This window comes from Glutamicibacter nicotianae, assembly GCF_016907615.1.
Lineage (GTDB): Bacteria > Actinomycetota > Actinomycetes > Actinomycetales > Micrococcaceae > Glutamicibacter > Glutamicibacter nicotianae.
Window position 1 is genome coordinate 112,694 of record NZ_JAFBCH010000001.1, and the last position, 55,199, is coordinate 167,892.

At 61.2% G+C, this 55,199-nt stretch carries 58 protein-coding genes and 2 pseudogenes; 38 read left to right on the forward strand and 22 right to left on the reverse strand.

Translation table 11 applies throughout. The features are described 5' to 3' along the window. The first annotated feature begins 551 nt into the window (after positions 1 to 551). Positions 552 to 1,130 (forward strand): recombinase family protein, encoded by a 579-nt coding sequence (locus tag JOE62_RS00585; protein ID WP_204719531.1) that lies wholly within the window; start codon positions 552 to 554, stop codon positions 1,128 to 1,130. 135 nt (positions 1,131 to 1,265) lie between these two features. Here the strand turns inward: JOE62_RS00585 and JOE62_RS00590 are convergent, their stop codons facing one another. After that, positions 1,266 to 2,045 carry a uracil-DNA glycosylase family protein gene (locus JOE62_RS00590; protein WP_239543085.1) on the reverse strand — a complete coding sequence of 260 codons (780 nt, stop codon included), beginning with the start codon at positions 2,043 to 2,045 and terminating at the stop codon, positions 1,266 to 1,268. 518 nt (positions 2,046 to 2,563) lie between these two features. On the opposite strand from JOE62_RS00590, the gene JOE62_RS00595 reads away from it, so the two are divergent. The 11 genes and pseudogenes from JOE62_RS00595 to JOE62_RS00645 all read left to right on the forward strand — a co-directional run bounded on the left by JOE62_RS00595 (position 2,564) and on the right by JOE62_RS00645 (position 11,140). Then, complete coding sequence (locus JOE62_RS00595; protein WP_096253784.1) at positions 2,564 to 3,385, forward strand: alpha/beta fold hydrolase; 822 nt, start codon at positions 2,564 to 2,566, stop codon at positions 3,383 to 3,385. 67 nt (positions 3,386 to 3,452) lie between these two features. Then, complete coding sequence (locus JOE62_RS00600) at positions 3,453 to 3,941, forward strand: TetR-like C-terminal domain-containing protein (protein ID WP_204719533.1); 489 nt, start codon at positions 3,453 to 3,455, stop codon at positions 3,939 to 3,941. Between the two features lie 337 nt (positions 3,942 to 4,278). Then, positions 4,279 to 4,602: a PadR family transcriptional regulator gene (locus JOE62_RS00605; protein WP_096256521.1), complete on the forward strand. Its 324-nt coding sequence runs from the start codon at positions 4,279 to 4,281 to the stop codon at positions 4,600 to 4,602. Next, positions 4,599 to 5,120: a DUF2812 domain-containing protein gene (locus tag JOE62_RS00610; RefSeq protein WP_204719535.1), complete on the forward strand. Its 522-nt coding sequence runs from the start codon at positions 4,599 to 4,601 to the stop codon at positions 5,118 to 5,120. Before JOE62_RS00605 ends, JOE62_RS00610 begins: the two co-directional genes overlap by 4 nt. A gap of 235 nt (positions 5,121 to 5,355) precedes the next feature. Beyond that, positions 5,356 to 6,051, forward strand: coding sequence for an SDR family NAD(P)-dependent oxidoreductase (locus JOE62_RS00615; protein ID WP_204719537.1), 696 nt, complete (start codon positions 5,356 to 5,358; stop codon positions 6,049 to 6,051). A 206-nt stretch (positions 6,052 to 6,257) separates the two neighbouring features. After that, the gene (locus tag JOE62_RS00620; protein WP_204719538.1) at positions 6,258 to 6,854 is read left to right on the forward strand and encodes a GNAT family N-acetyltransferase; all 597 of its coding nucleotides are present in this window, start codon (positions 6,258 to 6,260) and stop codon (positions 6,852 to 6,854) included. Between the two features lie 167 nt (positions 6,855 to 7,021). Further along, a complete protein-coding gene (locus JOE62_RS00625; protein ID WP_204719540.1) occupies positions 7,022 to 7,345 on the forward strand; it encodes a hypothetical protein in 324 nt (107 codons plus the stop codon). Between the two features lie 965 nt (positions 7,346 to 8,310). Then, positions 8,311 to 8,565 (forward strand): hypothetical protein, encoded by a 255-nt coding sequence (locus JOE62_RS00630; RefSeq protein ID WP_204719542.1) that lies wholly within the window; start codon positions 8,311 to 8,313, stop codon positions 8,563 to 8,565. 211 nt (positions 8,566 to 8,776) lie between these two features. Next, a pseudogene (locus tag JOE62_RS00635) lies at positions 8,777 to 9,118 on the forward strand (transposase); the annotation flags it as partial. A gap of 28 nt (positions 9,119 to 9,146) precedes the next feature. Continuing rightward, positions 9,147 to 9,683 (forward strand): hypothetical protein, encoded by a 537-nt coding sequence (locus JOE62_RS00640; protein WP_204719546.1) that lies wholly within the window; start codon positions 9,147 to 9,149, stop codon positions 9,681 to 9,683. A gap of 155 nt (positions 9,684 to 9,838) precedes the next feature. Next, entirely contained in the window at positions 9,839 to 11,140 is a 1,302-nt protein-coding gene (locus JOE62_RS00645; RefSeq protein ID WP_204719548.1) for an MFS transporter, read from the forward strand. Positions 11,141 to 11,233: 93 nt separating this feature from the next. On the opposite strand, the gene JOE62_RS00650 is transcribed toward JOE62_RS00645, so the two are convergent. From JOE62_RS00650 to JOE62_RS00675, 6 genes are all read right to left on the reverse strand, one after another. Beyond that, positions 11,234 to 11,671 carry a DUF6069 family protein gene (locus JOE62_RS00650; RefSeq protein WP_204719550.1) on the reverse strand — a complete coding sequence of 146 codons (438 nt, stop codon included), beginning with the start codon at positions 11,669 to 11,671 and terminating at the stop codon, positions 11,234 to 11,236. A 905-nt stretch (positions 11,672 to 12,576) separates the two neighbouring features. Further along, positions 12,577 to 13,032, reverse strand: a complete 456-nt coding sequence (locus JOE62_RS00655; protein ID WP_204719552.1) for a DUF6069 family protein — start codon at positions 13,030 to 13,032, stop codon at positions 12,577 to 12,579. Positions 13,033 to 13,165: 133 nt separating this feature from the next. Next, positions 13,166 to 13,498 carry a DUF202 domain-containing protein gene (locus tag JOE62_RS00660; protein WP_204719554.1) on the reverse strand — a complete coding sequence of 111 codons (333 nt, stop codon included), beginning with the start codon at positions 13,496 to 13,498 and terminating at the stop codon, positions 13,166 to 13,168. Beyond that, entirely contained in the window at positions 13,495 to 13,878 is a 384-nt protein-coding gene (locus JOE62_RS00665) for a YidH family protein (RefSeq protein ID WP_204719556.1), read from the reverse strand. The genes JOE62_RS00660 and JOE62_RS00665 overlap by 4 nt, the downstream gene beginning before the upstream one ends. A 169-nt stretch (positions 13,879 to 14,047) precedes the next feature. Further along, on the reverse strand, positions 14,048 to 15,304 hold the full coding sequence (locus JOE62_RS00670) for a transposase (RefSeq protein WP_204719558.1): 1,257 nt from the start codon (positions 15,302 to 15,304) through the stop codon (positions 14,048 to 14,050). A gap of 516 nt (positions 15,305 to 15,820) precedes the next feature. Next, entirely contained in the window at positions 15,821 to 16,132 is a 312-nt protein-coding gene (locus JOE62_RS00675; RefSeq protein ID WP_204719560.1) for a putative quinol monooxygenase, read from the reverse strand. A gap of 108 nt (positions 16,133 to 16,240) precedes the next feature. Here JOE62_RS00675 and JOE62_RS00680 point away from each other — a divergent pair, with 108 nt between their 5' ends. The 3 genes from JOE62_RS00680 to JOE62_RS00690 all read left to right on the forward strand — a co-directional run bounded on the left by JOE62_RS00680 (position 16,241) and on the right by JOE62_RS00690 (position 19,083). After that, entirely contained in the window at positions 16,241 to 17,182 is a 942-nt protein-coding gene (locus tag JOE62_RS00680; RefSeq protein ID WP_204719562.1) for a GlxA family transcriptional regulator, read from the forward strand. Positions 17,183 to 17,639: 457 nt separating this feature from the next. After that, a complete protein-coding gene (locus JOE62_RS00685; RefSeq protein ID WP_338085815.1) occupies positions 17,640 to 18,650 on the forward strand; it encodes an MBL fold metallo-hydrolase in 1,011 nt (336 codons plus the stop codon). 76 nt (positions 18,651 to 18,726) lie between these two features. Beyond that, the gene (locus JOE62_RS00690; RefSeq protein ID WP_204719563.1) at positions 18,727 to 19,083 is read left to right on the forward strand and encodes an SdpI family protein; all 357 of its coding nucleotides are present in this window, start codon (positions 18,727 to 18,729) and stop codon (positions 19,081 to 19,083) included. Between the two features lie 108 nt (positions 19,084 to 19,191). Here JOE62_RS00690 and JOE62_RS00695 read toward each other — a convergent pair whose 3' ends face one another. The 3 genes from JOE62_RS00695 to JOE62_RS00705 all read right to left on the reverse strand — a co-directional run bounded on the left by JOE62_RS00695 (position 19,192) and on the right by JOE62_RS00705 (position 22,859). Beyond that, positions 19,192 to 20,553: a GntT/GntP/DsdX family permease gene (locus JOE62_RS00695; protein WP_204719565.1), complete on the reverse strand. Its 1,362-nt coding sequence runs from the start codon at positions 20,551 to 20,553 to the stop codon at positions 19,192 to 19,194. 290 nt (positions 20,554 to 20,843) lie between these two features. Beyond that, complete coding sequence (locus JOE62_RS00700; RefSeq protein WP_204719567.1) at positions 20,844 to 21,905, reverse strand: CdaR family transcriptional regulator; 1,062 nt, start codon at positions 21,903 to 21,905, stop codon at positions 20,844 to 20,846. Between the two features lie 405 nt (positions 21,906 to 22,310). Beyond that, the gene (locus tag JOE62_RS00705; RefSeq protein ID WP_204719569.1) at positions 22,311 to 22,859 is read right to left on the reverse strand and encodes a hypothetical protein; all 549 of its coding nucleotides are present in this window, start codon (positions 22,857 to 22,859) and stop codon (positions 22,311 to 22,313) included. 184 nt (positions 22,860 to 23,043) lie between these two features. On the opposite strand from JOE62_RS00705, the gene JOE62_RS00710 reads away from it, so the two are divergent. Beyond that, entirely contained in the window at positions 23,044 to 23,892 is an 849-nt protein-coding gene (locus JOE62_RS00710; protein ID WP_204719570.1) for an SDR family oxidoreductase, read from the forward strand. Positions 23,893 to 23,907: 15 nt separating this feature from the next. Here JOE62_RS00710 and JOE62_RS00715 read toward each other — a convergent pair whose 3' ends face one another. Both JOE62_RS00715 and JOE62_RS00720 read right to left on the reverse strand, forming a co-directional pair. Beyond that, on the reverse strand, positions 23,908 to 25,086 hold the full coding sequence (locus JOE62_RS00715) for a glycerate kinase (protein WP_204719572.1): 1,179 nt from the start codon (positions 25,084 to 25,086) through the stop codon (positions 23,908 to 23,910). 254 nt (positions 25,087 to 25,340) lie between these two features. Further along, complete coding sequence (locus JOE62_RS00720) at positions 25,341 to 25,799, reverse strand: MarR family winged helix-turn-helix transcriptional regulator (protein ID WP_239543089.1); 459 nt, start codon at positions 25,797 to 25,799, stop codon at positions 25,341 to 25,343. An 872-nt stretch (positions 25,800 to 26,671) separates the two neighbouring features. Here JOE62_RS00720 and JOE62_RS00725 point away from each other — a divergent pair. After that, a complete protein-coding gene (locus JOE62_RS00725) occupies positions 26,672 to 26,998 on the forward strand; it encodes a hypothetical protein (protein ID WP_204719574.1) in 327 nt (108 codons plus the stop codon). Between the two features lie 168 nt (positions 26,999 to 27,166). Further along, a complete protein-coding gene (locus JOE62_RS00730) occupies positions 27,167 to 28,657 on the forward strand; it encodes a SulP family inorganic anion transporter (protein WP_204719575.1) in 1,491 nt (496 codons plus the stop codon). 9 nt (positions 28,658 to 28,666) lie between these two features. Here JOE62_RS00730 and JOE62_RS00735 read toward each other — a convergent pair whose 3' ends face one another. Then, positions 28,667 to 29,707 (reverse strand): GGDEF domain-containing protein, encoded by a 1,041-nt coding sequence (locus tag JOE62_RS00735; protein ID WP_204719577.1) that lies wholly within the window; start codon positions 29,705 to 29,707, stop codon positions 28,667 to 28,669. A 130-nt stretch (positions 29,708 to 29,837) separates the two neighbouring features. Between JOE62_RS00735 and JOE62_RS00740 the strand changes: the two genes are divergently transcribed. Next, on the forward strand, positions 29,838 to 30,533 hold the full coding sequence (locus JOE62_RS00740) for an EAL domain-containing protein (RefSeq protein ID WP_204719579.1): 696 nt from the start codon (positions 29,838 to 29,840) through the stop codon (positions 30,531 to 30,533). Here the strand turns inward: JOE62_RS00740 and JOE62_RS00745 are convergent. From JOE62_RS00745 to JOE62_RS00760, 4 genes are all read right to left on the reverse strand, one after another. Continuing rightward, positions 30,495 to 30,716, reverse strand: coding sequence for a hypothetical protein (locus JOE62_RS00745; protein WP_223308829.1), 222 nt, complete (start codon positions 30,714 to 30,716; stop codon positions 30,495 to 30,497). The genes JOE62_RS00740 and JOE62_RS00745 overlap by 39 nt on opposite strands. Next, positions 30,713 to 32,152, reverse strand: a complete 1,440-nt coding sequence (locus JOE62_RS00750; RefSeq protein ID WP_338085726.1) for a glycosyltransferase family 2 protein — start codon at positions 32,150 to 32,152, stop codon at positions 30,713 to 30,715. Before JOE62_RS00750 ends, JOE62_RS00745 begins: the two co-directional genes overlap by 4 nt. A 168-nt stretch (positions 32,153 to 32,320) precedes the next feature. Next, positions 32,321 to 33,934, reverse strand: coding sequence for an AMP-binding protein (locus tag JOE62_RS00755; protein ID WP_204719581.1), 1,614 nt, complete (start codon positions 33,932 to 33,934; stop codon positions 32,321 to 32,323). Positions 33,935 to 34,057: 123 nt separating this feature from the next. Further along, positions 34,058 to 34,483: a hypothetical protein gene (locus JOE62_RS00760; RefSeq protein ID WP_204719583.1), complete on the reverse strand. Its 426-nt coding sequence runs from the start codon at positions 34,481 to 34,483 to the stop codon at positions 34,058 to 34,060. Positions 34,484 to 34,599: 116 nt separating this feature from the next. On the opposite strand from JOE62_RS00760, the gene JOE62_RS00765 reads away from it, so the two are divergent. The 4 genes from JOE62_RS00765 (at position 34,600) to catA (ending at position 37,953) form a co-directional block, all read left to right on the forward strand. After that, positions 34,600 to 35,511: a LysR substrate-binding domain-containing protein gene (locus JOE62_RS00765; RefSeq protein WP_204719585.1), complete on the forward strand. Its 912-nt coding sequence runs from the start codon at positions 34,600 to 34,602 to the stop codon at positions 35,509 to 35,511. Beyond that, positions 35,492 to 36,613 carry an enolase C-terminal domain-like protein gene (locus JOE62_RS00770; RefSeq protein WP_204719587.1) on the forward strand — a complete coding sequence of 374 codons (1,122 nt, stop codon included), beginning with the start codon at positions 35,492 to 35,494 and terminating at the stop codon, positions 36,611 to 36,613. Before JOE62_RS00765 ends, JOE62_RS00770 begins: the two co-directional genes overlap by 20 nt. An 11-nt stretch (positions 36,614 to 36,624) precedes the next feature. After that, positions 36,625 to 36,903, forward strand: a complete 279-nt coding sequence (gene catC, locus JOE62_RS00775) for a muconolactone Delta-isomerase (protein WP_204719589.1) — start codon at positions 36,625 to 36,627, stop codon at positions 36,901 to 36,903. A gap of 192 nt (positions 36,904 to 37,095) precedes the next feature. After that, on the forward strand, positions 37,096 to 37,953 hold the full coding sequence (gene catA / locus JOE62_RS00780) for a catechol 1,2-dioxygenase (RefSeq protein ID WP_204719591.1): 858 nt from the start codon (positions 37,096 to 37,098) through the stop codon (positions 37,951 to 37,953). A gap of 111 nt (positions 37,954 to 38,064) precedes the next feature. Here catA and JOE62_RS00785 read toward each other — a convergent pair whose 3' ends face one another. Beyond that, positions 38,065 to 38,406, reverse strand: a complete 342-nt coding sequence (locus tag JOE62_RS00785; RefSeq protein ID WP_239543091.1) for a DUF1801 domain-containing protein — start codon at positions 38,404 to 38,406, stop codon at positions 38,065 to 38,067. Positions 38,407 to 38,612: 206 nt separating this feature from the next. Here JOE62_RS00785 and JOE62_RS00790 point away from each other — a divergent pair, with 206 nt between their 5' ends. Continuing rightward, the gene (locus JOE62_RS00790; protein WP_204719593.1) at positions 38,613 to 39,113 is read left to right on the forward strand and encodes a hypothetical protein; all 501 of its coding nucleotides are present in this window, start codon (positions 38,613 to 38,615) and stop codon (positions 39,111 to 39,113) included. A gap of 60 nt (positions 39,114 to 39,173) precedes the next feature. Here the strand turns inward: JOE62_RS00790 and JOE62_RS00795 are convergent, their stop codons facing one another. Next, complete coding sequence (locus tag JOE62_RS00795) at positions 39,174 to 39,461, reverse strand: Rieske (2Fe-2S) protein (RefSeq protein WP_204719595.1); 288 nt, start codon at positions 39,459 to 39,461, stop codon at positions 39,174 to 39,176. Positions 39,462 to 39,700: 239 nt separating this feature from the next. On the opposite strand from JOE62_RS00795, the gene JOE62_RS00800 reads away from it, so the two are divergent. Then, positions 39,701 to 41,119: an MFS transporter gene (locus JOE62_RS00800; protein WP_420842164.1), complete on the forward strand. Its 1,419-nt coding sequence runs from the start codon at positions 39,701 to 39,703 to the stop codon at positions 41,117 to 41,119. Further along, the gene (locus JOE62_RS00805; RefSeq protein WP_204719597.1) at positions 41,088 to 41,513 is read left to right on the forward strand and encodes a DUF1801 domain-containing protein; all 426 of its coding nucleotides are present in this window, start codon (positions 41,088 to 41,090) and stop codon (positions 41,511 to 41,513) included. Before JOE62_RS00800 ends, JOE62_RS00805 begins: the two co-directional genes overlap by 32 nt. Positions 41,514 to 41,528: 15 nt before the next feature. Here JOE62_RS00805 and JOE62_RS00810 read toward each other — a convergent pair whose 3' ends face one another. Continuing rightward, positions 41,529 to 41,933, reverse strand: a complete 405-nt coding sequence (locus tag JOE62_RS00810) for a hypothetical protein (RefSeq protein WP_204719599.1) — start codon at positions 41,931 to 41,933, stop codon at positions 41,529 to 41,531. Between the two features lie 126 nt (positions 41,934 to 42,059). After that, a complete protein-coding gene (locus JOE62_RS00815; RefSeq protein WP_204719601.1) occupies positions 42,060 to 43,169 on the reverse strand; it encodes a hypothetical protein in 1,110 nt (369 codons plus the stop codon). Between the two features lie 402 nt (positions 43,170 to 43,571). Here JOE62_RS00815 and JOE62_RS00820 point away from each other — a divergent pair, with 402 nt between their 5' ends. The 7 genes from JOE62_RS00820 to JOE62_RS00850 all read left to right on the forward strand — a co-directional run bounded on the left by JOE62_RS00820 (position 43,572) and on the right by JOE62_RS00850 (position 49,361). Beyond that, positions 43,572 to 44,348 carry an electron transfer flavoprotein subunit beta/FixA family protein gene (locus JOE62_RS00820; protein ID WP_204719603.1) on the forward strand — a complete coding sequence of 259 codons (777 nt, stop codon included), beginning with the start codon at positions 43,572 to 43,574 and terminating at the stop codon, positions 44,346 to 44,348. A gap of 14 nt (positions 44,349 to 44,362) precedes the next feature. After that, entirely contained in the window at positions 44,363 to 45,343 is a 981-nt protein-coding gene (locus JOE62_RS00825) for an electron transfer flavoprotein subunit alpha/FixB family protein (RefSeq protein WP_204719605.1), read from the forward strand. Positions 45,344 to 45,348: 5 nt separating this feature from the next. Next, the gene (locus tag JOE62_RS00830; RefSeq protein WP_239543093.1) at positions 45,349 to 47,247 is read left to right on the forward strand and encodes a cytochrome b/b6 domain-containing protein; all 1,899 of its coding nucleotides are present in this window, start codon (positions 45,349 to 45,351) and stop codon (positions 47,245 to 47,247) included. A gap of 102 nt (positions 47,248 to 47,349) precedes the next feature. Then, positions 47,350 to 48,006 carry a class I SAM-dependent methyltransferase gene (locus tag JOE62_RS00835; RefSeq protein WP_204719607.1) on the forward strand — a complete coding sequence of 219 codons (657 nt, stop codon included), beginning with the start codon at positions 47,350 to 47,352 and terminating at the stop codon, positions 48,004 to 48,006. Between the two features lie 138 nt (positions 48,007 to 48,144). Continuing rightward, positions 48,145 to 48,306 carry a hypothetical protein gene (locus JOE62_RS00840; RefSeq protein ID WP_204719610.1) on the forward strand — a complete coding sequence of 54 codons (162 nt, stop codon included), beginning with the start codon at positions 48,145 to 48,147 and terminating at the stop codon, positions 48,304 to 48,306. Positions 48,307 to 48,648: 342 nt separating this feature from the next. Further along, on the forward strand, positions 48,649 to 49,110 hold the full coding sequence (locus tag JOE62_RS00845) for a DUF3817 domain-containing protein (protein WP_204719612.1): 462 nt from the start codon (positions 48,649 to 48,651) through the stop codon (positions 49,108 to 49,110). Between the two features lie 50 nt (positions 49,111 to 49,160). Next, the gene (locus JOE62_RS00850) at positions 49,161 to 49,361 is read left to right on the forward strand and encodes a hypothetical protein (protein ID WP_204719613.1); all 201 of its coding nucleotides are present in this window, start codon (positions 49,161 to 49,163) and stop codon (positions 49,359 to 49,361) included. Between the two features lie 94 nt (positions 49,362 to 49,455). On the opposite strand, the gene JOE62_RS00855 is transcribed toward JOE62_RS00850, so the two are convergent. Next, complete coding sequence (locus JOE62_RS00855; protein WP_204719615.1) at positions 49,456 to 51,243, reverse strand: plasmid pRiA4b ORF-3 family protein; 1,788 nt, start codon at positions 51,241 to 51,243, stop codon at positions 49,456 to 49,458. Positions 51,244 to 51,447: 204 nt separating this feature from the next. Between JOE62_RS00855 and JOE62_RS00860 the strand changes: the two genes are divergently transcribed. The 5 genes and pseudogenes from JOE62_RS00860 (at position 51,448) to JOE62_RS00880 (ending at position 54,443) form a co-directional block, all read left to right on the forward strand. Beyond that, the gene (locus tag JOE62_RS00860; RefSeq protein WP_204719617.1) at positions 51,448 to 52,146 is read left to right on the forward strand and encodes a maleylpyruvate isomerase family mycothiol-dependent enzyme; all 699 of its coding nucleotides are present in this window, start codon (positions 51,448 to 51,450) and stop codon (positions 52,144 to 52,146) included. A 93-nt stretch (positions 52,147 to 52,239) separates the two neighbouring features. Beyond that, positions 52,240 to 53,295, forward strand: a complete 1,056-nt coding sequence (locus JOE62_RS00865; RefSeq protein WP_204719619.1) for a CobW family GTP-binding protein — start codon at positions 52,240 to 52,242, stop codon at positions 53,293 to 53,295. Between the two features lie 356 nt (positions 53,296 to 53,651). Further along, a complete protein-coding gene (locus tag JOE62_RS00870; RefSeq protein WP_204719622.1) occupies positions 53,652 to 53,903 on the forward strand; it encodes a type II toxin-antitoxin system Phd/YefM family antitoxin in 252 nt (83 codons plus the stop codon). Next, positions 53,904 to 54,158: a Txe/YoeB family addiction module toxin gene (locus JOE62_RS00875; protein WP_204719624.1), complete on the forward strand. Its 255-nt coding sequence runs from the start codon at positions 53,904 to 53,906 to the stop codon at positions 54,156 to 54,158. It abuts the gene before it with no gap. A gap of 67 nt (positions 54,159 to 54,225) precedes the next feature. Further along, positions 54,226 to 54,443 (forward strand): annotated as a pseudogene (locus JOE62_RS00880) (Wadjet anti-phage system protein JetD domain-containing protein). The last annotated feature ends 756 nt before the right edge of the window (positions 54,444 to 55,199 follow it).

Genomic DNA, 55,199 nt, shown 5'->3' on the forward strand with positions numbered 1-55,199 from the left:
GTAACTTCTTGCCTAGAATTTTACCACGATGCACCTTAACAGCAGGCTGAAAGTTCATAGTCTTCGGTAAGGGCTGATTCGAGGCATCGGTCAGGTGCGGCATTGCGACCTATCGAAGAAATTAGAACGGTGACAGGCGAGATCACTATTGGTCCAAGCCAGGTCATTGAATTTGAGCGCCAAGGCCGCGGGGTGTGTGGTCCTTAGGAACTTTGGACTTTCTGATGCCCTTGACGGCCCTGATGGCAGGCTTCCTGAGCTGACGTCACCTCGACGCGAATGCTCTCCATCTCACGGTCGATGCCTTTAGCTTCGAGATTTTGGACCGTGCCCTCGCGTTTCTCGGCGCTCACATATACAGTCCCGCTTATGGCCGGCTAAAACCGCCACTTGGAGCTGCGATTTAGCCGTCAAATAACGTCAACAGTCACACTCCCCCAGTGAAAAATCCGCGGAAACTCCACGATTCAAAATTCTCACAACTATGTGTCGCAACCAATGAAGTAAGATCATGTCAACACCATTAGTTACGAGACACTTTCGAAGGACCGATGACCAAACTGATCGGCTACGCCCGCGTATCAACCAAAGCCCAAGACGCCGACAGGCAAATCCAAGACCTCTTGGCCACCGGCGTCCGCCGCGACGACCTCTACATCGACCACGGTCAGTCCGGGGCATTAGCCAAACGCCCCGGACTGGATAAAGCGCTCGATGCGCTGCATCCGGATGACACCCTCGTGATCACTACCCTGGACCGACTCGGACGCTCCACCCAGAAAATGCTCGAACTCGCCGAAGAACTACGCGAGCGCAATATCGGACTCCGTGTGCTGAACCTCGGGGCCGGCGATGTGGACACCAAAACGCCGATGGGCGCCATGGTCTTCACCGTCATGGCCGCTCTGGCCCAAATGGAGCTGGAAATCAAACGCGAACGCATCACCGACTCCGTCGCCAAAAGGCGTACCACCGGAGGTGACCTCGGCGGCCGGCGGCCCACCTTCACCGAATCCCAGATCCGCACCGCAACCAAACTGATCCAGACTGGCGAACCTGCAACCCAAGTTGCCAAAGATATGGGGATGTCCCGTGCGACACTCTACCGTCGAATTAAAGAGCTTCGATAGACAGGCTTTGCCGAGCGCCCGCTATGAACCATCCAGTCCAATACTCCCGCAATCTATGGCCTCTTCTTCAAGAGAAGACAGCGAAAACAAAGATTGAGAAGCCGAAATAATTCCGGGACAAGACATAGTGGAAACCTACTTGTTCAAGCGCCACGGCGGAGTCGGCAAAGCACCCAACTTCGCCTTCACTTCATCGTCATACATGCTCAACGTGATTTCATCCAAGCTCATTGAACTGAATCTAGCCACCTTGTACACAGTCTCATAAAAATCGACCCAGTCCGTCGGCAACCTCCGTTGGAAGACCGGCTCAGTCTGGATCCCATAGACTTCATGACCCAGCTGCTCATACACAGGGCGGGTCTGCTCTACAGAGCCGTAAGGGTTCGGCGTGATGAACACCCGCGCCCCCCAACTGGTCAGCTCATCCTGTAATCCAGGGCGCTCCAGCTTCTTCAGTCCTAAGAGGCGCAAACCCGCATGACGATAAATGCTGATCACCAAACGCACATCCCGCTCTGCAAGCTTCTGCTCTAACTCCGGCAAGGACTCCACAAGTTGCCGCTCGCTAACATCTTTCTCCCCCACAGTCGGGGCTTTCACTAAATCAGTGAATCCGATACCCATGGCCACCAACGCATCATCCAAATGCTTGCCCTGAAGGCACTTCGGATTGAACATGGCCGAGGCAACTCGGCTCAGCATCTGCTTGCCGTTGCGTCCCTGGTAATAGTGGCCAGCAGCCACACTGGGCGGAGCCGGATTGAGGCCGGCAATCACAATCTTGGTTTCCTCTTCAGGCCACAAATCAGCCAACGTCAGTTGCCCATCTGGCAAGCGTTCTTGATGTCCAATTAGAGACATAATTTTCCCCATTTCACTGATGCAATAGTTTTCCTCATACCAGGATTGCATTCTCCACCGACGTTTAGCAGCTGAACCATGTAGCATCGCCTTCCTGCTATGAAGCTAGCTACCGGGTGCCGTCAGACGTCCGAACCTGTCGTGAACAACCTCCGCCACTCTTTGGAACCTTTAAGAAGGAACCGCGAGGGGGTTACACGGCCATTCCTGATTTGAAAGTCGTTTCTGAAATGAAAAATCCCAGCGTGTCGCCGGGGTTAGCTGCGCGTTTCAAAAACGACCGTTTTTGGTGCCCATATAAGGCACCCTCATCGGGCATTTTTGCGGGCTGGGTATACGGGACACCCAAAGTGCGTGCTTTCAAAGGTCTTAGTGTCAGAGTCCGAAGTCGTCATCACTTCTGTCCATAGTCCACAGCACTGCCGCCCGTAAGAGGAACGTTCAGTGGGACACTCGGGCTCCACATATTTCACGACAAAGCGTAGAAGCACCAGGCTTCGCCGAGCAAGGGGCATCGCAACAACTTCAAGGCTATTGCACTTATCTTTTCAGCTAAGTAGATTAGCCTTATGACATCGCGACTCGTAACGAAATACTTGCAGCTCCCAACGCAGGGGAAAATTGCCTACGACATCCAAGGCGCAGGGCCGCTCATCCTGCTTGTTCCGGGAATGGGCGAACTGCGGTCTACATACCGCTTCCTAACCCCAGCGCTTGTTGCCGCCGGATACACCGTTGCCACAACGGACCTGCGAGGACACGGGGACAGCGATGCCTCGTTCCCTAGCTACGGCGACGTCGACACGGCCGAGGATATCGAGGGGTTGCTACGGAAACTGGGTGGTCCCGCCATCGTTGTCGGCAACTCGATGGCTGCAGGTGCGGCAGTAATCGTTGCGGCTGAGCACCCCGAGCTCATCAGTGGACTCGTTCTGATCGGCCCCTTCGTTCGCCAACCATCCACGAACGCCTTCGAGAACCTCCTCTTCCGGATCATGATGGCTCGTCCCTGGGCACCAGCGGCCTGGAAAGCTTATCTGCCTACCCTCTACGCCGGCACCAAGCCCGCGGACTTCGCCGAATACCGCCAGGCAGCAATCAAGAGCATGAAACGACCCGGCTACAGAAGGGCCTTCTGCCTCACCACGCGCACCGACCACCTACGGGCAGGCGAATGCCTAGCCGCGGTGGATTCGCCGACACTTGTCCTCATGGGAGAGAAAGACCCGGACTTCAAGGACCCCACGGCCGAAGCAGACTGGATCGCGCACACACTTCACGGATCTGCCGTCATCATTCCCGAGGCCGGCCACTATCCCCAATCGCAGCAACCAGGGATTACCTCGACCGCTATTATCAAGTTCCTCAGCGCGCTAACCAATCATGTCTAGGCCCGGACTGAACAGAACGATAGTCGTCGAGCGGGCGGCGCTGATTCTCGACCGTAGCCTAGACGGATTGAGCCTTTCCGTCCTGGCAGAGAGCCTAGGTGTGCGGACCCCATCCCTCTACAAGCACATCGACGGAATGCCAGGCCTGCAACGCGACATCATGCTCCGTGCCAAAACGAGTCTGGCCCACGTCCTCGGACAATCTGCCATCGGACGCTCCCGAGACGATGCCATCAGGGCGCTGGCGCTTGCTTATCGTCGTTGGGCACTGCAACATCCCGGACAGTACCCGATGACGGTACATGCGCCCGCTTCCGGCGACGACGATGACGCTAGTGCCTCATCGTCAATCTCTGACGTCGTTTTCAACGTCCTCGAGGGCTACGGGCTCCTCGGGGACGACGCTGTGGATGCCACACGATTCCTTCGGTCCTCGCTCCATGGCTTCGTTGATCTTGAAACGCGCGGGGCATTCGAGCTTCCTGTGGACCTGGAGCGCAGCTTCGCCAGACTGACGGAGAGCGTCGTCGTCGCCCTGGACACTTGGTCTCGGTGATGCTTGTACATAAGGGGTTAAGGGGTAGCGATGGAATCGCGACTGCCTATCCATGGGGGAACCCTGAGCGGGACATCCACTTTCTGGATCAATTGAATCGAGGATTTGCTCCCGCTTCGGAAACTACCGACTCCCATCAATCCCCGGATCTTTGGCTGATGAGAGTCAGTAGTTGTGTAGCGAAATGTCGCGTCTATCCGTTTGACTGCACCACCGGCTTACGGGCACCACGGTAATGCGACGAGGCGGTCGTCGGTTTGACCTCATATGGACTCCCGTGTTTATATATCTATCATGGATATATCGTTTAATGATACGTTCTCTGCGAGGTGTCGTAATGGGACGTAATTCTGGTTATCAGAGTGGAGACCTTGTCGACACTGCACTGCACGTACTGCTCGCACTGGTCCACCCGCGCCATGGTTATGCCGTGATGCATTTCCTCGAACAGGAGAGCGAGGGGGCCATTACACTCGGGCCTGCCTCGCTCTACACGACGCTCAAGAAGCTTGCCGTCGCCGGCCTAATCAAGGAACTCGAGGGTGACGAGTCGCGTCGGACTTACCACCTAACCGCGAAGGGTCACGAGGTCCTCGTCCGCAATATCGAACGTCGCCGCCAGTTGCTGGTCATGGCGGATCACATCATGGAGGAAGCATGAGCACCACTAACAAGATGAGCAACGGTCTGGCGGTCAGCCCCGAGAAGGACCTGGCTATGTTCGCGGACATGGCAGGTCAGGGAAAACACCTGAACGGTATCGCGAAGCTGGGTCACGGATGGAGCTTCGTCGATGGGGTCCCCGAAGAGGCGGTCTTCGACCTCGCTTACGAAAGCAACGCATCGTCGGAGTACTTCGACATCTTCCAGGCGGCTGGCTGGGAGCTCGTGATCTCGATGGGAGACGTGCACATCTTTAAAGCAGTACCGGGAACGGCTCCGATCCACACCGCCGAGTCACGACGAGACGAACTTACCCGAAATCGAGATCGCTACCTTCGCTACAGCGTCATCGCGCTGATTGCCTTCCTGCTTGTCGGTTTGGGAGTTCGTGTGGCCTCATGGAATGAATGGCTAGAACTGTCTTTGCTGATGGTGTTCTTATTTCCCGTCGTCTACACCGTCGTTCCGCTGGTCGGATACTGGAGTCATTTGAATAAGCTAAATCGCTCAAGCTGATCACCTAGGTTAGATTGATCATCGCGGTCAGAAAATGGACCTCATAGCAACACGGGAGAAACAGCGGTCGATACTCTAACCACATTTTTGGTGTGACTGTCCCGTAGAGCCTTGGGCTTGCGGACGCCCAAGCGAAGTGCCGAGGGCTTCGGGCGGCATTTGCAGTCGCCCTTGGAACACGACACCAGCGCTTGATGTCCCCGATTCCTGTCGAGCGTCATGTCAAGATCAGTATATGGTTATTGATCATACCGACCGCGTAGCTCTCGTCACTGGTGCTACCGGTGGCCTCGGAATTCCTCTGGTTTCCCAGTTGGTGGAGCAGAAATACCGAGTGATTGCCGTCGGTCGGTCCCATGAGAAGTTGACTGAATTGCCGGAGGAAGTCATGTCCGTTATATGGGACATGTCCACTCATTCCGAGGCACCCGAGATCCTTCTCAATTTGAAACGGGTGGATGTGGTTGTGCAAAACGCCGGCATGGCTGATGTGGCTTCGGTGGCTTCCACGTCTTCGGATCTATGGGACACAATGTTCAGGGTCAATGTTTCGGCACCGGCCAAGTTAACCACTGCTATACTGCCGGGGCTTCGGGCTGCACAAGGACACGCGATATTTATCAATGCGGCACCGAAAATGTCAGGTGTTCCGAATTGGTCAGGCTACGTTGCCAGCAAGGCTGCGCTACGGGAGTTTGCTGATTCTTTGCGTGAGGAGGAATCACGCAACGGCATCCGCGTCACGTCTATTTACCCCAAGGGGACGGCTACTCGGATGCTGGAAAAAGTTCGTGAATCGTTTGGGGCTTCTTACGATCCCAACCGTGAAATCAATCCCGTGTCAATGGCAGCGATGATTCTGTCGGTGCTGGATCATCCTGCTGACGCATATGCTCGCGAACTCTCTGTCGGAAAGCCTGGCACTTCCTAGCGCTTGCAAAGCCTCACAATCAGGCAATGAAACACACCGAAATACGCATGACTAGGAACCACTACGGTTTACCACCTCAACCGCATGCGATGGAGTCCCAGTGAGGGTTCCTCTTACGGGCGTTCCTCTCGGGGACCGTCATACGGGACATATCCAGCCTTCACTCCGAAAAACGTCTTGATGTTGAGCGACGCTAGACTCAAGAGGTGGACTTTACAGACGTAGCCGTGCTTGAAAGCCCGTTCGTTCGACTCGAACCGCTTTCCGAGACGCACCATGACGACCTCGTTACAGCAGTTGAAACCGATGAGCTTTGGCGGACGTGGTACACGCATATCCCGTCTCCTGCGACCATGGAAAAGGAAATCAAACGTCGGGTTTCCTTGCACACCGAGGGTCGGATTGTTCCCTGGGCCATCATCGATCCACGGACTTCTCGCGCGGTGGGAATGACCACGTATTTGAACCTCGAACCCGCCAACCGTCGTCTTGAAATCGGGTCAACCTGGATCGGGTCGAAAGCTCAAGGAACGGGAATCAACGCCGCAGCCAAGATGCCGTTGCTCCAGCGAGCGTTTGAGGAACTGGGATGCATCGCTGTGGAGTTCCGGGCGCATTGGCACAATCACCAATCCCGGCACGCAATCGAGCGACTCGGTGCCAAGCAAGACGGCGTTCTTCGCAACCACACGATCTTCGAGAATGGCACCGTCAGGGACACCGTGGTGTTCTCCATAGTCGAAGCCGAATGGCCAACCGTGAAATTCGGGCTTGCCGAAAGACTCAACGCCTACGAAAGTTAGTCATCCTACGCGCCAGATTGGCAGGGTCAGCTTCCCAGTTAGCGTTCCTCCTACGGGACACCAAAAACGACTGATTTTGACAGCGAACACTGATGTGCGCGACACGCACTAACGGCCTGGGCTAAGGTAACTGGCGGAATGGTTTCAAGCCCAGATATTGTCTGAGTATGCAAGTAACTCCGACCGTGCATGCAGAGCCAGAAGACTATGAAAAATACCCGACTTACCGAGTCAATTTTTGGCAGAGCGGTCCGGGGCAGGTGAGCTTTAACCTAGAGGCCTTTGTTGTGTCAGGCGCGTTGGATGTCAATCAGGTGAAGGAATGGATACGCGACCATGCTGCAGGGCGCTCCTATGAGCTGTTTGTCGAGGTAGACGGAACCGTGCCCGATGATTATCGGAAGCCGCGGGTGGCGGCTCTCATTCGCATTGAGGGGAGAGACCCAAATATGGGTGAGATGACGGAAATCGGGAGATTCATCCCCGGGTAGTACAACAGGGTGGGGCCAGCAGTTCTGCCGGCCCCACCCCAAGAGCAATGAAGACTTAGTTCTTTTGACCTTCTCGCACGAACGTGACAGTCATCAAAGACGCCAAGTCGGATTCTGATTGTGTAGAAAGTGAAGCAGCGCCGCAGGCGATGGGTAAGATGGAACCGTATTTTTGGTAGGTCGATGCAGTGTCGAGTAAATATCCGGGAGGGGGCTTAATTTCACCCTTCCCCATCCTCGAAAATCTCCAGGACCTTCCTTGCAACTGACCCCTCGGTTGGTGGAGATATAGTTCCTGCCGGAATTTGATTCTGTGGGGCCGCCCCACTGCGTGGGGTTGGGGGCTGTACGAATTAGCGAATAGTGAATTGTTAGGCTAACGGCATTACCACCGCTGCACGAGATGCTGGCGGTGCCGTTAATCGTCCCGGTTACGTGATGTGAGCCGTGTGGGTGGTGGACCCCGAGGTCGCATCGAATGCTGGGAGCAAGCAACGCATATTCAGCTTGCGTGAATGTAGATTCTTCTGCTGGCAAGATTGTCAGTTCTGTTGCCTCAGTCGAAAACACCTGATTTCCAGCCTCATCGAACTGAGTCGTTATTTCGGCCTGGTCCGGTGCGAGCTGCTGCGCGGGTTCCATCGCAAGGCTCGGAGTGCCGATGGTTGCCGAAAGCGCAATTACGGCAGCCAAAGCAAGAATCTTTGACGTAAACATTAATGCCTTCCTACACAGTGTGAATATGTTATTTCCACCACATAGCTTTTCTTAATTCTTGTCAAGGTGCTGGCAAATATCTGTTGCCATTGAGTTTCTTTCTCCTGGATGCGCGGGCGGTCCAAAACGGAAAAGAGTTGAGCTTCCAAAATTGACCGTTCTTGATGCCCAGCAAGGGTTGCCCATAAGGGGCGTTTTAGGGGGAACCATGCGGTCTTAGGCACAATAAGATATGGGAGACTCTGGATATGAACAACGACGAGCGCGCTTCCGGCCAGGACACCCTGCGAATGGTGAATGTCCTCAAAATGGCTTTGGAACGTAGAGCAGAGGTCTTCGAGATCATTGATCGGGCACCCGACGAATCAACGGCGAGAACGCACCTCGCCAGATTGCTTGATGTCGAGGAGTCTGACTGCTATCCAATACTTAATTTGCAGGTCAAGAGTTGGCTTGGAACTTGGCGCGAGCGTCTCGATGAAAAAGCCGAAGGCCTCCCCTGATTCTTGAACGCGACGCGTCTCAGCCATAGCGACGCACGTGGTTTGGGTAGCCCTTAGCGTGGATTCTCCAGGTCAGTCCAAGTGAATTTTGCAGATCTTACCGGTTGGCTCACCATTAACGGTGTTTTTTGAGCTGCTCAGCTGCCTACAGGAGTCTGTCGCTCTGGCAGCGTAAACCTTGGTGTCAACCAAACCTTCAGCAGACCCGTTCGTGGAAGCGACGTGGAAGGTTTATCAACGGCTGGTAGCCGCATACCGGGCACCTTCCCCACGGGAGGGGAAGGAACGGTTGAGGGATTCGATCCATGACCTGACCACGACCTTGCCTAAGGAAATGATCGAGGTGAGGTCCTTGGCGACAACGTTGACGAAAAGCGCGTCGGATATCTTGACGTATTTCGATCATATGGGGTCGTCGAACGGGCCAACCGAAGCGATCAATGGGCGCTTGGAGCATCTTCGAGGTTCGGCGTTGGGGTTAAGGAACCTCGCGAATTACATCGCGAGGTCCCCGTTGGAGTCTGGTGGGTTCAGACCGGTGTTACACCCTTGATTGCGAAGAGCCACTATAGTGTGAACCAATGACCGCCGACAGCTGGCCAACGGAGGTTCACATGGTTGTGGTGAAGAAACCCGGTGCAGATGCCCTGGTGTACTTCTGGTTTGCCGTCGGCTTGTCGGTGCTCGGCGTGGTGATCGGGCAGATCGGCGCGGTCATGATGCTCAACAGTGCATTGGAGCTGAACGTCCTGAACGTGACCACGCTGCACCTGGTCGCCTGGGGCTGCTATGCCGGAGCGGCGATCTTCACCATCGTGGTCATGCACAAGGCCCTGGCTATGCTGATTTATCTGGTGCATCATCATCGCCCGCTGCCGCCGCGCAGGATGCCGGTGATCCGCGATGCCCCGGTCACCGCCCAGACAACCGAGACGACCCCAGCAAGCCACGCATCAGCTGGCCCGACGGATCTAGTAGATCCGCTGGGCAAGCACGAACTGCCCTCCGGGTCCAAGCCGAAAACCTTCCCGCGGCAGGCGCTGGGTGCACTGCCCGCGCAGGACCGGCGTCCTCGCAACCGGCGCCAGAACTCCGGCAAAGGCGACGACCCCGCATAGCGAACCCTGCGTCCACTGCGCTTCGGCAGTTGCAGCAAGTCCCGGTAATGCAAGGCGCTCCACAACCGGGGGAGTCAATATTTGTTCCGCGGGTTTCATGAACTTCGACGCCTGTTGGCCCCGGTGCAATGCTTTAAGCATCACCTATAAGGAGCGTGCGATTGAGTTCCCCAAAGCCATTGCGGATCCATAGGGCGTGGCTGGTTGCCATAGTGACCACACTGGCGCTCGTCGCCACGGCGGCGTTCCGCTCCACCACCGGAGCGTTCTTCGAACCGCTCGAATCCGAATTCGGCTGGCTCCGCTCCCAGCTGTCGACCGCGGTGACCATCAACCTGGTGGTCTATGGCCTGGCGGCACCCTTCGCCGCGACCTTGCTGGAACGCTATTCCATGCGCAAGGTGGCCGCCATTGCCCTGGCGCTGGTGGCTTCGGGCGCCGGATTATCGGTGTTCATCAGCCAAATCTGGCAGTTGTGGGTGCTGTGGGGCGTGCTGGTTGGACTGGGCACCGGAGCGATGGCGCTGGTTTTCGGTTCCGTGGTGGCCAACCGCTGGTTCTCCGAACGCCGCGGCCTGGTGATGGGCATCTTCTCCGGCGCGAATGCCGCCGGCCAGTTGGTGTTTCTTCCGAGCATCGTGGTGATCATCGAGCAGTATTCATGGCGGATCGCTGCCCTGGTGGTTGCCGTTTTCGCGGTGCTGATCATCCCGCTGCTGCGCTGGCCTTTTGCCAACTCCCCTGCCGAAGCCGGGGTGCTTCCCTACGGCGGAACCGAAGCCGTTGCCGCTCCGGCAGGCGAACCCCAGCAAGGGTCGATGGCCGCCGCGACGCTCAAGGCCCTGTTCTCGGCTTCGCGCTACCCGGCATTCTGGGTCCTGGCGATGACCTTCTGGATTTGCGGCTGGTCAACCAACGGACTGGTGCAAACGCACTTCATCCCTGCGGCGCATGACCACGGCATGCCGGCCACCACCGCGTCCGGACTGCTGGCACTGGTAGGCATTTTCGACATCCTCGGCACCATCTTCTCCGGGTGGCTGACCGACCGCGTACGCCCGTGGCTGCTGCTTGCGGTGTACTACGCGCTGCGTGGCCTCTCGCTGCTGTTCCTGCACTCGCTGATGGGGCCCACCGTCGAACCGCTGCTGTGGATCTTCATCATCTTCTATGGCCTGGACTGGGTGGCCACGGTGCCGCCTACGGTGGTGCTCTGCCGCCAATACTTCGGTCCGGTCAAGGCAACCGTGGTCTTCGGCTGGGTCTTCGCCTTCCACATGATCGGCGCCGGCGCAGGTTCGCTGACCGCGGGGCTGTCGCGGGAAACCACCGGCAGCTACCTGGCCGCATGGATTACCGCCGCGGCGCTGTGCTTCGCGGCGGCCGTGAGCCTGCTGTTCCTGCCGCGCATGCGCAAGGCCTACGAGGATCCGCAGCTCGAAGAAGTCGGGGTATAGCCCGCACGGCCAACCACGGCACCCGCTGCTTAACGAGAAAACCTCGCAGAGCAGATCATTACTGATTGTTCTGCGAGGTTTTGCGCATCAGGCTCAGGCCACCGCTACGTCCTTCGACGGAACGTGCAGCTTCTTGTTGCCGTAGTGCACCGAGAAGAACCAGCCGATGCCGGTCACGATATGGATCAGGCTCAGGCCCACGGCGGTAGCGGCATCCGCTGCGTGCATGATCGGGAAGGCGATCGATACGACAGCAATAATCAGGCCGGCCCACTGCGCGATCTTGCAAATGCCCTTGCTTGCCCGTCCAATCAGGAAGACCACAAGGCCGAAGAACAGGATCGGGATCAAGGTGAACTGCAGCACGCGGTCGAAGGCGACAACATCAGTTGGGTTCGGACCGATCCGGCGGGATGCCCCAGCGGCGCCAGCCAGGAAGAAAATGATGACGTTCAGGTAGCTGGTACCCAGCGCGCCGATAATCACCTGGATGAAATTGAATGGGCTATTGGGTTGTCCCTGAGCCGTCATGGCACTCCTAGAATTGTTGAAAGTTCGCAACCATTCTATTCCCGAGCGCCTGTGCCACGGCTCTCAATAGCCCGTGAGAACCGCGACACTTAGCGTGACTATACGTTTTCCAGCTCCGCGATCTCGTTGAACTTCCTGTTCAAGCAGTTCACCGCACGAGCCTGGTTCCGGGCCGATGGCACGCTTGGAATGCAACCAAGGCCGCAAGGCGCGGGCAAGAAGATCAGCGCAGCAAGTCGAATGCTGATGGCATCTACCAGCAGATCCCCTGCGGCAGTAACGGTTCACCGATCCATGGGATCGAGCTCTTCAGTGCCCTGACCCTCGGATGGCTTCTTCGAATTTTTGTATGCCTTGACTGCAAATACTGCCAAGGCGACCACGACAAGAGCGGGGAGAATATAGAAGAAGAACATCTCGTAGAAGTTAGGATCTAAAGGACTCATAGTTTCCAAGCGTACTCACATGGACACTTTATGTACATCATAACTATTTGAGGCAGGCCGAAAGCCTGCATCCTGAGCCACCCCTCCCCAAGCAGCATCCCTGACCCTTGGCCATCAAGTTCGGAGCATCCGGAGGAATTTCGATTGGCTCCGGATGGTTCTGGCAACCCTCCGCTTCTGCGCGTGTTTCTTACGCTGTCAGCATTGGATGCATTGATTGACCTGCGCAGGCAAAGATTTCTCATTCGATCTGGGCACTCTGCCCCACCGCCGATGGGTCCAGCTAGATCATCTAAAAATGCAGCCAATTCAGGGCCCATCTCACAAGCGAGGAAACTCCTCAACGCCGACACTCATCCGTGCCCGTTGGCATGTCCGCCAACTTCTCGGAAGGCTCGGAACGATGAGCCGGCTTCCCCGATCGGTCTCACAACCGGCTTGTTCCAGGCAATCGCCGCCTCAGGCGCTCCTTTGCGAGTTTCGCAGCCCGTCCAGTTCCGCGATCTCGTTGAACTTCCTATTCGAGTAGTTCACCGCGATATACCAGGACGCCGCAACCACCAGGTGCATGATCGTCACCGTCAGGGCGGTCCCCCAGTCCTCGGCGAAGAACCACTGCACCACCGCCGAGGCCAGCACGACTGCAACGCCGATGATCTGGGCGATGCGGCAGAACCCCGGCTTGGCCCGGCCAATCAAGAAGATCAGAAACCCGAGAACGAGAATCGGCGGAGCGGTGAAGCGCACGATATGGATGAAGTCCAGGTTTTGGAACAAGCCGCCGGAGTACTCCATGGATGCGCCGATGACCCTGGCAATGAAGTAGGCCAAGACACTCAGCGACATGGCCCCGAAAGCCGCAATCACCACCTGGGCGAAATTGAACGGCATCTTGAATCTAACGTCAGCCTGCATCGCAAATCATCCCCTTTTACGGCGAATTCGAGCTGAACCGGTAGTTCCACTGTACGCCCGCTGGCGGCAAATGGATCCGGCGATTTTCCGATGCCTTCAGCAGCGGCATCAACGGCATGCGGTCGCACCGTGACTAGTTGGGGCCCAGCACCAGGAACAACGCGTATCCGCCCAGCGCACAGAGCGCCAGCGTGGTCATCAGCACCACGACCACGTCCGCCTGGACCTTCTCGTGCTTCACCCCGAGGGCCATGCGCCGATAGCGCGCACGCTGCGAGAGCAGGATTCCCAGAGCCATCGACGAGGACACCGCGATCAGCAGGATCATGCCGATGCCGTAGTGCGGAAGCCAGCGCAGGAAAACGGCGGAGACCACGAGAAAGGAGACCATCGTGCGATTCCACGCGAAGATGGTCCGCTCGGGCTGCAGGCCCGCATCGGCGATCTCGACGGGTTCGTTCTTCACGAGCCGAGCGACCAGAAGATCATGGCGATGGCCGCCAGCGAGGCGACCACCGCGCCGAAGGCCAGCAGCGGGACAATGGCGGGAATCGGAAGCGGGCGCCCGGTGCGCATGCTGCGTTCCACACGAACCCAGCGCACCGCGGCACCGGCGGCGATCAGGATGCCGACGCCGATCACCAGCACCGCCAGCCAGGTGCGCAGCGGCGAGGGGAACGCCTCGGCGGCGAAGGCCTCCAGCGCTGTGCCGCCGGCAAGGAAGGCCAGGGACGTGCGGACCCAGGCCAGGAAGGTGCGCTCATTGGCAAGGGTGAAGCGCGGGTCGGGCTCGCTGCCCTCGGGCAGCAGCCAGCGTGAGATCCGGCTGCGTTCTGGCTCGGACATGACCCTCCTTGGCGTGCGTCGATGCTATGAGCATACCCAACCAATCATCGGCGAAACCTATTTAGCTGGTTGATAAAAACAGTTTTACGGATGTGATCCAGCGCATAAGAATTGATTGCAGCACTTGAACGAAAGAAAGCGCGCATTCCATGGCCTCCACCAATCTGGCTCATCCCAATCGGGGGTGTAGGAGTTGGGGTCTGAAGCCGCCGGTCTCGAGCAGGCTTCGGGCGATGTAGTTGGTCAGGTTGCGGAACCCGAGTGCGGAGCCGCGCAGGTGTTCGAGCCGTCCGTTGAGCGCCTCGGTCGGCCCGTTGCTGGTGCCGGGTCGTTCGAAGTAGGCGATCACGTCAGCGGCTCGCTTCTTCAGGGTCCGGCCCAGGGTGGTGAGCTCGGTGAGCACCTTGGGGACACCGGCGCTGAGGTCGGTGATCAGCTTCTCCATGAGCTCGCGGCCACGTTGCCGGTCCTCGTGGCGATAGGCGGCGATCATGCGCTGGTAGACACCCCAGGTCGCCTCGACCTCGACGTGAGCGTCATCAACGAACAGCGCGCGTAGCCTGTCGCTCTGCTTGTCGGTGAGCAGGTCCGCGCCGGTGTGCAGCGTGCGCCGCGACTTGTAGAGCGGGTCGTCCCTGAACCCACGGTGCCCGTGGATCGCGAGTTGGACCCGGCGCCGGCACCTGTCGAGGGCGTCACCGGCCAGGCGCACGACGTGGAAGGGATCCATCACCGTGACCGCGTCACGGAAGGCGTCGTCGCGGTCGGCGAGCCAGGTCTTGAACACCGCCTTCGACCGGCCCTCGACCATGTCCAGCAGCCTTGCTGGGCCGGCGCCATCGCGGACCGGGGTGAGGTCGATGATCACGGTGACGTACTTGTCGCCACGCCTGGTGTGGCGCCAGACGTGCTCATCGACGCCAATGACCTTCACGCCCTCAAACCGCGTGGGGTCGTTGATCAGCAGCCGCTTGCCTTCAGCCAGGACCGCGTTGTTGGCGGTGTCCCACGCGACCCCGAGTCCCTCGGCGACACGGGCGACGGTGAGGTGTGCGACCACGATCCCTTCCAGCGCCCACCGCAGCCCGGTGCGCGAGAGCTTCGCGCGTGACTCCGCCGCGGCGCTGGTGTCTTGGCGCCACACGTGTCCGCAGTCGGCACAGCGGTAGCGGCACACTACAACTTCCAGCACGGTCGGTCGCCAGCCCAGCGGCTCGTGGGCCAACCGCCGGATCACGGTGTCACGAGCAGCGCCTTCGCTGCCGCACCGTCGGCACCACTGATCTGGTTCCACCACGCGGCACGCGAGGATCGCACGATCCGGTTCAAGTCCTTGTCCGGTCACGCTCAGACCGAGGCCGTCGAGTCGAGCGAAGGCGGTCAGGTCAGGGCGGCCGAAGCCGGCCGTCGGGGTAGCGTCGGACACGTCGAGGTCTTTCGGATGGATGGCGTAGGAACCTCCGTCGTCGGGAGACCTCGACGTCTATCTGCGGACCGACGCGCCCGGCCGACCTACACCGTCATCTGAGAAGACCCCTGAAACGTCTTCGACGACGGGACCGGCGAGGAGGAGGGCGCGGTGAGCTAAAGGAATGGAGCTTGCTCGGCTTCGACGCCGCCGCAAGCTCCGGTGAAACGGTCGGTACTGGTCGGTCGTCGTCGGTTCGATTCCGACAGGCGGCTCCGACGAACAGCCCCTGACCTGCGGAAACGCAGGGCAGGGGCTGTTCGGTTCTGCTGGTCGCGCGATGCGCTGGCCTCACGGCTCTGCCCGACACCGACGTCGCTCTCCTCTGCGACGGACCCCTCGCAGGCTGAGCGCTCGCGGCCGGCATCCCGTCCGTGTGCCGATAGGCCTCGCACCGCTCGGCAACGCAGCGTGGCGTTGCGTCGCGACCTGGCGACGGCTCGGCGGGGCGCGATGGTCTCGTGCGTTGGCGGACTACGGGAGCTTGGACGCGAGGACGTCGGCCGCCAGGATCTCGGGTGCTGCGCCGAGGAGGTGCTGGTTGGCCATCAGGGCTGCGACGATGGCGCCGTTGGCGTGGGCGTCGCGAGCGGCCTCGTCGGGGAATGCATCGAAGATCCAGAAGGTGTCGGCGTGGGTCCTGACCGCGAACCAGACAATCGTTCCTACTTCTTCGTTGGCGAGCGCGACAGCGCCGGCGAGCAGATCGGCGAGCGCGTCGTGCTGTCCATCGGCCGCGACGATCTTGGCGACGAAGGCATACGGAAGTGATGTGGATGTTGACATGAGGGGTTCTCCTAGGTGTCGTGGTTTCTTGGTGAAGCTAGTTCAGTCTATGACGAGCAAGGGCATGTGAGAAGTGGCGTATACGGCAGTAATGCTATTGTTTACGTCATGCGTATAGGACTGATCGCGATCGACGGCTGCTTCGGTTCGGCTATCGCGTCGATCATCGACATCGTGCAGGTGGCCGACGGAGCCCGCGGCGATGTCGACCCGCGGATCGACCCGATCGAACTCGCCATCCTCGGACCGAAACGGCGAGTGACCACGACGGCATCGATGACCCTGTCGGTGGACCACCCGCTGTCGGAGTCCGGAGAGTTCGACGTGGTCGTCGTCCCTGCGCTTGGATCCCTTACGGCCGCCGCTACCAACGACGCCCTCCAGAGCCGAGATGCTCGTTCGGTCATCGCCTCGCTCGGGCGCCTCGACGAGGCGACCACCCGGATCGCCGCGGCGTGCACCGGCGTGTTCGCTGTCGCCGAGACCGGACGGATGCATCATCGACGGGCGACGACCAGCTGGTTCCTGGGGCCGGAGTTCCTGAAGCGCTATCCGACCGTCGACCTCGATCTCGACACCATGGTCGTGGTCGACGGGAACCTCGTCACCGCCGGCGCCGCCTTCGCCCACATCGACCTCGCGCTCTCACTCGTGCGATCGATCAGCCCCGACCTGGCCCAACATGTCGCCAAGCTCCTCCTCATCGACGAGCGCCCGTCGCAGGCGGCCTTCGTCGCCTACGAACATCTCCGGCACGAGGACCCGATCGTCGTCGAGTTCGAACGCTTCGTGCGCGCCCGCCTGGACGAACCGTTCAACGTCGCCTTCGTCGCGCAGTCGCTCGGCACCAGCCGGCGCACCCTCGAACGACGAGTCCGTGCGGCGCTCAACCTCACTCCGCTCGGCTTCGTCCAACGGCTTCGCATCGAACGAGCTCGGCACCTCTCAGCAACCACGGACCTCACCTCCGCCGAGATCGCGCTACGGGTCGGCTACGCGAACGCCGAGACTCTGCGCTCCCTCCTGCGCAGGGAGCGACGCCGTTCCTGACCTATCGCCATGACTTAGAACCACCTTTCAGCACGTCGCGTCGACGCTCCTGCGTCGCCCCTGAACGCCCCACTCGTCACGCCCGCAGCACAGGCCATGCGACGTGCCCCGGCTTCCCGGACGGTCGGGGTTGGGTGGCTATGATGTCGCTGCGTTCTCGTCGAGAGGATCTGCAGACCCGATCAGGGTCGATTGGGATGAGACGCGAAGGCCGTCAGGTCAGGGCGGCCGAAGCCGGCCGGCGGGGTAGCGTCGGACACGTCGAGGTCTTTCGGATGGATGGCGTAGGAACCTCCATCGTCGGGAGACCTCGACGTCTATCTGCGGACCGACGCGCCCGGCCGACCTAGACCCTCACTTGGGAAGAGCCACCAATCTCAATCCCCACGTCGTGACACTGGGTACCGCCGGCGGTCGGCGCTGGTAGACCGGCGAGAACGCCGGAAAGCGCGCAGGCATTTCCACCGCCGTCGTCGTGGGCGACAGCGTCTATCTGGTGGACGCCGGAACCGGCGTGGGCAACCAGCTGATGAAGGCGGGCTTCACCCCGGCTAACCTTCGCGGCATCTTCCTCACCCACCTGCATTCGGATCACACCATCGACCTGGCGTCGCTGGCCATCATCGGCCCGGGCGACCGCGGCGCCCTGCCGCCAGCGTCGCCACGCGCCACCACCGCACCGCAGCCGGCCTTCGCGCAGAACCCGACCCCGGGCACCGCCTCGATGTTCGAGCACCTGATGCAGGCCTACGCCACTGACCTGAATGACCGCGTGATCGACGCGCTGCGCCCCTCCCCGCTGGACCACTTCATCGCCTCGGACATCGAAATCCCTGCTGGCACCGGGTACCACCCCAATGCCAACCCGACCCCGGCGGACTTCGCGCCATTCGAGATCTACCGCGACGAGCTGGTCACGGTGAGCGCAACGCTGGTCAAGCATCCGCCGATCGCCCCGGCCTTCGCCTTCCGCTTCGACACCGCCGAAGGCTCGGTGACCATTTCCGGGGACACCGCGCCCTGCCGGAACCTGGTGGACCTGGCGAAGGACACCGACCTGCTGCTTCATGAAGCGATCGACTTCGACTGGGTGGAACGCGCCTACGGTTCGCTGGGCACCTTGGAAGCCCAGGCCTCGATGGACCACCATCGCGCCTCGCACACCTCGCCGGAACAGGCGATCGCGATTGCGCATGAGGCCGGGGCACGCACCCTGGCCCTGCACCACCTGGTCCCCGGAACCACTCCCCTGGAAGTCTGGGAGGCCCACGCCGAGAAATTCTCCGGCACCTACCTCGTGCCCAACGACCTGGACACGATATCCTTTTCCCGCGTCACTAGTGAAATGGCGGCAGCAGTCTCGGAAGGGCACTGTCATACGAGGGAACGGCAGGACAGAATACGTCACCTTCGAGCCTCCTGCTTGCCTGATCGCTGGCTGCGCGGCCTTCGTATGACACTTGCATGACGAAATTCGAACCCGGGAACTGCGCAGCTTCCGAATAGGATGGCTGTTCACGGCAAATAGGCAGAACAGGTGGAACGTGGATCCAGCAGGCGTCATCCCCTTCATGTTCGGGTTGCTGGCCATCACTTTGGTGGCAGCGTTCCTCGCACCCATGGCCCGGGATGGAAAGCTCGCGCGCAATGCGGCAATCGGCATCAAGACACGCCATACCTTGGCCAGCGACGAGGCTTGGTTGGCAGGGCATCGGCGGGCTGCGCCGCTGGTGGCCGCGGCTACCTGGTCCGGCTGGGCCATACTGGCCGGTGCAGCGATCCTCTGCGTGCTGGGCCAGTTCAGTTTCGCCTTCGCCACGACCGGCGCAGGTTATCTGGCCATTATCGTGTTGCTGATGGTCTCGGCTGCCAAAGCGAACAAGGCCGCGCGAGGCATCTAGCGGGCAGGCCTTAGCTCTTCGGCTACCACTTTCAGACACATGCTTAAAGCTAACGGATCGCACCATCGGCAGATGGTGCGATCCTTTGCTTGCTTAGCCAGCGTCCTGCTACAGCAGCACGGATCCAAGGAGCAGTACCGTCAGGAAAGCAGCGGTGCCCTGGATGGCGGTTGCCACGCTCAAGGTCTTGTATGCGGTAATTACCGGAATGCGGCTGAGCTGCGAAACGACCCAGAAGTACGAGTCGTTGGCGTGCGAGACAACCATCGCACCGGCACCGACGGCCAGTACCGTGAGCACCATGCCCAGTTCCGACCCCAGGCCCAAGGAGCCGAGCATCGGCGCGACCAGTGCGGAGGTGGTCACCATGGAGACGGTGGACGAGCCCTGTGCGGATTTCAGCGCAGCGGCGATCAGGAATGGCACCGCCAGGCCCAAGCCCAGGCCGCTGAGTGAATCCGACAGAATCATCGTCAGATCCGAGGCCGCCAGCACCGCGCCGAAACCTGCACCGGCGCCGGTGATCAGCAAGATCGGGGCAGCGGTACGCACGGCTTCATGCATCTGCTCGTTGAAGACCGCCAGCTTTCTGTCACCGCTGAGCAGGAAGGTCGATGAGATCAAACCGAAGATCAGCGCGACCACCGGGGTGCCGATGAAGGAAAGGATTTCCAGCGCAATGCCCTCGCCGAATGGGTGCGAAGGCAGCTTCGCAATGGAAGCGGCGCAGATCAGTACCAGCGGAACCAGGATCGGCATGAATGCCAATGCCGGGCTGGGCAATTTGCCGAAGCTCGCGCGCAGCTGCTCGTAGTCGAGTTCTGAGATGTCATCCTCGCCCTCACTCGGCAGCGGGGTCCACTTGGACTTGTTGAAACGGCTGGCGTAGGCCAAACCTGCCAACGCCGAGATGGCGGCAACTGGCAATCCGACAGCGATGATCAGACCCAGGTTATAGGCAATCCCGATGCTTTCCGCTGCGGCCAGCGGGCCCGGAGTCGGCGGCACCATGGTGTGGGTTGCGTACAGGCCCGTCATTAATGCGATGGATGTCGCCAGCGCAGAAACGCCGGTGCGCAGGGTGATGGCTTTGCGCAGCGAGTTGAGCACCACGTACCCGGAGTCGCAGAAGACCGGGATGGAAACGATGTAACCGATGATCGACAGCGTCAGGTTGGGGAACCGCGTGCCCAGCACCTTGATCAGCGCATCTGCCATGGAGATCGCGGCACCGGATTTCTCCAGGATCACTCCGATCATTGCTCCGAACAGGATCACCAGACCGATGTTGCCCATGGTGCTGCCAAAGGCCGTGGTGACCGTCGAGGCCACGTCGGCCAGCGGAATCCGGTAGGCGAAGGCAGCCAGGATGGCGGCGCCAATGAGGGCGAGGAATGGGCTGATTTTCAAGCGTGCCGTGACCAATACGATGGCCACGACAAGGATCAGCAGAACAAGAAGTTCATACACGGCGGGTTGGCTCCTTTGCCAAAAACAGTAGTTCTCTGCTCCCGGCCCACGATGGCACAACCGGTGGATCCGCCCCGTCGGCAAAGCTGCTCAAAGCCTTGGCTGTTGGACTAGATACCTCCGTGCCGCCACGGAATTCGGACGCAAAGATCGATCATCCTGCCAATACTAGAAAAACCCGCACCGATTACCTATGGGCACACGACCATATTTGCCCTCTTTCGATTTGGGTCAATGTGTGCAAATATCCGGCTACTGCCACAACTGTCACCGCAACCCAGTTCCCGGTCCTAGAAAATATGCAGCTGTCCCAAGGCCACTCGTGCGTAAATCGCATGCTGGAGTTTCAGTGAATCGCTGGACTGCCGGATGTCCACACCGCTGATCTGGCTGATCCGCTCAAGCCGTTGCACCAAGGTGTTGCGGTGAATATGCAGATCCGAGGCGGCTTGGCTCATCGATGCAGCCGTCGAAACCACCAAGAGGGTTTTGGCTTGTTCCTCGTTGAGCTGTTGCGCCGGAGCAGCAGCATGTTCCAGACTGCGCGCTGGGGTGCGGGCGATAGCCACCGCTATTTCCCGGCTCCACATTCCGCGCTGGGCATGGCGGGGCACGAGCGACGGGTACCCCAGCAGCACGCGCAGCGCTTCGGTTTCGGCCATGAGCTCCTCCGCAGTTTCCACCAGCATGGACACAAGGAAACGTTCCTCGTTCAAGAGTTCTTCAGCGAAAGCAGGCTCGTGGGCTGCGCGCAGCCTCCAGAACGCACCGGACAGGCTGATCCAAGACGTGCGGTGGTGCTTCTTGGCAGGTTCTTCGAGCAACGGATCCTCGACGCTTCGCGGGAGCCATGCTTCGATGCGCTTGGGCCCGCGCAAGCCATGGGCAGCCAGCGAGCGGTCGATGACTTCGGGGGCCACGCGGCCTGCGATCAGCGCAGAAATGATGTCGCGGGCCTCGGTCTCGCGGCGCGCACTGCGCGAGTGCTCGTAGTCCTGGGCGAAGAGCAATTGCACCGTCAAGGCAATCAGGCCGGCCAGCGGCTCCACCTCATGCGGAGCACCGGTCACGCCGACAACTCCGCACAGCTGGCCGTTCAGCGTCAGAGGGACATTGACCCCTGGCAGGGTTCCCGCGGAACCGTCAGCCTGGCTGACCCGGATGATGGCGTTGCGACTGATTGCCTCGGCGCTGCCGTCGTGGTGGGTGCCGATTCGCGCGGCATCGGTCGAAGCGATGATGACCCCGTGAGCATTCATGATGTTCACGTTGCGGTTGATGGTCGGAGCGATAGTATCAACGACCTTTTGCGCCAATGCGCTGGTCAGCCGAGGTTGCTCCTTTTGATTCATGTCTTCATCCTAGCCGCCACCTTCCATACGGACATGGAAGTCCAAAACAGCTGCTCAAGGTCCTAGGCTCCCGCGCATGGAGATGCTAGGCTCGCTGAAGCAAGTTCTCCCCACGAAAGGTTCATCATGAGTTCAGCTGTCAGCTACCTGACGGGGGGATTTTTGGTCGCTCTGCTCGTGACGTTCAATATGACCTGGAGCCAGCAGCTTCCGGGCCTACTCGGTTTCTCTGCGATTGTGCTCAGCTTCCTCGGACTGGCCGGTTGCATTGTGTACGCAACTCGGTTAGCTCCGAACACCAACAGCTAGAGACCGACTTCCTTCGAACCATGAATTCGCAAGCCACCGGCCAGGTCACAGCAGAATGGCTTGGCGGCCTGCGAATCATGGCCGACCAGTTGAAAGCTACTTGTTGTTCTCGGCCGCCGCGCGCTCTTTCTCAATGGCCTGCACCTGGACAACCAAGTCGGGGGCAAAGGCATAAAGTTTTCCATCGGCCTGGTGGACCCAGAACCGTCCGCAGAGATCCGTGGTACGCGTCTGGGCGTCGTCTGGCCACCAGTCTGCATCCAACGTTCTAGTTTTGGATATTTCGACTGCTGCCAGATTCTTGGTACGCGGATCGGAAGCGTAGGCCTTAGCCAATTCTGCGTCGGTTGGATCTCCGACTTTACTCAGAGCGGTGCACTGGCCATCGTTGAGTTTTCCTTCGTAGTCCATCACGAAAATACGTTCGCTGCCTGTGTTGCGCTGCACCAGCTCGATATTTGTTCCGCCTTCAGGAACCCAGTTCGGCAAGAGGCCATCTGCCACAGCTTTGCTGGAGGATTCCGCTGTTCTAGTTGTCGACTCATCCAGCTTGTCCGACAACAGATCGCTGACGCTGCATCCAGATAGCAGGAGTGCAGAAATGATGCTCAGGGAGCCAACGGCGAGGTACCTTTTCTTGTTCATGGTTCAATCGTAGAAATCCACCCGCGCAAGGACATCGGCAAGCTGAGGTAATTCTGGGCAGCCGATCTCAACCCCTCGGTTGACACCTCACGCCGCCGAAGTCGTCCCAACGCTGGGGTATCGAATAGGGCGCGCCTCGCCTAGGCTGGCACTGGGCATTGCACCAGAGGGGAAGCGAGCAGCCATGGGGTCCACGCCAAGTACTGCAGTCACCGGCTCCACCGGCGCGCTCGGATCACTGGTGGCCCATCTGCTCGCCCACCGCGGGATCGCCCAGCGCCTGCTGGCGCGCACGCCGTCGAAGGCCCCGGAATTGCCCGAGGCCGAGGTACGGCAATTCGACTATGCCGACCAGTCCGCCAGCACCGAGGCCCTTGACGGCGTTGAAGTGCTCTTCATGGTCTCCGCTCCGGAAGGACCGCAGCGGATGGATCTGCACCGTGCCTTCATCGACGCGGCCAGCAAGGCCGGGGTCACGCAGGTCGTCTATACATCCTTTTCCGCCGCGGCACCCGATGCGCTGTTCACCCTTGCCCGCGAGCACCACGCCACCGAGCAATACCTGAAGGAGTCCGGGATGCGCTGGACTTTCCTGCGCGACAGCTTCTACCAGGACCTCATGCCGCACCTTGCCGGACAGGACGGGGTCATCCGCGGACCGGCAGGCGAGGGCCGCTTCGTTCCGGTCGCCCGGGCCGACGTGGCGCGGTCCGCGGCCGCCGTGCTCGCAGATCCGGCAGAGCATGTCGGCGCCACCTACGAGCTGACCGGGCCGCAGTCCCTGGACATGGCCGATGTGGCACGCATCCTCAGCGGGGCCGGCGGCAAGCAGATCGTGTTCCACAACGAAACCATCGAGGAGGCCTACGCCTCGCGCGCGGTCTTCGGTGCCCCGGACTGGCAGCTGGATGCCTGGGTCAGCACCTATACGGCCATCGCCAGCGATGCGATGTCACAGGTGAGCAACCACGTCGAAATCATCACCGGCACCCCGCCGATGTCCCTCGAGGAGTACCTGCGCACGGCCGGCTGACCCCGAACGTGCAGGCTAGCGCAGGTAGGTGCGCGCCACGCTGAACGCGGTGCGCTCCACCAGGGACAGGGTCTGCGCGGAGAGTTCTGCCAGCGTTGCCGACCCCGGGGCAATGGAATAAGCGGCCAGGATCCCGGATTCCTCCAACTGCTCATCGGTCAGGTCCACCGACCCGGCAACCACGATCACCTCGGCGTTCTCGCCGGCTGCCTGCAGCACCCCGGAGACCACCTTTCCGTCCAGCGACTGCGAATCCAGGCGCCCTTCCCCGGTCAGTACTAGATCCGCGCCCTCGAGGATGTCGTGGGCGCCAAGCACTTGCGCCACCAAATCCCAGCCGGGGACCAGATCCACCTGGAAGTAGGATCCGAGGCTGATGGCCAAGCCGCCAGCCGCGCCCATGCCCGGCTGCTCGCGCAGCTTGCGCCCGGTATCGGCTTCCAGCACATCGGCCAGCCGGGCAAGGCCGGAATCCAGGAGCTGCACCTGCTCCTGGCTGGCGCCCTTCTGCGGACCGAACACCGCGGCCGCGCCCTTGGCGCCGAGCAGCGGGTTGGTGACATCGCAAGCGATCTGCCATTGGACGTTCGCCGCCCGCGGGTCAAGCGCCGAAACGTCGATGGAGGCCAGATTCTGCAGCGCTCCGCCCCCAGCGGGCAGCTTCGAGCCGTCGGCATCCAGGAAGCTGGCACCGAGGGCAGCAAGCAGCCCGGTGCCGCCGTCGGTGGTGGCCGAGCCGCCCAAGCACAAGATAATCTGCGAAACGCCCAGTTCCAGGGCACGGGAGACCAGCGCACCCAGGCCGTAGGTCGTTGCCTCCAGCGGCCGCCGTTCGACGTCGCTGACCTGCGGCAGGCCGGCAGCTTCGGCCGCTTCAACCACGGCGATCTTCCCGTCGGCCGACAGTCCCAGCCGGGACGCGACAGGGCGGCCCAGGGCGTCGGTGGTCTGCACGCTGATCGCTTCGGTTCCCCAGGCATCGATCAGAGCTTCGAGGGTTCCTTCTCCGCCATCGGCGAAGGGCACCGCGGTGATCTCGACGTCGCGCTTGCGGCTGGCCGCTGCCTTGGCGAAGCCGTCGGCCAGGGCCGCGGCCACTTCGCTGGCCCGCGCACTGCCCTTGAAGGAATCAGGCACGATGGCCACGTTCAACTGACGAGTAGCTGCGGGCGCTGGCTTCTGCTTTGGAGTCATGCTTCCCAGCTTAGGGAGAACCGGCTCTCGGGCGTATGGAAATTTGACCAAGTTTCGGCGCGGGCCGCCGGTGGATCTATGTGCATTTCGCCCAAGCGCACTCTGTGCGGCCCGCCTGTGCCGAAGCATCTAATATGCGTAGCTGAGCCAAAGGGCCGGCACAGAAACCGCCAGTAATGTTGTAAACACCTCTTGAAGGTGCGAGTGATGATCGTAGGAGTTCCCGTTGGATATTGCCCAACGGGAACTTCTCTTTAAGCCCTCTTGGCTTCGCTGTACTCTTCGATCGAGCTGTTGAAGCGATTCAGGTATTTGGCGAACTGCTCGATATCAGCGCAGCTCCAATCCCCCAGGATCTGCTCCAGCGAGGCGGTCGACAGTGCGCGGGAATCCGACAGCCGCTGGGCGCCCATCGCGGTCAGGCAGATCTTGCGGGCGACATTTCCCTGTGGATCTGCAATGCGTTCCAGATACCCGTCCTTGATGGCCGCAGTCACCTGGCGCTGCAAGGTCGAGTTATCCAGGCGCAGGGCATGGCTCAGTTCGGTAATGCTCATCGGGCCCTGCCCATCGATGCGGCTCATCAACAGGTACAAGCTGCGGTCGAGCCCTCCCGAATACAGCTGATGGGCGATGGTGCAGCGGCTGAACATGATCTGTTCATATTCGATTTCTGCGATACGGCCCTTGATCCCGGCCTTTTCTTCTGGCATTTCTCCACCGCTGGCATTGCCTCATAGCCGCCTGCATTCCGGCTCTGGCCAAACCGAAGTCCGAAAGCGAGGCCATGCCGGAACAGCTGGCCGGCATCGACTAGAGCGCCTCCCGGCACTCCTGCAATCCGAACCCACATCCCCGCCGGGCCATAGGAAGCGCCCTTAGAGTAGAAAGCACCTCATGAAGGTGCGAGTGATGATCAGGCAACTCCCGCTGGGCAACCAGCGGGAGTTGCTGGCTAACCAGAAGCATCTCGCTCGATGCATGGCCTACGCGCAGTGCATGCTTATTGCATCCACAGAATGCCGATTTAGAGTTTTAAGTACCTCATGAAGGTGCGAGTGATGACGCGGAAACTGGCACTGTCGGTCTTGCGACAGTGCCAGTTTCTGTATTCAGAATCATTTGCCTGCCTCCAGCAATTCTCGAAACCCCGAACTGCGCGCGGACTGTATTTGCCATTCCGGGTCCTGCAATCCGCGACTCCCGCAGAATGCAATCTCTGTGCAGGCAGCCGGTGGCACAGTTTTCCCAAATCTGCAGTCGGCGCTCAGCACCGGCATAGCTTCGCCTCCTATATTGGTAAGTACCTCATAAAGGTGCGAGTGATGATCGAGAAATCCCGGCGAAGCAATTCGCCGGGATTTCGAACTTAAAACGGCGGGACTTACTATGCTGATGCTTATGTTCCTGTACAGAATGTGAGATCCATGCCGTCTCTGAGCAGTATCCTGTCAAGCATCAAGAATCAAGAATCAAGAATCACCTTAGACCGAAATATTCAGCGGACCTGACGGTCTACGTTGTCTATGGCAAACAACCCAGCCCATTTCCAGATCTGGAACATATAGAGCCAATAATTGCGGTCGTGGCCAGTGAGCGTGAATGCTTTGAGATTCAAGAAAAGTGCCCGGAAACTGAAGTCAGCTGGGAAGCACGAACGGTGAAGAACGCTGAACGCCTGGACGTCGCAACAGGCAGCATTCTGTATCTCACGCATACTACTTTGTTGCCGTACGACGAGGATGGCGATGGGAATCCAGTCTTCGGGATCATGGAATCTCCGCAGCCTACGGCCCTGTACTGCAGTCGGGACAGTGCGGAACAAGAAGCACCAGATCAATATCTGCACAGAGTCACCGTCGGTGAAATCAACCTTCGCGGCATCGGAGAGCTTTTGAACACTGACTGTTGAGCAATCTGCTCTTCTCCCAACCGGCGAGCGCGTACGGCCCACTTGCCGTTCAGCGCGCGCATCAAATCTGCAGCACTGGGCCCGATCGGGCTCAGGCAACCTCCGGTGCGATAACGTAGACGGGATCCCACTTCCCTTTCCTGGGACACCTGACGAAACGGAGCCCCGGTGAGTACCGCGACCGCTGAATTGACGCCCCTGCAACGGCAATCGGTGCTGCGCACCCTCAAGTCCCCGCGGCTGCTGAAAACCGAACTGCTCGCCGGACTGGTCGTTTCGCTGGCACTGATCCCCGAGGTCATCGCGTTCACCGTGATCGCCGGAGTGGACCCGCGCGTGGGCATCTTCGCCTCCTTCACCATGTCGGTGGTCATCGCGATCACCGGCGGGCGCCCGGCAATGATTTCCGCGGCCGCCGGCGCGGTGGCCCTGGTCGTCGCCCCGCTGGTGCGCACCCACGGGGTTGAGTACCTCTTCGCCGCGGTGGTGTTGGCCGGCATCATCCAGGTCACGCTGGCCTTGCTGGGAGTGGCCAAGCTGCTGCGCTTCATCCCGCGCCAGGTGATGATCGGTTTCGTCAATGGCCTGGCCATCTCGATTTTCTGGGCGCAGATGCCCGAGCTGCGCAATGTCCCGTGGATGGTCTACCCGCTGGTGATCCTCGGCGTCGCCATCGTCTGCTTCTTCCCGAAGATCACCAAAGCGGTCCCGGCGCCGCTGATCGCGATCGTGGTGCTCACCGCGATCACCATCTTCGCGAAGGTCTCCGTGCCCACCGTCGGCGACAAAGGCGAACTACCCGACTCGCTGCCGATCTTCCACCTGCCTGGAGTGCCGCTGAACCTGGAGACCCTGCAGATCATCGCGCCCTATGCGATCGCGGTGGCCTTCGTTGGCCTGCTTGAATCACTGCTGACCGCCAAGCTGGTCGATGACATCACCGACACCCCGTCGAGCAAGACCCGCGAGTCCTGGGCGCAGGGCACCGCGAATATCGTCACCGGCTTCTTCGGCGGCATCTGCGGCTGCGCGATGATCGGCCAGACCATGGTGGGAGTGAAGGTCTCCGGTGGGCGCACCCGCCTCTCCACCGCCTTCGCCGGAATCTTCATGCTGATGCTGGCGGTGCTGCTCGGCGACATCGTCGCGCAGATTCCGATGGCCGCGCTGGTCGCGGTGATGATCGTCGTTTCGGTGACCACCTTCGACTGGCATTCCATCCGACCGAGCACGCTGAAGATGATGCCCAAGAGCGAAACCTTCGTCATGGCCATCACCGTGGCGCTCACCGTGGCCACGCATAACCTGGCCATTGGCGTGGGCGTGGGCATCCTGGCGGCGATGGTGCTCTTCGCCAATCGCGTGGCGCATATGGTCACCGTGGACCGCAGCGCCACCGAAGATGCCGTCGTCTACAAGGTCAACGGAGAGCTGTTCTTCGCTTCCTCCAACGACCTGTACATGCAGTTCGACTACGCGCAGGACCCCGAGAAGGTCATCATCGACATGTCCGACTCGCACCTCTGGGATGCCTCGACCGTCGCCGCCCTGGACTCGATCCGCACCAAGTACGGCAACTACGGGAAAAGTGTGGAAATCCAGGGCCTGAACGAGGCCAGCCAGAAGATGCAGGACCGGATGGGCGGCAAGCTCGGATAGGGGCGGAACTCAGCATTCCCCGGCGGGCTTGCCGCGTTCGGCAGCACGATGGCGCTTGGAGGCGTACATGTCCCGGTCGGCGCGCAGGATCATGGTGCTCAAGTTGTCGTCGGCTCGGGCCTGCGCAGTTCCGAAGCTCCAGGCCAGCTTGGATGAGCCCGCAATGCGCTCCATCAATAGCTGCGCCTGGCCCTGGGTCGTATTGGGGAACACCAGCACGAATTCGTCTCCGCCCAATCGGCAGACCAGGTCTCCGGCACGGATCGAGCTGCGCAGATGCCGCACCAGCTCCTTCAGCGCACGGTCCCCCGCGTCATGACCGTCCTGGTCGTTGATCTCCTTGAATCCGTCCATGTCCAGCAGCACCACAGCCAGCGGCCTGCGGTGCTTCCGCGACGCGAGCAAGGCGGCCTCGCCACGCGCTGACAGCCCGACGCGGTTCAAGGCGCCGGTCAGCGCATCAACCTGGGTTTGCTGGCGGAACCGGCGCTTGACGTAGTGGCCGACGAACAAACCAACTACGGTGAAGAAGACCAGGCTCAGCACGTTCAACGGTCCGCTTTGGTGCTCGGTGCCTACTGCAGGGCCGAAGAACACCGAATAGGGAATCGTGAAAGCCATGATCGGATAGATGGTCCACCGGGTGACCGGCGGCGGAAAGAGCCAGGACATATAGAGCGCGATAAGCGGAAATTCCTGGAGCCTGAAGACGATCTGCTCATGGTTGTCCGAGAATCCCACGAAGACGACAAAGGCCGACAACTCGGCCAGGGCCCCGAGATAGGCAATCCACAGTGGAAAACGATCAAGCAGCATCCACACGGTGATCACCATGGCCAAGGTCCCTGCAACCCTTGCCACCGCCAGCTTCTGGATGAGCGGAGAACTGAAATCATTGCCCAGGTTGACCAGATAGAACACCAGCAGGAATGCCGCCACCATCCCGGTGACAGCAACTTCCAGTCGCTTGATCCTGCGGAGCCTGGCTGGCAGCAGCCGGCTCCACCAGATTCCGTCATCGTTGGCCCGCCGGTTCCTTGTCCTGGGCATGCTGCTCCCGCTTCCTTGTGAATTCATCAGTACCGCGTATCCCTGGCCAGCTTCAGGGTAATATCACCTTCGTACACAACAGCCTAACCAGCATCATGTTGCCAATCCGCATCGCCAGCCTAGGTGGACCATGAAGTTTGCATTCCAGCCCCTGATCAACCTGCGCGCCGACGCGCTGCTGGGCTTCGAGGCGCTGGCACGATTCAGCGACGGACGCCGGCCGGACGAGCATTTCGCCCAGGCTCGGGCCGAAGGCAATCTGCTGGCGCTGGAGCTGCGCGCCCTGGAGGGCATCGTCCACGCCGCCGAAGGGCTGCCCGACGGGCTGCTGCTCACTATGAATGCCTCAGGCCCTGCAATCAAGGCCTTCGCGCGCACTGCCCCGGAACTTGATCGCCGGCTGGACTGGGGGCTGGAACTGAACGAGCTGTCCGCACCGGAAGTTTGCGATGCGGCCAGGGTCGATGCCGAAGAGCTCGGCTGCCTGCTGCTCGTTGACGATGCAGGCATCGGCTACGCGACAAGGGAGCGCATCCGGCGCTTGAAACCGCACATCGTGAAGCTGGACCGTTCGCTGTTCGTCCACTACCTGGCATCGGCCGAGGCCCGCGAGCATGTGGACATCCTTCTGGCGGCCGCCCGCGAGATCAATGCCAAGACGCTGGTCGAGGGGATCGAAACCGCCGAGCATCTTCAGCTCGCCCGCAGGCTGGACTTCGACTATGCGCAAGGCTTCTATTTCAGCCCCGGCATCGAGCTGGCGGGCCTGCCCGCGGCGATGCATGAGCTACACGGACGCCTCGGGATCGATATTCCTGGTTTCTGAGCGGCGTTCGCGTCCCCGTGCGCTGCGGATCCGGATCACCGGCAGCAGCTTGGCCAAGCCCAGGACCAGATAGAGCACGGTGTTGATCGCGACGAACGAGGCGAGCACGGCGAACCAATCGCTGAGCAGCACGCTTTCGGGGAGAATGATTCCCCGCGGGATCTGGACGATGAGATTCATCATGAGATGTTTTCCTTCCGTGCGGCACCTGCGTGGTCGACATGCTTCCAATCCGCGCTGCGGGCAAAGGCGATATCCCCGACGCCCTTGAGGAATGCGAGATCAAGGAAGGCGTCGTAGACCAGCTCGGGAATCACCAGCGCGGCGACGATCCTTGCTCTCCAGCCGCCGCGCCAGACTGTGACCACGCGCTCGAGCGCGAACAGCGCGCCCAGCAGCATCCAGAACGGGAACCACACCCAGGTGTCCATGGAGATCAGCATGATGATCATCAGCGCAAAATAGCTGAACAGCGCGATCACTCCATAGCCGATGCCGATCTGCTGCGCCCAGTACCGGGAGGTCTGCGCGGTGACTCCGTACGCGCCGAGATTCTCCAACGCCCCGCGCTGCCAGCGCAGACGCTGCGCCCACAGCATCTTCCAGTTGGGCATCAGTTCGGTGACCACCGTGCAGTCCTCCGGCGACGTGGTCAGCGCGCCGAGGGTTTTCAGCGCAATGGTCAGCTCATTGTCTTCGGTCAGGGCAGCTGTGTCGTAGACCTCGCCGGGAGTGCCCGGAAGCACGCTGCCACGCGCAGCCGCCACCTCGCGCAGGGCAGAGGCGCGGAAGACCGAGGCGGTACCGGTCAGCACGAAGACCCGGCCGTCGCGCCGCGAGATTTCGCGCTGATAGCGGGTGTATTCGTTGCGCTGGAATTGGCCGATCAGCCCGTGGCCTTCTTCGCCGTGGAACAGCCCGCCCACCGCCATCAGCGCGCGGTCCCAAGTGAAGCGGTCCCGGGCGGTTGCCAGGAAGTCCGCGCCGATCTGGCTGTCGGCGTCCATCACCATGACGCAGTCGTTATCGCCCATCCCGGGCAGGATGGAGTGCAGCGCCTGGTTCAGGGCCCCGCCCTTCTTGTGCTTGTTGTCCACCGATTCGAACACCTCTACCCCGTGCTCGCCGGCGACCTGCACGGTCCGGTCGGTGCAGTTGTCTGCCACCACGATGATGCGCGATGGAGCAAAGCTCTGCTCCTCCAGGGCCTTCAGGGTGTATGGCAGGGAAGCTTCTTCATTGTGCGCCGGAATCAGCACGGTCACGGTGACCGGTCCTGCGTAAACGCCTCGGGTGCGGGCCATCACCGCCTTGGGCGCCAGCGGCCGGCTCGATTTCTCGATTGGTGTGCGGCGATAACGCCAGGTGACCAGACGCTCGCCCAGGACTACCACCAGCACCAGGATCACCGCGGCGGCAACGGAGAAAACCAGGATCGACAAATCCGGCAGCTCGGAGCTGTAGAAGGTTGTCCAGAGCCTTCCGATGTGGACCTCGATCGGGTTCCACATGCCCACCGGGCGATCGGCGATGCTCAGCGCCCACACCAGCAGCGAGGCCGCGAGAGCCACTATCACGATCACCGCGATGCCCACTAGGCGGCTGAAATGCTTCTGCACGTACGCACCCCGTTCACGTAAGGATTTTCCTTGTCGCCTCCGAGGTTAGCCCACGGAACCCACTTGGAAAACTAGCATGCAGGAAATTCCCGGGCGCAGTATTTATGCTGAAGCTCACCTCCACCCAAAGCATCGCTGTGGCTTGATGCCCCGGCTGGCGGAAAGCGGCTACAGTTCGAGCAGTTTCGCCGCATCCTCGCGCAGCTGGTTCTTGCGGATCTTGCCGGTGACAGTAGTCGGGAAATCCTGTAGTACCTGCACATACGCGGGGATCTTGTAATGCGCCAGATGCCCGGCGCAATACTCGCGGATCGCGGCTGCATCCAGCGGCTCGCGGCCTGCCTTCATGCGGATGCAGGCGCAGACCGTCTCGCCGTACTTCTCGTCGGGCACGCCGACCACCTGCACGTCCTCGATGTCCGGATGCGTGTAGAGGAATTCCTCGATCTCGGCCGGGTAGATGTTCTCGCCGCCGCGGATCACCATGTCCTTGATGCGCCCGACGATCGTGCAGTAGCCGTCCTCGCGCATCACCGCCAGATCCCCGGTGTGCATCCAGCCTTCGTCGTCGATGGCTGCCCGGGTCTTCTCCTCGTCGTTCCAGTAGCCGAGCATCACCGAGTAGCCGCGGGTGCAGTATTCGCCGGTTTCCCCGCGTTCCAGGGTTTCGCCGCTGACCGGATCCACCACCTTGATTTCCACATGCGGGTGCACCCGGCCGATGGTGGAGGTGCGGCGCTCGAGATCGTCGTCGCCGCGGGTCTGGCAGGACACCGGAGAAGTCTCGGTCATGCCGTAGGCGATGGAGACCGCGCTCATCCCCATGTCATCGACGCAGCGGCGCATCACCTCGATGGGGCAGATGGAACCGGCCATGATGCCGGTGCGCAGCGAGGAGAGGTCGTGGTCCTTGAACCTGGGATGGTTCTGCATCGCGATGAACATCGTGGGCACCCCGTACAACCCGGTGCACTTTTCCTCGGCCACCACCCGCAGCGTGGTTTCGGCGTCGAAGCCCGGGGCCGGGATGACGATCGTAGTGCCCCGGCTGGTGCAGCCCAGGTTGCCCATGACCATGCCGAAGCAGTGGTAGAACGGGACCGGGATGCACAGCCGGTCATGCTCGTCCAGGTCGATCATGCCGGTGACCTGGTAGCCATTGTTCAGGATGTTGCGGTGGCTGAGCACCGCGCCCTTCGGGTAGCCGGTGGTGCCCGAGGTGTACTGGATGTTGATCGGGTCCTCCGGCTTGGTGGCAGCCAGGCACCGGGACAGTTCCTCGTCGCTGATGCGCTCGCCTTCGGCCAGCAGTTGCTCGAAGTCCGTGGTGTCCACGTAGATAACGCGTTCAAGTTCAGGGGTGTCGGCGCCGGTCGCGTCCACCATCGCACGGTAGTTGCTGGTCTTGAATTCGGAGACCGCCAGCAGCAGGCGCACCCCCGAATGGTTGACCGCGTAGGCGTACTCGTGGGTGCGGTAGGCAGGGTTGACGTTGACCAGGATGACGCCGATCTTCGCGGTGGCGTACTGCGCGAAAACCCATTCGGCGCAGTTCGGCGCCCAGATGCCCACCCGGTCCCCTGCCTGCAGGCCGGCGGCCAGCAGGCCCTTGGCCAGGCGGTTGATCTGCGCGTCCAGTTCGCTCCAGCTCCAACGCCGTCCGGTGGCGGCTTCGACCAGTGCTTCTGCCGGCCCGAAGCGGGCCGCCGTGCGTTCGAAGCTGGCTCCGATCGTCTCTTCGATCAGCTGCGGTTCGCTCTCGCCCTGGGCATAAGCCTTCATCTGCGTACCCCTTCATGGATCGCCTCGTCGGAATCTGCGCGGGCACGAAAGATGTGCCCAGCGTCACATTCACACCCTAGCCGCGGCCTTCCGCGCTGCCAAGCACCGGTGCGACCTGCGATTTCAAGATTGAAGCTGCGCCCTGAGATCGGAGGACAGCTCGGTGAAGCATGGCAAGCTCTTCAACTCCTCGGCGATTGCCTTGATGCCTTGCTCCGCCAGCAGGAGCGCTCCATCGAGATGCTCCACTAGCTCTTGCTCGCCGAGCCGTCCGGATCCGTTGAGACTGATGGCGCATCCCCGGTCCCAGCGGATCGATACCGGGGAGCCATCCTCCATCTCGGCGAACTCGTCGACTTCAACGCCCAGCTGATTCTGACTGCCGGCCGACCTGCCACCGCTTCTGAGCGTGCTCCTGGCGCCGACCGCGATAACTGCACCGGCACTCCCGTTCTTCTTTACCCATGTTGCCGCCCGCGTCGCGATGCCGGCAGGACCATAAGCCATCTCTTCCGTATCCCTCCCTGCCAGTACGGCAAGCCCATTCATACTTGTAGACTCTCAATCGACCCAGAATAAGTATTTCACCCTCTTGGATCGCCGCGTTAGAGTTGCCAGCAAGCGTCTTCTGCGCATTCGACGCGCGGTCCGACGATCGGAGCACCATGGACACGAGACTACTTCGCTACTTTGTCGCTGTCGCCGAAGAACGCCATTTCGGCCGCGCGGCGGCGCGCCTGCATATCGCGCAGCCCCCGCTCTCCCAGCAGATCAAGCAGCTCGAGGAAACCCTGAATACCCAGCTGCTGATCCGCACCACCCGCAAGGTGGAGCTGACCAATGCCGGCGAGCTGCTGCTGAGCCGCGGGCGTATCCTGCTCGAAGAGCTCGACCAGCTCTCCCGCGACGTGCGCACCGTGGGCGAAGGCGCGCTGGGCGTGCTGCGCCTGGGCTCCACAGGCAGCGCCACCTCGCGCATCATGCCCAAGCTCATCGAAGCCAGCTCGCAGCAGATGCCCGGCCTCCAATTGAACGTGCAGGGCGAAATGCTCACCCCGCAGATGGTCGAAGGCCTCATCGAGGGGCGCCTGGATCTGGCCATCCTGCGCCCTCCGGTGCGCGGCACCGAGGTGGACTACATGCTGCTGGACAGCGACCACCTGGCCGTGGCCTTGCCAGTGGACCACCCGCTCACCGCGCATGACGAGCTGGATCTGTTACAGCTCGCTGGCGAAAAGTTCATCTGCTATCCGACATCCTCCGCGGTGAATAACATCATCATGGATTCCTGCCGCCGCGTGGGCTTCGCCCCGCAGATCGCCCAGGTGGCCAGCGAGACTTCCACGCTGCTCACCTTCGTCGCCGCAGGCTTGGGCATCGGGCTGCTGCCCACCACCCATTACCTACCGCACAGCTCCCGGATCACTTTCCGGCCGCTGCGCAACGCACCGTCCGTCGACCTTGCCATCGCTTGGAAAGCCGGCAACGAGTCCGCGCTGGTGCGCAACTTCCTGGAACTTTGCACATTGCTCAACCCCCTAGAAAGGCTGGACCCCGATGCGAATCCAGCGGATTGAAACAATCCCCTATGCCGTCCCCTACAACCACCCGCTGCGCTTCGCCAGCGGCGAGGTGCACACCGCCGACCACGTGCTGATCCGCGTGCATACCGACGAGGGCGTGGTCGGCACCGCCGACGCCCCGCCGCGCCCGTACACCTACGGGGAGACGCAGAAGTCCATCGTCGCGATCGCGCAGGATGTCTTCGCCCCGCAGCTGATCGGCCTGGACATCATGGACCGCGCGAAGATCCGACAGGTGCTGGATCGGACCATCCACAACCAGGTGGCCAAGGGGGCGATCGACATCGCCATATGGGACGCCATCGGCCAGGCGCTGGGCGCCCCGGTGCACAAGCTGCTCGGCGGCTTCACCGACTCGATGCGGGTGAGCCACATGCTCGGCTTCAAGCCGGCCCAGGAACTGCTCGACGAGGCCCTGCGCTTCGGCGAGCAATACGGCATCACCACCTTCAAGCTCAAGGTCGGCCGCCGCCCGCTCGCCCTGGACATCGAAGCCTGCCGCGCGCTGCGCGAAGGCCTGGGCCAGGACGTGGAAATCTACCTGGACGCCAACCGCGGCTGGACCGCGAATGAGGCCATGGAGGTGCTGCGCCAGACCGAGGGCCTGGGCCTGAGCCTGCTCGAGGAGCCGTGCGACGCCAAGGAGGCGATGAGCCGCCGCCGGCTGGTCGAGCACTCCCCGATCCCGGTCGTCGCCGACGAGTCCGCGCCCACCGCGGGCGACGCCTCGCGCGAGCTGCTCTCCGGCGGCGCCAACGCGATCTGCATCAAGACCGCCCGCTCGGGCTTCACCGAAGCCACCGAGATCCTGGGCCTGTGCACCGGGCTGGGCGTGGATGTCACCATGGGCAACCAGATCGACACCCAGGTCGGCTCGCTGGCCACCGTCACCTTCGGCGCGGCCTTCGAGGCCACCAGCCGCCGGGCCGGCGAGCTGTCGAACTTCCTGGACATGTCCGATGACCTGCTCGCCGAGCCGCTGCAGATCATCGACGGCCGCATTTCGGTGCGCAGCGTGCCCGGCGTGGGTGCCGCCATCGACGAATCCAAGCTGGCGCGCTACCGCCAGGACCACGTACTTTCCACCTCGAACTAAAGGAATTCCCCATGTTGTTCCTCGCCCGTATGGACGTTAATTTCCCGGATCATCTGACCCCCGAGCAGGTCGCCGATCTCCAGGCCCGCGAGAAGGAGTACTCCGCGAGCCTGCAGCGCAGCGGAAAGATGCAGGGCATCTGGCGCGTGGTCGGCGAGTACGCGAACCACTCGCTGTACAACGTCGAGTCCAATGACGAGTTGCACGAAATCCTCAGCGGCTTCCCGATGTACCCGTACATGAAGATCAAGGTCACCGCGCTGGCCAAGCACCCGAACTCGATTGCCTAGGGCCATTCCCTGACCGCAGGCTACCGCCGTGCGCCAGCTCACATGCATTGATATTCGACAGCTCTCAATCACGGCCAAATAAGTATTTCACTCGGCATAGACGCTGCACTACATTGAATATCAATCATCGAAGATGATGGGGGTCACACCATGGATCCGCATTCGTCACACCACACAATCCAGGGAGTCACCATGACCACCGAAACTCCAGACCAGGCAACCGCAGCCAAGTCAGGCAACGCCGCCACCGACAGCTTCCGCAATTCCGGCAAGCTCGGCAGCATCGAGACCTCCACCGAGCGCGTGAACCTGCTGGCCAGCAAGCTGATCAAGGCCGCGAACGACATCGTGCTCGAGGAACGCGTCACCTACGACGAATTCAACGCGCTGAAGGCCTGGCTAATCAAGGTTGGCGACGACGGCGAATGGCCATTGTTCCTCGACGTGTGGCTGGAGCACTCGGTGGAAGAGGTCGCTACCGACCACCGCGAAGGCAACAAGGGCTCGATCGAGGGCCCGTACTACGTACCTGATTCTCCAACCCAGAACTCGCCTGCCACCATCTCGATGCGCGAAGACGAGAAGGGCACCAACCTGCTGTTTCAAGGCCAGGTCCGCTCCACGGATGGCTCGGCGCTGAAGAACGCCAAGATCGAGCTGTGGCACGCCGATGAAGAGGGCTTCTACTCGCAGTTCGCCCCGGGCATCCCAGAGTGGAACCTGCGCGGCACCTTCATCGCTGACGAGGACGGCAACTTCCAGATCAACACGATGCAGCCGGCTCCGTACCAGATCCCGACCGACGGTGCCTGCGGCCAGCTGATCGCCGCTGCCGGCTGGCACGCATGGCGTCCAGCCCACCTGCACCTGAAGGTTTCGGCACCGGGCCACGAGCTGCTCACCGCACAGCTGTACTTCCCGGGCGACGAGCACAACGACGATGACATCGCATCGGCAGTGAAGCCGGAACTCATGCTCGATGTGCAGCCAGCCGAATCCGGCAACGGCAAGCAGGTCACCTACGACTTCGTGCTCGACCCAGTCAAGTAGGCCCCAGCACGGCTGCAAACGGAAGGCCTCGGCAGGACTGTTCCTGCCGAGGCCTTCTGTGCACTTGAGGGCAACCGAGGGCGCTGCCGCAGCCCGCTGGATCCCCCTGGGTCAGCCCGCGGCCTTCTTCACCAGTTCGCGGATCTTGTCTTCCGTTGCAGCATCCAGCGAGGTGATGGTCCAGGCGACCGGATGCATGTGCGCACCCTCCTCGTAGGCGGGATTCACCACTTCGCCAAAACCGAAGGCAACGAAGTCCTTGTCAGGCTTGATATAGCAGACATCCTTGCCGTCCTGGACATAAAACGGAAGTCCCCAGCGGACGATCGGCTCCAGGGACGGCGCGCTTTCCACGATGATGGCATGCAGCCGCTCGGCAATCTCGCGATAAGGTGCTGGCGCCGCGCTGAGCTTGGCCAGAACAGCGGCGTCGCCCTTCTTCGTGAAGATCATTTCTAGTCCCCTCCAGACGATTAGCGCTGCATGGCAGCGTTTGGTGTTGTCGCTTGCGCGATCGCTGCGCTTTCCCGATCGGCACATAATGCACTTTACCGATTCGGGGCCTCTGCTTCACGGCCTCCTGCAATGCAAGACCGGCACCCGACGCACGAGCTGCTAGTGATGCCAAGTATTTCGCTTGCACGCTGTAGGCTACCGGCATGCGCAAGCTTCTAGCCACCACCGGTGCCGCCATCATCGTGGCCTACGCAGTTTACGGCGCACTGCTCATGAACAATTGGGCAGTGGTCGCAGCCAGTGGAATCCCCCTGGATGAAACAATCGCCGAAATGGCCGCTATGGACCAGGATTACGACTCGATCGGAGGTTGGGTCTTCGCAGCAATCGGAATTGCCCTCGCCATCTCCTGGCTCGTTTCCGTCATCGCGTCCGGTCGCAAGCTGCCCGCTTGGGCCGCTATTGGGACATGGAGCCTGATCCTTGCCCTCGGCGCACCGGCCTATTTCTTCGGCTCCTTCGCCAACATGAACGCCGTGGGCGATACCTTTGCCGATTGGAACGCCGGCGCTGCTGCTGATCTGGAAGAGCCCCTGTACATCGCCAGCAGCCTCGCCTTGGCCTTGCTGGCTGCCATGGGAATCCTTGGCCTCCGCGCGGCTTTGACGCGCCCGCCACGCCCTCTGGCTCAAGCAAGCAGATAAAACCACAGCCACTGCCCCATTCCCGGTACTGGGGATTTTCACCGGTATTCACGCGGATATCTATTCGCATAGACTTTCGTTGATCAGGGCGTTGAGTTCGCCCTGCTTGTTGCGCGAGATGATGATTGGCTGGCGGCCGATGTTTGTGGTGTAGTAGTCGCCGATGTTCGGGATCTGGGATTCGTGGGCCAGGTATACCCAGTTGCCTTCCCAGATGTGCTTCATTTCCAGCTCGAAGATCTCTTTGTAGGTGAAGATATTTCGATTGGCGCGGAACTCTCCGGTTTCCGGGCTGTCAACCAGGGCGTAATCCAGCAGGCTGGATACCTCGTTCAGGGTCTCGGTCATGGCGTGGTGTGCTCCGTCCATTCAATGCTCGTCAAAAGGGGAAAACCGCTGCAGCCGGTTTGCATGGATTCAACCTTGGCAGAAAGTGCGGGCGGTCACACTAGGGCTATGCCTAGGCTTGGGCTAGGCATCTGACTACTATGTTTTCGATCGTCTGATTCAACACCTGTTGCCTATCAATGCATCGGCGTATTCTTTGATACGAGCACCAGCCCACTTTTTGCAAAGCAGGCTTCCCCATGCGCGATGAAGGACCCACGGATCATCCGCTGGCCGGCAGCGGCAACCCCGAGGTTCCGCCGCAGGGCCAGCGCTCATTCATGCACATCCTGGTGAACACCGCTGTTGCGAACCTCACCACCAGCTACCTGTGGTTCGCGTTGACCTTCTGGGTGTACCTGGAAACCGAGAACGTCATGGCCACCGGAATCATCGGCGGCGCGTTCATGCTGCTGATCTCCCTGTTCTCCATGGTCTTTGGGACCATCGTGGACAACCACCGCAAGAAATCGGTCTTCGTCTTCTCCGCGCTCGTCACCGCGGTGACCTTCAGCCTGGCCGGGCTGATCTACCTCGTGCTGCCCACCGAAGACATCCTTGACATCGGCGGGTGGCAGTTCTGGATCTTCTGCCTGGTCATCCTGTTCGGGGCGATCGTCGAGCAGATGCGCGGCATCGCCCTGTCCACGACCGTCACCCTGCTGATCCCTCTCGAGCGCCACGCGAATGCCAACGGGCTGGTGGGCACGGTGCAGGGCATCGCCTTCATCGTCACCAGCGTGTTCTCAGGGCTGTCCATCGGGCTGCTGGGGATGGGATGGACGCTGGCCATCGCCATCATGCTGGTGGTGATCACGATGCTGCACCTGCTGGGCATCTCCATCCCGGAGGAGGAGCCGGAAAAGGAGGAGGGGCGCACCAAGACCAGCGACCTGCGCCTGGGCTTCACCACGGTAATGGCCATTCCTGGACTGTTCGCCCTGATCATCTTCTCGATGTTCAACAACTTCATCGGCGGCACCTATATGGCGCTGATGGACCCCTACGGGCTGACCATCATGCCGGTGGAGGCCTGGGGCATCGCCTTCGGGCTGGCGTCCACCGGCTTCATCGTCGGAGGCCTGGCCATCGCCAAGTTCGGCTTGGGGGCCAACCCGATCCGCACCATGCTCCTGCTGGTGGCCGTCATGGGATTCCTCGGCGCGATCTTCACCATCCGTGAGTGGACCTGGCTGTATGTGCTGGGCATCTGGTTCTACATGATGCTGATTCCCGCGGTGGAAGCCTCGGAGCAAACGGTGATCCAGAAGGTGGTGGCCTTCCGCCGCCAGGGCCGGGTATTCGGCTTCGCACAGATGCTCGAAGCTGCGGCGGCCCCGATTACCGCCTTCCTGATCGCGCCCATAGCCCAGTACCTGGTCATCCCGTTCATGCGTTCGCCCGAGGGCGATGCCCAGTTCGGCTGGCTGGTGGGGCAAGGCGAGGCGCGTGGCATCGCCTTGATCTTCCTGGCCGGCGGACTGATCATGATTGTGGTGGCGCTGCTGGCCATGGGCACCAGCCAGTATCGCAAGCTGTCGGCAATTTTCCAGGCAGAATCGCCTGCTGCACCCGAGGAGGCATCACTTGCCAACAAGTCAGAAGACCCTTCCAACTGACGCCAGCGTTGAGGAGTTCATCGCGGCGGCAACCCCGGACAAGCGCCGGATTGACGGCCATGAGCTGGACCGCATCTTCCGCGAAGCCACCGGCGAGCAGCCGGTGATGTGGGGCCCGAGCATGATCGGCTACGGAAGCTATACCTATATCTCCCCTGCCAATGCGCGCACCACCGGCATCTGGCCCAAGACTGGCTTCTCGCCGCGCAAGGCCCAGCTGTCGCTCTATGGCCTGAAGGATCTGCCCGAAGGGGCCGAGCTGCTGCCGCAGCTGGGCAAGTACACCGAAGGAGCCGGCTGCGTGTACGTGAAGAAGCTGGAGGATATCAACCTATACGTGCTGCGCAAGCTGATCGGCATTGCCGCCTCGCGGCAGGACGACCAGGCCCAATAACGCGCAGATGTGGCGCTATCTGGCCAGTCGAGCTTTGCCCAAGCGCCTGAGGGCGACGCAGGAACCTGCGACTGCCCCCATCACAATCACTGCCGCGCCGGCGATGAGCGAGACGGTCATCGGCAGCTGCAGGCTGGCGGATTCGGGGAAGGCATCAAAGAGCAGAAGCGTCCAGAAAAAGCCCGGAATCACACCGGCCGCCAAGGAAACGAGGCTCAGCAACAGCGCATGCAGCCAACGGTCGCTGGCGCCGCCCAGCCATGCCATGACGGCGGCAATGGCAAGCCAAAGAAGCATCGGGAAGGCCAAAGGGAACCAGAGGCCGGGCTCAGCCCACCAGGCAGCTCCGGCGATCAAGGGATCAACGATCATCAGCAACACCGCGAAGAAAATTCCGCTGACTGCTGCGAGCCACCTCATGGGCCTTTCGCTCGTCCTGGCCACGGCAGGTCCGCCTATCTGCAACTAGAGCATTTCTTCTTGCCTTGGTCGGCACCCGCAGGGCCATAGCGCTGCGGGTGCCTTGAACTGCCTTGCTGTACTGCTTTATTCGGCTTCTTCGAAGAAGACCTCAACCTCGGTGATGCCGGCAGAGATGACCGGAACCAGGCGCTCGTCGATGCTGTAGTGCTCGCCATCCTTGGAAATCAGGCCGTAGTCGGCCAAGGAATCCATGGCCGTCCGAGCTTCTGGCAGCACCTCATCGTAGATCTTCGGGCCGCAGTTGCGGCGCAAGCCTTCCAGGTCCCCTTCGCGTCCGGTGGATGCGGTGACCAGCAAGTTGCGCAGCACCAGGTAGTGGGCTTCATCGCGCAGGGTCACATCGAAGGTCGGGTTCAGGTGCGCCTGGACGCAGCCGACAGCCATCTCGAAGAGCAGTTGCGCGCTGCCTGCTTCCTCGCCGGCGATCAGCAATTCGTAGGCGTCCGGATCGGTGCGCAGGACCGAGCCTTCGGACTCCACGACCGACATGCGCCCGGCACTCCAGATGTAGTTGAAAGCCAGCGGCGCCGGACCATTGGGGTCGAAGGTTTCAGCATCCAGGCCAACGGCATTCAGCACCTTGGCGCGCGGGGCTTGCGCCGCTTCAGAGAAGTCTCCCATGTCCACGCCGTCGGCCAGCGCCTCTGCATAGGCCTTGACCTGGGTGAACAGCTTGGTTCCGCGCAGCAATTCGCACAGTTCCGCATCGCCTTCGGCGAAGCCGTTGAGGGTGTCTTCCAGCATTTCGCGCAGGGCTTCGAGGTTTTCCGCTGGACCCTGCCAGAGCTTGCGGTCATCGACGAAGTTGAAGTACTCCAGCCAGGTGGTGAAGATCGGTTCTGGCGCCAATGATTCCGGCAGGTTGCCAAGGTGCATGGCCAGGGTCTCGCCGAAGACATCGACGTCCATGTCGAACAGGTTGGAGCTGCGGGCGTTGTCGGCGTACTCGCCGGCGATCTGGCCGATGAGGTCGGACTGCATGCCCGCTGCCTGTGACGCCTGTTCGGCAGTGAACACAGGGACCTGCTCCGCGACCCAAACCGTGTAGTCGCCGCGAAGTGCATCGATCTGAGCTTCAGCCTGGATCTTGAACACGCTGCGGCCGCGAGCTGCCGCCTTGGCAGGATTTCCTGCGCCCGAATTCTTCTTGCCTTGACGCTTCTTGCTGGCCATGAGCCGTCCTTTAATTCCGAAATGGGTCTCTGGTTAAAGCCTACGGTGCGCACCCGGAACCGGGCGAAAAGCGCGATGCGGCTCACCTGCGCGAAAGCGTGTTCGGATATCCCCTCCAATTCGTAGACCATTTGTCCTTCAACGTGCTCACTTGCTGTTTTCTTGTCCACTTTCATTGACCATTGGCGCTTGATCCGACAAGATAAACAGCAGAGACGAATGTAGCCTACGACACAATACTTCGAGTTCTGCAGGGCAGCTGTGAAGGGCTCCATTAATGAACTTGGATTTCCTAGTAGTTTCGGCGGCGAGCATGGCCTAGGTCCGTGGAACTCGGAATCATGGATGGCTTCCGGCACTCGGAGGTTCTGTCGGAAACTGCTGCGATAAGAGGAGAAAATGATGAAGATCGCGGTTCTGATCAAAGAAGTCCCGGATACCGGCGAAGACCGCCTGCTGGATCTGGAGACCGGCCTGGCTGATCGCGCCGCTTCAGAAGTGGTGCTCGATGAAATCTGCGAACGGACCTTGGAAGTCGCGTTGAAGCACGCTGACGCGAATCCTGGAACTGACATCACCGTGCTGACCATGGGGCCGGAATCGGTCCAGGCCACCTTGCGCAAGGCCTTGGCCATGGGCGCCGCCGACGCCGTGCACATCAACGATGAAGAGCTGCTCGGAGCCGATCTGGTGCTCACCGCGCAGGTGCTTGCGGCGGCTTTGCGCCGGGGCAATTACGACCTGATCCTCACCGGCAACATGTCCACCGACGGTTCGGCCGGCATGCTCCCGGTGATGCTGGCCGAGCTGCTTGATCTTCCAGCGGCGACGTCCCTGTCCTCGGTGGACATTGCCGACGGCGCGATCAGCGGCTTGCGCGTGCTCGATGGAGCCGCGGCCAAAGTCAGCGCTCCGCTGCCGGCGGTCGCTTCGATCACCGAAGCATTGCCGGATGCCCGCTTCCCGAATTTCAAGGGCATCATGGCGGCAAAGAAGAAGCCGATCGAATCCTTGTCCCTGGCAGACTTAGGCGTCGAGGCGCTGCCTGCCGATACCGCGCGTTCCATCATGGTTGCGGTGGCCCAGCGCCCGCCGCGCACCGCTGGAACCATCGTGACCGATGACGGCGAAGCCGGCAACGCCTTGGCCGAATTCCTCGTCAAGAACAACCTGGTGTGAGCGGAAAGAGAACCATGACTGACTTTGCTACCGATTCAATTCTCGTTTTCCTCGAGACCACCGCTGCCGGAACGCTGGCCAAGAACCACGCGGAGCTGCTCGGTGCAGCTTCCGCCGTGGGCACCCCGGTCGCTTTGGTCGCCGCCCCGGCCGGTTCCCTTGAGGCCCTGGCGGAGCAAGCCAGTCAGGCTGGCGCGGCACATGTGCTCACTGCAGTTGTCGAATCACCGGTGCTGACTGCCCCGATGGCTGACGCGCTGCAGCAGGCCTTCGCCGTAGTCCAGCCGCAAGCGGTCATCCTGGGGCATACCCTGACCTCGCGCGAAGTGGCAGCACGCTTCGCGGTGCGCAACCGCTTGGCGCTCAGCGTGGATGTCCTCGGCGTTTCGCGCGATGACCAGGGAATCATCGCAGCCCACTCGATCTACGGCGGCGCGTACTCGACCCACAGTGCCCCGACCTTCGGCGCTCCGGTGATTACCGTGCGCGTGGGCAGCATCGAAGAGCGCGCCCAAGCCCAGCCGACAAGCGCCACCGCGCTGGAGGTCGCCGCAAGCGGCAAGCCGGAAATCGAGGTCAAGGAACTGGAAACAGCGGAAACCATATCCACCCGTCCCGAGCTGCGTTCCGCGGCTCGCGTGGTTTCCGGCGGTCGCGGCCTGGGCAGTGCCGAGCAGTTCGACCTGGTGCACCAGCTGGCCGACGCCCTGGGTGCCGCCGTGGGCGCTTCGCGCGCAGCGGTGGATGCCGGCTACGTCGAGCATGCCGCGCAGGTAGGCCAGACCGGTGTTGCGGTCTCTCCCCAGCTGTATGTTGCGTTGGGCATTTCCGGAGCCATCCAGCATAAGGCGGGCATGCAGACAGCCAAGACCATCGTTGCCATTAATAAGGACGCCGATGCACCGATCTTCGAGATCGCCGACTTCGGTGTGGTCGGCGATGTCTTCAAGGTCGTTCCGCAGTTGATTTCCGCACTTGAAGCACGCAAGGCGTAATTGCCATGAATGAACCTGAGCAATCCATCCGGCAGGGCCTGCCCCGTGTTGCCGGCGGCGAGCCCTGGCCCCCGGCCGAGCTGTTCGCTTCCATGGCCGCCACCGCTGACGCAACCGTTGCGGAGCCCACGAAGACTGAGCCAGTTGCCAAGCCCGTTCGCGAACAGCCCGTCGGCGCACCTGCTCCCGCCGAACCAACGCCTGCCGAAACACCTGCTGTTGCCGCGGCCAGCGCTGCGTCCGCGCAGACTGTTGCCAGCCAGGCACCGGTAGCTGGATCGTTGCGCCGGGGCCTGCCACGAGTTGCAGGCGGCGAGCCATGGCCTCCTGCAGGAATTCCTGGTGCAGCGAGCGCTCCTGCATCTGCGTCGCAGCAAAAGTCGGCGGCTGAACCGGCTTCCGAGCCCGCAACCACGCCGGTCGCCGAACCGGCCAAGGCTTCAGCCGTTGAAGCGGCGCCGGCAGCCAGTGAACCAGTTCCCCCGGCGAATGCGGCACCGGCCGCGGCGAATTCCAGTGCAGATGCACCGGCAGTTCGCCGCGGACTTCCGCGGACCGCTGGTGCAGAAGCCTGGCCGCCAAGTTCATTCGTGGCTGTACCCGTAGTCGCAGCGGCCCCGGCAGCATCTGCGGCACCTGTGGAACCTGCGGAACCTGCGGAACCTGCGGCCAGCGTTCCAGAAAACGTTGCTGTTGCCGCCCCGGTTGCGCCTGCTCCCGTTGCTGAAGACGCCCAAGCCGCACCGGCCGCACCGGCGAAGGCCGGACCAGCACCGGCTGAACCGGTTGACCAGGCATCCAGTGCGAAGGCCGCTCCCTCGGCCACGGCAGATGAAACGCCAGCTGCCCCTGCACGTACCCGCATGGGCATGCAGCAGTCTGCGGCTCCGGCGGCGCCAAAGGTGGCTGCAGAAAAGGCATCTTCCGCAAAGCCTGCAATCACCCCGAAGCCCCAGGCCTCGGCAAAGAGCAAGAAGGAAGCGGTCAAGCATGGTCCGCTGACCACCAAGCAGTGGGTGCTCGCTGGAATCGTCGGCGCGTTCGCCGCATTGGGCCTGGCCACTGCCGTGGTGCTCATTGCCCGCGGCATTGCCGGAATCGATGGGGTCGAGTCCTTCATGGAACGCTACCCGGGCGAATACCATCTGCCGGAATCAGCACCCATCGGCTTCCCCGGCTGGCTGGCATGGAACCACTTCTTCAACTTCTTCCTCATGGTCCTGATCATCCGCTCGGGCATGCTGGTCAGGCATCAAAAGAAGCCGCCTGCCTATTGGTCGTCGAAGCGCAGCCCGAAGGTGAGCATCAACCTCTGGCTGCACCAGGGCCTTGACCTGCTGTGGCTGGTCAATGGCTTGGTGTTCCTCGTGCTGCTGTTCGCCACAGGCCACTGGATGCGCATTGTCCCGACATCGTGGGAGGTCTTCCCGAACGCGATTTCCGCGGCCTTGCAATACCTGACTCTGGATTGGCCTACCGAAAACGGCTGGGTGAACTACAACTCGCTGCAGCAGCTGGCCTACTTCACCACCGTGTTCATTGCAGCTCCGGTAGCGGCGATCACCGGTTACCGGATGAGCGCATTCTGGCCAAAGAACATGCCAGCACTGACCAAGAAGTACCCGATTGAGGTGGCCCGAGCCCTGCACTTCCCCACCATGCTGTACTTCGTGCTGTTCATCATCGTGCACGTGATCCTGGTGTTCTCCACCGGGGCGCTGCGCAACCTGAACCACATGTATGCGGCCCAGGGATCCACCGATCCCGCCGCGTATGCGGATAACTGGGCCGGGCTGCTCTTCTTCGCGCTTTCCCTGCTGGTGATCGCCGGTGCGTGGCTGGCCTGCAGGCCGATGATCCTAGCCTCCATTGCCCGCCTCTTCGGCAAAGTCAGTGCAAGGTAGAAACAATAGTTCTTGCCTCTGGCGCAAAACTGATCGCGTACGGGGCCCATCGTCAGTAAGGTCTTCAATAACGGCCTTACTGACGAATGGGGAACACCAAGGATGAGCCACCATCACGAACACCACACCACGCAACTCGACAGCGTCGCCTTCTGGGAAAACCACTACGGCCAATCCGAGCGGATCTGGTCAGGCAAGGTCAACCAAGTCATCGAAGAGTTAGTTGCCCCGTTGCCCGCCGGCGCATCGCTGGACATCGGCTGCGGCGAGGGAGGCGATGTGTTGTGGCTGGCAGCCAATGGCTGGAAGGCCACCGGTATCGATATCTCGCCCACCGCCGTGAAACGCGCCGCGGAAGAAGCCGCCAAGCTTGGCCTGGATGCGGAACAGGCCCGCTTCATCGCCTCGGATCTGGCCGCGTGGAATACCGAGGAGACCTTTGATCTGGTGACCTTGAGCTTCTTCCAGGCACCTTTCGAATTCTCCCGCGCCGACTTCCTGCGCAAGGCGGCAACGCTGGTCGCACCGGGCGGCCATCTGCTGGCACTGTCCCACGCCTCCATGCCTTCCTTCGCCGGCAATCCCGATCACCCGATGCCCGCGTTCCCCAGCCCGGAAGAGGAACTGTCGGCCCTGGAGCTGGACCCTGAGCAGTGGGAGGTGCTGTGCGCAGAGATCCGCGAACGCAGCATCATGGCACCGGACGGCAATCCTGCAACCTTGGAAGACTCCGTCGTATTCGTGCAGCGCATAGCGTGAGGAATAGGTTCTGGCCGTGAAGCCGGTTGACGCGCACTGTTGGATTGCTCAAGGCTTGCTGGAAATGGAGCCATTCAGGTTTTAAAGTCCGCTGATCCTTGCTAGGTTGGCAATCCAACCAACGAAAGGGATGGATTCATGACCGAGAACAACTCTGAAGCCCAGGTGAACAAGGCAGAAGCCGAAGAGCCCGATACCATTTCCGACCCTGCATTGAATGACGAAGTTGGCCAGGACTGGACCGATGAAGGCGGTGCGACTCCCCACGGGGCCGCGCTGGACGCTAGCCCGGAAGTCTAGGACCTCCTGCGCGGGCAGCTAGTTAGACATACGTCCACGCTTATCGACACTCCTATGGCAGGTCTGCAACCCTGCAGTCCGGCCATAGGGGTGTTTTCATGCCCGCCCGGGCAAGCGCCACGGCGAGCTGCAGGGCTTATCCGCGGCCTGAACAGAGCGGCCCCGCCGCAGCCATCCCGTTCACCACAGATTCCGGCGGACGGGGTGGCCATTTGCCGCCCTCGACCGGGCTCAAGGTCTGCCCCGCGTTCAAATGATGTGCACAGCCGCGCCCTCTAGACTCGGATGGGTTCTGAACGGAGAACCGGTTTATTCGCAATTCCGAGGGACAGAAATCAAGCTATGTCGCCACGCACTTTATTCCGCATCGTTGCCCGGGCCGAGGCAGTCACTTGGACGCTGCTGATCATCGCCATGATCCTGAAGTATGTCGTGAAAGTGGGCGACTGGCCGGTTTCCATTGCCGGATTCGTACACGGTTTCGTCTTCCTTTCCTATGTCGCCACCGGCGTGCTGGTTGGCATCAACCAGCGCTGGAGCAAGCGCTCCATCGTGCTGACCGCGGCTACCTCGGTGGTCCCCTACCTGACCATCCCTTATGAACGCCGCTTGGAAAAGCAGGGACGACTGGAAGGCGAATGGCGCACCACCAAGAGCGATCACCCGAACGATGACAAGCGGATCGATACGCTGTTCCGCTGGATGGTTGGCCGACCGGTTTTAACTGCGGTGACCGCCGTCGTGATTGTCGCACTGATCTTCACCGTCATGCTGATCCTGGGCCCTCCAGGCGGCCGCGCCTAGCGCAGGCTTCCCATGCAACGACGCCCCTCCTTCGCGAAGACTGATGGCGGATGCCGAGGACCTGGGCATCGCTGGGCCGCCACACCAACGACCACATGGTGCCCTTCTACGTCCGCGCACCGGGAGGCTGGACGAAAAACGACTACACGGCTGAACAGATCACCGAAGAAGGCTACTGGGGCGACTCGCATGAGGGCGCCGAACCGCTAGCCGCCTTCGAAGTCCCATCCGCGTCTGGCGCGGCCAGCTAGATCCGGGAACAATCACTCACTCGCTTCAGCCAAACCGCCCTGCTCGATTCATGCATTGAATCGGGCCGGGCAGTTTGGCGTGCCGCGGCACTTCCTAGAACTCGAGCTCCAGGTGGGCGTTGATGTCTTCCTTGCTGAAATACGCCGGATCGACCGCGTCTTCTTCATCGCCACCGAAGCTCGAGAGCCAATCTCTCACTTCCTCGTACTCCGGGTCCGTCGGGTCATCAAGAATTTCCAGCTTGGCTTCCCAGCCGCCGACCCCGCCGCTATCTTCCATCGGGGCCATGCGCCGGCCGCCGGTGCAGCGTGGCAGGTGGCCGCCATCGGCATCCAGGATCTTCTCGACGTCAATGCGGATTTCCCAGCCGTCCCCGAAGTCGTACATGTAATCCAGGCGGTCTTTTTCCTTCTTCAGCAACGAAGAAACCAGCGTTTCCGCTTCATTCTTCTCGTAGTCCATGTCGTCAATTTTTGGACCATATGACGTGCCGCCGAAACCGCCCTCATAGAAGATGTGCAGGTGCCCGTCGTACCAGTCGAAGCTCGCCTGGATGATGTCGTGCAGGTCGCCGAGGTTCAGGTCCATGGGCACGAGCACACGACGCCAGATCGGCGGTTTGGCCTCCTTGAGGGTCAACTTCAGCTGCAGCACCTTGCCGGTGTACGGTTCCTCGCGCTTCAGGCGCTTCGGCTCGTCATCGTCCGGGCCGAACAGCGCGTCGAACTCGGCATCGTCGAATTCATCCTCACCATCGAGCAGGTCATTCTCAACGTCGGTAATCGCGAGCCGGACAATAGTCGGCACGGTGTAGGCTTCACCTTCTTCGAGAAGGCCGAGCGAGCTCAGTTCATGCATGTGCACGTGCGCTGTTTCCCAAACCTCTGGAGACCATTGTTCATCGCGTTGGGCATCCACGCGATGCGGGTTGCCATCGATTCCCTCGACGATCCAGAATGCGGCCAGCCCCCAAGCCTGGAGGCTTGCTTCCTCCATGCCCTCAGGCTTCTCCATGAACAAGTCCAGGCAGGCTTGGATGAAGTAGAAGTTCACCTCGAAAGAGTCGGCGTCTTCATGCTCCATGATGTCTTCGTACGTCAGGCCGCGTTCAGGCTTTCCCTTATCGGGCAACTTGACGGCATTGACTGATTCCAGCGCTGTGAGCACTACGCCCAACACAACGGGCCGGCGCGATTCATCGACGCCCGCAGGCACGTGATCGGCGAGCGCTGTTGCGGCAGTTTCCAAGAATTCGGGTACCGGCATGCTGCCCCACAGCTTCTTGCCTTCGCCAAGGACCCAAGGCAAGGCAGCACGGGCCAGCTTGCTGATCGGCATCGCCGCGATCTCTGCCAGGGCAGCCGCCGAAGCTTCGTCAGATGCGATGATCCCGTCAATTTCATCGTTGTCGTCGAAGTCGTCTTCGTCGCCGAATGGATCATGGGCTTCCAGTGCCTCCAGGAACCACTCCAGGCTTTCGTCTTCGCGCTCCCACAGGCCTGAATCGCGCAGGAACTCTGCGTAGTCCGACCAAGCCATGAAGATCATGGTTCCCAGTCCGCTGGCAGCAGCTTCGGGATCTTCGGCTTCTTCGAATTCAAGCATTGAACTGAGCACTGCAAGCAGTTTTGGCGGGTCGAAATCGGTCACCTTGTCCAGGCCGACAACTTCGGCGTAGATGCCCAGGGTTTCACGCACCGTGGCAAGGAGCATCATCGTCATTTCGGGATCATCCCGGTATTTGGCGGCCCACTGCACGAACTGCCCGGTGAGCGCGTCCAGGCCTCGCCCGACCTTCACGCGGTCCATGGAGACGACGCCCGCTTGCAGGCGTGCCGGATGTCCCTGCTTGGGCTTCTGCTTCTTCTTTTTCTTCGCCATTGGACTACTTTCCTGCTCATTTGCCTTCTACTCCCAAGGCTACGTGGCTGCCGGTTGCTGGAGAAGGATGCCGGACGCGTGTTTTTCCAAATCAGAATTGCCCGAGCAGCTGGTGCCCAAACAGTGCGGATATGAATCGAGTCGCATTCAGTATCTATGTCGTAACCAGTGCTGCTTCAGCGCCCGCGTTGGTAGGGTGACTTCATGATCAACACTGCCCGCCTGCACTCGGACCTGTCACGACTCAGCCGCGAAACCGCGATGATGTCGGCCACGATCGAGACCCTGTCCACCGAAGAAATGGCTGCCGCCTCGCTGTGCGAAGGCTGGAGCCGTGCGCATGTCATCGCGCACCTGGCCTCCAACGGCCGGAGCCTGGTCAAGCTCATCGATTGGGCCACCAGCGGAGAACCACAGGAGCTCTATGCCTCGCGCGAGGCCCGCGATGCGGAGATCAATGAGCTGGCGGCCCTGCCGCGCGAGGAACTGATCAAGAAGTTCCAAGACGCGGCCGCCTACTTCGCCGAGCAGTGCGAACGGCTCAGCGGCGAACTGGCCGTCGAAGAGGTGGACCTGCACGGCAAGATCATTCCGGCGACCTCCATCGTGGCGCTGCGCATCGCCGAGGTAGTCATCCACCACCACGATCTCGATACCGCCTGGACCATCGAGGAAGCCGATCCGGATTCCCAGGAGAACGCCGTCGAAGCCGCCGTGCGGACCATGCGCGTGAAGAACGCCCCGGGCATGACGCTGGTGACCGAAGAGGGCGATGAATGGGTCATCGGCGACGGCGCGCTGAAGGTGCGCTCGGACCGCGAAGGCCTGATCGAATGGCTGGCCCGCGGCCAGGCACGGCATATCGAGGCCGACGGGCCGATTCCGGCATTGCCTGCCTGGTAGCCGCCTTCTGGCAGGCGTGTCAGCACGCGGCAACGGTTGGCTGAACGAGGAGAATGGACTCGGCCCGCTTGTCGATCTGAAAAGGAGCCGGCATTGATCCCTGTCATCGTGCTCACCGGATATCTGGGTGCAGGCAAGACCAGCCTGCTCAACCGCCTGCTGGTCCGCCCGGGCACCCGGGTAGGGGTCATCATCAATGACATCGGCAAGGTCAACGTGGATACCGGGCTGATCACCGGCCAGATCGATGCGGCCGAATCCATTGCCGGCGGCTGCGTCTGCTGCCTGTCCGACAGCAGCGGCCTGGATGAGTTGCTGGAAAAGCTGGGCCAGCCGCGGCTGCGCCTGGATGCCATCATCGTGGAGGCCAGCGGCGCCGCGGATCCGATCAACGTGGACCGGCTGCTGCGCTTCGGCAAGGCCCACGGGGTGCGCTTCGGCGGCATTATCGACGTGATCGACGCGGTGGAGCATGAGCACACCGTGGATACCGCTGCGATGGCCCCGGCACGTTTCAGCGCCACCAGCATGGTGGTGGTCAACAAGCTGGATCGCATTGCTCCAGAGCACCGCGACGCGGTGTTGGAGCGGATCAGCGGACGGATCCGGGACGTCAACCCGCACGTGGCCATCATCCCGGCCTCGCACGCCGCCTTAGACCCCGAGCTGGTGTTCGACATCGCCTTGGACGAAGACCCGATCGACGAGCTGCCGTTGGCAGCCGCCTCCCGCCCGCACCACGACCACGAGCATGCTCCGCATGCCAACGCGGTGACGGTGCGCTGCCCCAAAGCGGCAGACCCGGGTGCCTTACTGGATCTGCTCGAGCAACCGCCGGCCGCGGCCTACCGGCTCAAGGGGCACGTGAAGCTGCGCACCGCTCAAGGCACGCAACGCTTCTTGGTAAACATGGTGGGCCGGCAGATCCATTTCGCGGATGCCACTCCCCACAGCGACCCGGCCGATGACGCGCTGGTCGCAGTGGGCATGGGACTGGATGAGACGGCGGTCGGCGAAGCGTTGGCGGCGGCCTTGGCGCCCGCCTGCGAAGATCCTTCCCCGAGGAATCTCACCCGGTTGGAACGGCGGCTGATCTTGAGCAGCGATGCAGCAGATGCCGCGGACGAGCCTTCTGCTGAAGGGTTCTAGCTGGTGCGGGGCTGACGTTAGCAGGTTGGCATCGAGGGCATCTACGGCCCTTGGACTCACTCGACTTGAAAATTTCCGCGTCTGCCTGAGCCACCTACGAGTCCGCCGGCAAATGTCAATGTGAATCATGCTGCAACACTGGCGACGACCTCAATCGCCAAGGAACATGCCTGACTTGGCCGTTAATTACGCTGGACTTACTGGAGATGTTACACGCCTATTGGCGCGTTCCCTTAGCGGCGGCGCCGCCCCTCGCGGCGCAGTTGCACGGGGCTTTCCAGTCGGACGGGCACTTCCCCACACCGCAGTTAAGTCGAACCATTAAGTGGTACGGCGAGTAGTGGAAGGAGTCCGAGATGTCCACTAGTGCAAGCGAAGCCCGCAAGACGCTCTTTCCATTGATTGAGCAAGTCAACGATGATCGCCAAGCTGTCGAAATCGTGTCACGCAAGGGAAATGCTGTTCTCATGGCAGCAGATGAATACGCAGCATGGCAAGAGACCGCGTACCTCTTCCGCTCGCCAGCCAATGCCCGGCGGCTCTTGGATGCCTACGAACGTGCACGGTCGGGAATAACAGAAACCCACGAGCTCGACTGGGACGAATAAGTGCGGCTCGTCTGGGATCGGGCAGGATGGGACGACTACGTTCACTGGCAAACGGCCGACCGGCGCGTTCTCAAGAGAGTCAACACCTTGATCGAAGCATGCCTTCGGGATCCCTTCCAAGGGATTGGAAAGCCCGAACAGCTGAAATACGGGGCCTCCGGCTCATGGTCCCGTCGGATTACCGACGAACACCGACTGGTCAGCATCGTGATCGAAGAAGACTTGATCTTCCTTCAAGCCCGATACCACTATTGAATGGCGTCCGGCCGTACTAATCGTAGAAAACCTGCAGACGCTGCTGTCCCTGCCCGAACTGCCCGGGGTGGTTGCGCTGCACGGCGACGGTTATGACGTACGCTGTGTGCTCCGATTCCTTGGGTGGTGCGTATCGAGGTGCTGTACTGGGGCGATCTTGATCTGGATGGACTGGCAATCCTGGCGTCATTGCGCAGCGTGCAGCCCGATGCCCGATCAGTGATGATGGACCTCGGAACGCTCCAGCGCTTCGCGCAGCTGGCGGCACCCCCTGCCAAGGACTGACCCGGGCGGAGTCTGCAGAATTGCTGCCCAACAAGGTCGAGGCCTACGAATTACTGCGCATCCAAGGTGGGCTGCGCCTTGAGCAGGAACGCATCCCCCGGGACCATGTGCTGGCTACGTTGCGCACCGAACTAGGGGGTTGCGACACCCCTCGTGTCTTCCGCCCCGGCGGCACAGTAGCGCGAGGTTGAAACCATGAATTTTCACTCACCACACCGCACGCACATGTGGCGGCTGATCTTCAGCGGATAGCCGGAAAATGGCTTGCTTTGGAGCGGCGAATCGACGTGCCTGACCGCTCTGGACTGGTCGGGGAAGGTCACCACGACGGTGCGCACCACAGCTGAAGTCGTGATCGTTCCGGAGCATTTTTTATAACTGCCAACAATTACATGGCCCGTTTCAACAATTACAGATTGCCGTTGCTGCAATTACAGATAGCGGATTTTTTCACCGATTACGGGCACGCAAATGATTCATCCTGCTGCCCTGTCCACTGGCGAATGCTCGGGTCAGGTCATCGATCCTGTGGAGCATCAACACATGATCTCAGCAGAAGCGTAGCGCCAGTCCGAATTTGCCGGCAGAAAGGCGAACCCATATCCATGTCTTTCCTGCGGACACAACTAAAGTGCTGCCCACGAGTGTCGTGCATGACCTCCACTTTGAAATCGTCCAACGTTGGACGATTTCACGCTCCTCACGCGTGCAGGGATAAGCCCCCACTTCCAAGACAGCCAACGTTGGCTGATTTCG

Bases quoted from the DNA above. Each gene is read 5' to 3' on its own strand.
- JOE62_RS00720 (WP_239543089.1), bottom strand. From the start codon at position 25,799: ATGCCAGAAGAAAAGGCCGGGATCAAGGGCCGTATCGCAGAAATCGAA.
- JOE62_RS00760 (WP_204719583.1), bottom strand. From the start codon at position 34,483: ATGAATGGGCTTGCCGTACTGGCAGGGAGGGATACGGAAGAGATGGCT.
- JOE62_RS00705 (WP_204719569.1), bottom strand. From the start codon at position 22,859: ATGAACAAGAAAAGGTACCTCGCCGTTGGCTCCCTGAGCATCATTTCT.
- JOE62_RS00860 (WP_204719617.1), top strand. From the start codon at position 51,448: ATGATCAACACTGCCCGCCTGCACTCGGACCTGTCACGACTCAGCCGC.
- JOE62_RS00800 (WP_420842164.1), top strand. From the start codon at position 39,701: ATGCGCGATGAAGGACCCACGGATCATCCGCTGGCCGGCAGCGGCAAC.
- JOE62_RS00700 (WP_204719567.1), bottom strand. From the start codon at position 21,905: ATGAATCAAAAGGAGCAACCTCGGCTGACCAGCGCATTGGCGCAAAAG.
- JOE62_RS00755 (WP_204719581.1), bottom strand. From the start codon at position 33,934: ATGAAGGCTTATGCCCAGGGCGAGAGCGAACCGCAGCTGATCGAAGAG.
- JOE62_RS00840 (WP_204719610.1), top strand. From the start codon at position 48,145: ATGACCGAGAACAACTCTGAAGCCCAGGTGAACAAGGCAGAAGCCGAA.
- JOE62_RS00745 (WP_223308829.1), bottom strand. From the start codon at position 30,716: ATGATGAATCTCATCGTCCAGATCCCGCGGGGAATCATTCTCCCCGAA.
- JOE62_RS00590 (WP_239543085.1), bottom strand. From the start codon at position 2,045: ATGCAATCCTGGTATGAGGAAAACTATTGCATCAGTGAAATGGGGAAA.
- JOE62_RS00675 (WP_204719560.1), bottom strand. From the start codon at position 16,132: ATGTCAACATCCACATCACTTCCGTATGCCTTCGTCGCCAAGATCGTC.
- JOE62_RS00655 (WP_204719552.1), bottom strand. From the start codon at position 13,032: ATGCAGGCTGACGTTAGATTCAAGATGCCGTTCAATTTCGCCCAGGTG.
- JOE62_RS00830 (WP_239543093.1), top strand. From the start codon at position 45,349: ATGAATGAACCTGAGCAATCCATCCGGCAGGGCCTGCCCCGTGTTGCC.
- JOE62_RS00615 (WP_204719537.1), top strand. From the start codon at position 5,356: ATGGTTATTGATCATACCGACCGCGTAGCTCTCGTCACTGGTGCTACC.
- JOE62_RS00855 (WP_204719615.1), bottom strand. From the start codon at position 51,243: ATGGCGAAGAAAAAGAAGAAGCAGAAGCCCAAGCAGGGACATCCGGCA.
- JOE62_RS00785 (WP_239543091.1), bottom strand. From the start codon at position 38,406: ATGATCTTCACGAAGAAGGGCGACGCCGCTGTTCTGGCCAAGCTCAGC.
- JOE62_RS00835 (WP_204719607.1), top strand. From the start codon at position 47,350: ATGAGCCACCATCACGAACACCACACCACGCAACTCGACAGCGTCGCC.
- JOE62_RS00825 (WP_204719605.1), top strand. From the start codon at position 44,363: ATGACTGACTTTGCTACCGATTCAATTCTCGTTTTCCTCGAGACCACC.
- JOE62_RS00605 (WP_096256521.1), top strand. From the start codon at position 4,279: ATGGGACGTAATTCTGGTTATCAGAGTGGAGACCTTGTCGACACTGCA.
- JOE62_RS00850 (WP_204719613.1), top strand. From the start codon at position 49,161: ATGCCGAGGACCTGGGCATCGCTGGGCCGCCACACCAACGACCACATG.
- JOE62_RS00640 (WP_204719546.1), top strand. From the start codon at position 9,147: ATGACCGCCGACAGCTGGCCAACGGAGGTTCACATGGTTGTGGTGAAG.
- JOE62_RS00650 (WP_204719550.1), bottom strand. From the start codon at position 11,671: ATGACGGCTCAGGGACAACCCAATAGCCCATTCAATTTCATCCAGGTG.
- JOE62_RS00585 (WP_204719531.1), top strand. From the start codon at position 552: ATGACCAAACTGATCGGCTACGCCCGCGTATCAACCAAAGCCCAAGAC.
- JOE62_RS00710 (WP_204719570.1), top strand. From the start codon at position 23,044: ATGGGGTCCACGCCAAGTACTGCAGTCACCGGCTCCACCGGCGCGCTC.
- catC (WP_204719589.1), top strand. From the start codon at position 36,625: ATGTTGTTCCTCGCCCGTATGGACGTTAATTTCCCGGATCATCTGACC.
- JOE62_RS00870 (WP_204719622.1), top strand. From the start codon at position 53,652: ATGTCCACTAGTGCAAGCGAAGCCCGCAAGACGCTCTTTCCATTGATT.
- JOE62_RS00810 (WP_204719599.1), bottom strand. From the start codon at position 41,933: ATGAGGTGGCTCGCAGCAGTCAGCGGAATTTTCTTCGCGGTGTTGCTG.
- JOE62_RS00765 (WP_204719585.1), top strand. From the start codon at position 34,600: ATGGACACGAGACTACTTCGCTACTTTGTCGCTGTCGCCGAAGAACGC.
- JOE62_RS00820 (WP_204719603.1), top strand. From the start codon at position 43,572: ATGAAGATCGCGGTTCTGATCAAAGAAGTCCCGGATACCGGCGAAGAC.
- JOE62_RS00595 (WP_096253784.1), top strand. From the start codon at position 2,564: ATGACATCGCGACTCGTAACGAAATACTTGCAGCTCCCAACGCAGGGG.
- catA (WP_204719591.1), top strand. From the start codon at position 37,096: ATGACCACCGAAACTCCAGACCAGGCAACCGCAGCCAAGTCAGGCAAC.
- JOE62_RS00735 (WP_204719577.1), bottom strand. From the start codon at position 29,707: ATGCCCAGGACAAGGAACCGGCGGGCCAACGATGACGGAATCTGGTGG.
- JOE62_RS00630 (WP_204719542.1), top strand. From the start codon at position 8,311: ATGAACAACGACGAGCGCGCTTCCGGCCAGGACACCCTGCGAATGGTG.
- JOE62_RS00715 (WP_204719572.1), bottom strand. From the start codon at position 25,086: ATGACTCCAAAGCAGAAGCCAGCGCCCGCAGCTACTCGTCAGTTGAAC.
- JOE62_RS00625 (WP_204719540.1), top strand. From the start codon at position 7,022: ATGCAAGTAACTCCGACCGTGCATGCAGAGCCAGAAGACTATGAAAAA.
- JOE62_RS00680 (WP_204719562.1), top strand. From the start codon at position 16,241: ATGCGTATAGGACTGATCGCGATCGACGGCTGCTTCGGTTCGGCTATC.
- JOE62_RS00610 (WP_204719535.1), top strand. From the start codon at position 4,599: ATGAGCACCACTAACAAGATGAGCAACGGTCTGGCGGTCAGCCCCGAG.
- JOE62_RS00795 (WP_204719595.1), bottom strand. From the start codon at position 39,461: ATGACCGAGACCCTGAACGAGGTATCCAGCCTGCTGGATTACGCCCTG.
- JOE62_RS00845 (WP_204719612.1), top strand. From the start codon at position 48,649: ATGTCGCCACGCACTTTATTCCGCATCGTTGCCCGGGCCGAGGCAGTC.
- JOE62_RS00740 (WP_204719579.1), top strand. From the start codon at position 29,838: ATGAAGTTTGCATTCCAGCCCCTGATCAACCTGCGCGCCGACGCGCTG.
- JOE62_RS00665 (WP_204719556.1), bottom strand. From the start codon at position 13,878: ATGTCCGAGCCAGAACGCAGCCGGATCTCACGCTGGCTGCTGCCCGAG.
- JOE62_RS00790 (WP_204719593.1), top strand. From the start codon at position 38,613: ATGCGCAAGCTTCTAGCCACCACCGGTGCCGCCATCATCGTGGCCTAC.
- JOE62_RS00770 (WP_204719587.1), top strand. From the start codon at position 35,492: ATGCGAATCCAGCGGATTGAAACAATCCCCTATGCCGTCCCCTACAAC.
- JOE62_RS00815 (WP_204719601.1), bottom strand. From the start codon at position 43,169: ATGGCCAGCAAGAAGCGTCAAGGCAAGAAGAATTCGGGCGCAGGAAAT.